The organism is Streptomyces sp. NPDC102462, assembly GCF_044765425.1.
Lineage (GTDB): Bacteria > Actinomycetota > Actinomycetes > Streptomycetales > Streptomycetaceae > Streptomyces.
The window spans coordinates 1-57,671 of sequence record NZ_JBIWKB010000006.1 but is presented as its reverse complement, the minus strand read 5'-3'; the positions used below and the strand labels follow the sequence as shown (position 1 = coordinate 57,671).

Below are 57,671 nucleotides of genomic sequence, written 5' to 3'. Positions count from 1 at the left end.
GGCAGAGAATGTCGAAGGCTTGGAGTCGGGAGCTGGCCCCTTTCCAGAAGGCTTCGGCGATGGAACGGGGAACCCGGTTCGTTGGATTGATGTTCACGAACCCAGCCCGCAGATCAGACACCTTGATGTAGGGAACGTTTCCGATCCGCTGACCAGACGATGGGGACCCGTGGCCGCCGCGAATGGTGATGATTCCGCTCTTTGCCAGTTCTGCAAGGGTGGCACTGCGGAACCCCTTGAAACGTTCCGTTTGCATCTCGGAAATGAAATGCTCGTGATACCGGCGGTCGTAATAGACCGGAACGCGGGTCCGCGGTAGCACCTCCGAGGCCGGAATGTCACGCATAGTGCTGGTCCGCTCTCCGCGCTGGAGAGCGAGTGCGTCGCTGAGGAGGACGTCATTGATGGCGCTCACCGACTGACCTGTCTCTGGATCGGTCGTCATGACACGAGCTCCGGTCTTGGGATTTAGAAGCGGCAGGAGCCGTCCTCCCTTGGTCAGACCACATGTCGGCGCTGTTGAAACTGTAACTTTTTCCTCGGAAAACCAGGACGGCGCGTTGATCGCGGGCATCAGGCTTCGTTCCCCTCTGTCAGTTCCGCCTGTACCATTCCTTCAAGCCCGTTGCCAACCTTCTCGAAGACGTAGAAGTTGGTCTTCGCCCGACAGAACTCTTCGAAGGCTTCCATAGCAATGTTGAACATGCCTCGAAGTTCGAACCTCCCCTCCATCCAGGAAGGCAGCCACCGGTACTTGAAGGAGAAGAAGTAGGTTTCCGGAAGGATAATTCCGACTCGGCCACCCACCTGCAGGAGGCGGTGAGCCAATTCCAAGTACATCAGGCCGATTTCCAGGTCGACGTACTCTTTACGTCCACTGGCAGCTGCCTTGGAGATTGTGTACCCAGCGGCACGGGCATCTGACGCCTTAACCTTCAGGTCCTCGCCGAAGGGTGGGTTGGTGAGGACGACGGTGAATGACTCCGCAACGAAGCTGTTGCTATCCCCACCCAACTCTTCCTTCAAGCGCGGGAACTTCTCTGGCCATGTGTGCTGTCGAACCGCGTCTCCCAGAAGGACGTGTGTGGAGCCATCGCGCATAGCGATCATCATGGCCCGAGCGAGCTTGACGTTGAGTGGATCGAGATCCACACCGTACAGATTGTCGTTGGCGAACTTGACCAATCGCCACGTTTCATCGTCGCCTGGGAACTCTCGCTCTTGAACCTGCCGCAACGCTTCGACGATGAATCCGCCAGTGCCGCAAGCGGGGTCAATCACCTTATCGCGGGAGGTGATCTCCATGATTGATACGCATGGCCGGATGACCCGCTGCGGGGTGAGGAATTGGCCTTCGCCTGACTTCAGGGCCTTCGTTCGGAAGATCTGGAAAGCTTTGGCTAGCAGGTCGACCTGATCGCCCAGGATTCGCCAGCGGGACAGTATGTCAACGACGGCGAAGATAGTTTCCTCCCTAAGGAGGATTTTGTCTCGATCGTCTGGGTTGAAGACTCGGTTCTTCTGTCGCGCGAAGTAGCTCGCGAATTGCTGCTGGATCTGAGCGGCTGTCACATGGATCATGGACGCCTTATCGCCGTAGATCCTGAACGGAACCGGCTTGTGCTGGTTGGCCGAACTCGATGACCAGGCGTCGGACTCAACCTTGACCAGGATGACGTGCAGCAGTTCCCGTAGTTGGTCCTCGCGGCGGGTCGAACGAGAGTCGCTTACCACCACTGTGGCAACGAGGCGGCGCAAGGCGGCCGACAGTTCGGCCTCGGTGGGAACCACCAAGTCGTTCCACGTGGGCGGGGTGGCTGGCGGTGCAGTCAGATCCTCGCCGGGGTGCGGCAAAGGAGCGTTCTTCTGCTCGATCCATTCGTTCGCGTGTGACTTGTAGACGGCCAGGCTCTCGGTGCCGTTCGTCCAGTACCCCATGCGGACCACAGGCTCCGAGAGCATGTAGCTCATGAGCTGTTCCTTGCCCTCAGAGATTGAGGGCGCCTTGAACTCGAACAGCACTTGGAGCGCGTGTGATTGGCCGGAGTCGTCCGCGAAGGCAGCCAAGTCAGCTCGGCCGCGCGCATCGAAGGATTGACCACGTTCGCGCTTCGTCAAGTCATGCGGGGTGGCCGGTACACGCCACTCCTTCTGTAGTTGGGTTTCCTTCCAGCCCAACTTCTTGAGGTCGGCCAGCACGCGTTGGCGTACAGCCTCCTCGGGGGTGATGTTCTTGACGCTCAAGCCACGATGTCCTTCCTCTACCGCCATGCCCGGTGCCAAGGGTGGGTGCCGTAACTGTAGCGCAAAAGGAGCTGCTCTTTTTTGATGGCGGTCGGTGGTCGGGCGGGCATTGATGTGTAGACAAGCTTGACGATTGAGACCAGGCTTCTGGACAGCGAGGGCGTGGACGCCATGGGGCCGTCGGTGCTGGCTTCAGGGCGTGCCACCGCTGCCGTGGTCCACCTGAGCCTGTGCCGTCACCTGCCTGCCAAGGGCAGCAGATACCCAGCGCATCCGTTCTCCCTTGCCCCCGTGGGTAGTGGTGGCCGGTGCTTCGAACGAGCACGAACGTGTAGCAAAGCTCAAGTGCTGTGTCCCGGCATCCAACCCGAACGAAGGTGAGCTGACGGTCAGCCGGTCGCCGGTGTCTGGCAGCCCCCTGGAAGACAACCCGCCCTCCGAGCCTTCTCCAGTTCACCCGAGACCGACGGGAACATCCCTCTGAACTGCGGAAATTCCGTCGCGACTGGCGAGATCAGCAACTGAGCCTCATTCGGGATGAAGCGGGCGTGAGTTCAGGATGTCAGGCGGCGCAGGCGGCTCGCGGCTTCCTGGAGGACTTCCTTCCGCTTGCAGAAGGCGAAGCGGACGAAGGGGGCACCGGCCTCGCGGTCGTCGTAGAAGACGGCGTTGGGGATGGCCACGACGCCCGCGCGCTCCGGCAGGGCGCGGCAGAACGCGAAGCCGTCCTTCTCGCCCAGCGGGCGGATGTCGGTGGTGATGAAGTACGTGCCGGAGGGTCTGAAGACCTCGAAGCCGGCCTCCGTCAGCCCCGCCGTCAGCAGGTCCCGCTTGGCCAGCAGGTCGGCGCGGAGGGCCGCGAAGTAGGAGTCCGGGAGGGCCAGCGCCTCGGCCACCGCGTACTGGAAGGGCCCGGAGGCGACGTACGTCAGGAACTGCTTGGCGGATCGGACGGCGGTCACGAGGTCCGCGGTACCGGTCACCCAGCCGACCTTCCAGCCGGTGAAGGAGAAGGTTTTTCCGGCGGAGCCGATGGTGAGGGTGCGCTCGCGCATGCCGGGGAACGTGGCCAGCGGCAGGTGCTCCGCGTCGTCGAACACCAGGTGCTCGTACACCTCGTCCGTCACCACCAGCAGGTCCCGCTCGACCGCGAGCGCGGCGATCGCGGACAGCTCCTCCCGGGTGAGCACCGCCCCGGTCGGGTTGTGCGGGGTGTTGACCAGCAGCAGCCGGGTGCGGTCCGTCACCGCGGCGCGCAGCTCGTCGAGGTCGAGGCGGAAGCGGCCCTCGTGCGGGCGGAGCGTCACCGGAACCCGGGTGCCGCCCGCCATCGCGATGCTCGCCGCATAGGAGTCGTAGTACGGCTCGAACGCGATGACCTCGTCGCCGGGTTCCAGCAGCGCGAGCAGCGCCGCCGCGATCGCCTCCGTCGCGCCCGCCGTCACCAGCACGTCGGTGTCGGGGTCGTGGACCAGGCCGTAGCGGCGCTCCTGGTGCGCGGCGATCGCCGTCCGCAGCTCGGGGACGCCCGGCCCCGGCGGGTACTGGTTGCCGCGGCCGTCGCGCAGCGCGCGCACGGCCGCCTCCCGCACCTCCTCGGGGCCGTCCGTGTCGGGGAAGCCCTGGCCCAGGTTGATCGAGCCGGTCCGCACCGCCAGGGCGGACATCTCGGCAAAGATCGTCGTCCCGAACTCGGCGAGCCGGCGGTTGAGCAGTGGGCGTGCGCTGGAGGTCATGCCGGCCATCCTGCGCCGAAGCTCTGGACTTCCTCAACTCTGCTTTCGCCGTGCGGGCGGCCGGGCATCCCCCGTGCACACAGCAGTCACGCACCAGGCGAGGCGCCCACGGGGGGTCGCTTCGGGGGAACGGAAGGAGGGTGGCGCCATGGTCTTCGGCATCATCCTGGCGGTGATCGTGATCCTGGTCATCGGGTCTGCGGCGGGGGGATCGCGCCGGCGCAAGAAGTACGGCAACGGTGGCAGGGTCGGCAGGGCCGGCGAGGTCGGGAACGCGACGGCCGAGAAGGTCTCCATGGCCAAGGAGGACAAGGGGGACACGCGGGCCGGGGAGGGCGCGCAGGCGAAGAAGGGGGCGCGGACGAAGAACGGTGCGCCGGCGCAGAAGGGCGCGCAGACGCAGAAGGGGGCGCAGGCGAGAAAGGGGGCGCAGGCCAGTAAGCGTCGTGGCCGGGGGTCCCGTTCGTCTGCCTCGGCCGGCGCCGGCGGGACGAGTTGGTGGGCCGGTGACTCGGGCGGCTCGTCGTGCGGTTCGTCCTCCGGCGGGCACAGCGGGCACAGCGGGCACTCGTGCGGCGGCGGCCACTCCTGTGGCGGCGGCTCGTCGTGCGGCGGCGGGGGCGGATGCGGCGGAGGCGGCTGACACGGGGCAGCCGAGCTTCACCGCGCATCAGCAACCGCGGTCCGGGCCGCGCACCGGGCGCCCGTCGGACGACAACATCCGACGGGCGCCCGGCCCTATGGAGAACGCGCCCGGCGTACGCCGTGGTTGAACAGTTGAGCTGTGCAGCCCTCTGAGGGATGGAAACCGCACGAAGTTGGGTAAAAACGCTGTGGCGCCAGCACAGTTCGTGATTCCCTCTAAAACATCGACGCAGCCCCTCGGACGTCCGGCGGACACCCCCTCCCCGGCTGGGCCGGCCGGTCCGACCGGGCTGATGTGGCCGATCACCCGGTGCCGGCAGAGGCGTGCCGGACCACACTTCCTCTTTCTTCTTTGTGTGTTAGCGGAGCCGACCCATGCTCACGACCCTCACCACCTCTTACACCGACACGCGCGCGGCCGACCTCGCCTGGGCGCTGGGGCGCGAGCCGCTTCCCGCCCTCGCCACGCTCGATCTCGAACTGGCCGGGGCGAAGCTCCAGATGAGACTGCTCGGCGCGTCCCACCAGGTACTCCTGGAGGAGGAGCGGGGCGGCTGCTCGGAGACGGTGGCGTGCATTCCGGGATCCAGCACGCCGCTGCCGCTGGGCGTCGCCAAGCGCGTCGGCGACTGGGAATACGAGTTCGCGGCCCGCGTGGAGTTCCTGCCGCCCGGCTCCTTCGCGGGCCGCGCCCAGGAACTGCTCGCCCTGGTCTCCGACCACCCCCAGGGGCTCGCCGGCGTCTTCCCCGGCAGCCCGTACGCCTTCACGGCGATGCTCGCCCAGCGCCGCGAGGGCCAGGTGCACTGGCGCACCTGGCACGCGTATCCGCAGGACGGTCAACTGGTCGCCACGCGTACCCGGGTGGGGGTGCGGGTGCCTGCGCCCGCCGCGGAGACCGGCCAGGGTCCCGCACCGATCGCGGCGGAGACCGGCCAAGGCCCCGCACCCATCGCGACGCAGACCGGCCAAGGCCCCGCACCGATCGCGGCGAGATAAACGCCCCATGCGTGATCCGCGGGAAGTTCCACACGTGTGGGTGACGAAGCGTGCGCGTCATGTGACGTAACGTCGCAGAGTGATCGAACCGCACGCCCCCGCCCCTCCGAGTGCCCCGCCGTTCCGGGGCGGACCCGCGCGGCTGTCCGTAAGGCCGGCGACCGGACGGTTCCTGGTCCTCGCGGGCGTCTTCGTCTGCGCGGCCTGCGGACTCGTGTACGAGCTCGAACTGGTCGCCCTCGCCTCGTACTTGATGGGCGACTCGGTCACCCAGGCGTCCGTCGTGCTGTCCGTCATGGTGTTCGCGATGGGCCTCGGCTCGCTCGCCGCGAAGGGGCTGCGCCGGCAGGCGGCCGCCGCCTTCGGCGCCGTCGAGGCGGGCCTCGCCCTGGTCGGCGGCTGCAGCGCGATGGCGCTGTACGCGGTGTTCGCCTGGACCGGCGACTGGGGCGGCCTGTGGGTATACGGCCCCCGCTGTCTGCTGGTCGCCTTCTCGCTCGCCATCGGCCTGCTGATCGGCGCCGAGGTGCCGCTGCTGATGGAGCTGATCCAGCGCATCCGGCGGCAGGACGCGGGCGGTGCGGTGGCCGACCTGTTCGCGGCGGACTACGTCGGCGCGCTCGTCGGCGGCCTCGCCTTCCCCTTCCTACTGCTGCCGTTCCTCGGCCAGTTGACCGGTGCGCTGCTCACCGGGGCGGTCAACGCCCTTGCGGGCGGCGCCCTGATCCTCGGCCTGTTCCGCCACGACCTGACCCGCCGCGCCCGCTGGCTGCTGCTGCTCGCCAACCTCACCGTCCTCGGCGTCCTCGCCTTCGCCGCCGTCCTCGTCGACGACTTCGAACGCCTCGCCCGGCAGGCGGTGTACGGCGGGGACGTACGCGTCGCCGTCCAGACCGACGTCCAGGAGGTGGTGCTCACCGGCGGCACCCGCGGCCGGCCGCTCGACCTGTACCTGGACGGCCGGCTGCGGGTCGACGGCCGGGACGAGGGCCGCTACCACGAGGCACTGGTCCATCCGGCCATGGCGGGCCCGCACGCGCGCGTACTCGTCCTCGGCGGCGGGGACGGGCTGGCCGCGCGGGAAGCGCTGCGCTACCCGGACGTGCGGCGGGTCGACATCGTCGAAGTCGACGCGGGCGTCGTCCGGCTCGCGCGCGAGGACCCCGCGCTGTCCGCGCTGAACGGCCACGCGTACCGCGACCGTCGCGTTCACGTCATGACCCAGGACGTGTTCCGCTGGCTGCGCCGGGCGCCCACGGGGGCGTACGACGTCGTGATCGCGGATCTGCCCGACCCCGGCATCACGGCCAGTACGAAGCTGTACTCGGAGGAGTTCTACGGGCTGACCCGGCGAGTGCTCGCCAAGGACGGCCGGCTGGCGGTGCACGCAGGACCGGTGGCGGCCCGGCCCCGGGTCTTCTGGACGGTGGAGGCGACGATGCGGGCGGCCGGCCTCGGCACCTCGCCGTACCGCGTGCCCGGCCGCGACACCGGTTTCACGGCGGGGCCCGACCGCTCCTCGGGCGCCGCCCGCACCCCGCACGACTGGGGTGTCGTGCTGGCCGCGCCGGGCGCCGCGCCGCCGCCGCTGCGTCTGGACCCGTCCGGGCCGCGGCCGCGCACGCTGACCCCGCGGGGGCTCGCGGCGGACGCCCGGGCGGCGGCCGGTACGCGGATCACCGGGGTGCCGCCGTCGACGCTGGTGCATCCGCGCTATTGACGACGGGACCGCGCACAGGAGGGTACGTACCGGCCGCACGTGGGTAGGCTCAGCCGACATGGAGCATGAGGTCTTGGTTCCGGTTCCGGTCGAGCGGTTGAGGCGGGCGCTCGCCGAGCCCGCGCGCATCGCCCGGGCGGTTCCCGGGCTCCAGCAGGACGCCGGTGCCGATCCGGTCGCCGGGCGGCTGAAGGTGCGCGTCGGCGGCCACTCCATCACCTACCGGGGGTCACTGCGCGTCTCGCCGCGTGCGGACGGGTCGTACGCCGTCGAGGGCGAGGCCGGCGAGGCCCGCGGGACCGGCACGGTCAAGCTCGCCCTCACCCTCCGCCTGCGGGACACCGACGGCGGCACCACGGTCACCGTCGACGGCACGGCCACCGCGGACGGACGTATCGCCGAACTACCCCAGGACACGGTGACTTCAGCGGCGACCCGGCTGCTCAACCGCTTCCTGGAATCCCTCGCACCACGGGGTGCCGGGCCGGGGGAGGAGACCGGGCCGGGGGAGGGGTCCCGGTCGGCGGAGGACACCGGGTCGGCGGAAGGGGCCGGGGCCAGGGAGGGGGGCGGGTCCGCGGCGGAGGGGGAAGGTGCGGGCGGAACCGAGTCCGGGCCCGAGCCGGGGACCGAAGCCGAGGAAGAGACCCCGAGCAGGCCCGAGGAGGAAGGTGCGGCCTCCGTGTTCGAGACCGAGGTGCCACCGCCCTCGCTCGCCCCCGAGGCCGAAGAGGAAGGCGCCGCGGGCTTCGCCACCGACGGCCCGCCCGCCGAGGCGGCGCACGCGCGCCGGACGATGATCGGCCGCAGCGCGGAGGAAGTGGACCATGCGCCGCCGCGTGGGCGTTACGCGCCTGTGCCGGTTCCGGAGACGGTGGGCGGGCGTTCGGTGGTGCGGTGGGCCGCGCCGGCGGCGGCTGTGGCGTTGGCGTCGGCGATCGTGGTGGGCCGCGCATTGCGCAGACGCCGCTGACCAAAACGACCGACCGGGGGCCCCGCACGGTGGCGGAAGACGCCCGCCCCAACCCCGCGCCCCCGCCACATCGACCACCCACGCCCCCCGAACCACATCCACCCGCAGCGCGCCGAAACGGCGGCCGACGGCGCCGGTGCGAGCGCCTTCCGCCGCAGCGGCCCGGAACAACGCCGACAGCACCGGTGCAAGCGCCTTCCGCCACAGCGACCCGGAACGACGGCCGACGGCGACGGCAAGCACGTTCCGCCGCAGCGGGCCCGGGGCGGCGGCCGATGGCGATGGGGCACGCACGTTTTGCCGCAGCGGCCCGGGACCGCGGCCGAGGGCGACGAGGGACGCGCGTTCCGTCGCAGCGGCTCGGGACGGCGGCCGACGGCGCCGGTGCCAAGCGCCTTTCGCCGCAGCGGCCCGGAACAACGGCCGATGGCGACGAGGGACGCACGTTCCGCCGCAGTGGTCGGGGACGGTGGCCGACGGCGATGGGGGGCACCAGTAGGGTCGTCTTGTGAGTAACGAACCCATCACCTTGACCGCGGGTGACGCGGAAGTGAGACTGCAGCCGGGCAACGGCGGCCGGATCGCAGGGCTCCGGATCGCCGGTACCGAACTCCTCCGGCAGGGCGACCGGTTCGGCTGCTTCCCGATGGTCCCCTGGTGCGGCCGGATCAGGGACGGCCGCTTCCTGAACGGCGCCACCACGCACCAGATGCCGCTCAACTCCCCGCCGCACGCCATCCACGGCACCGCCCGCGACGGCGCCTGGCACACCGCCCGCGTCGGCTCCGACGAGGCGGTCATGACGTACGACCTGGTCGAGCCCTGGCCCTACTCCGGCCGCGTCACCCAGATCGTCGCCCTGACCGAGGACGCCCTGACGCTCACCATGTCCGTCGAGACGTACGACTCGTCCTTCCCGGCGCAGATCGGCTGGCATCCCTGGTTCCACCGGAACCTGGACGGCGCGGACGTGCGGCTCGACTTCAGCCCCGCCTGGCAGGAGGAGCGCGGCGCCGACCACCTGCCCACCGGCAACCGCGTCGCCCCCCGCCCCGGCCCCTGGGACGACTGCTTCGGCATGCCCGACGGCGTCGACGTCACCCTCACCTGGCCAGGACGGCTGGAGCTGACCGTGGCCAGCCCGGAGCGGTGGGTCGTCGTCTACGACGAGCAGGAGGCCGCCGTCTGCGTCGAACCGCAGACCGGCCCGCCCAACGGCCTCAACACCCTGCCGCGCCTGGTCACGCCGCTGGAGCCGCTGGAGGCCACGACCACCTGGCGCTGGCGCCGCCTCTAAGCTGGTCGGCATGACGGACGTACGCGGCGCGCTGCTGCAGCAGATCAAGGACAAGGCCGTGGTGTACGGCAAGGTGACCCTGTCGTCGGGTCTGGAGGCCGACTACTACGTCGACCTGCGCCGCGTCACCCTCGACGGGGAGGCCGCGCCGCTGGTCGGGCAGGTGCTCCTGGACCTCACCGCGGACCTCGACTTCGACGCCGTGGGCGGCCTGACCATGGGCGCCGACCCGGTCGCCGCCGCGCTGCTGCACGCCGCCGCCGCGCGCGGCCGCCGGCTGGACGCGTTCGTCGTACGCAAGGCCGCCAAGGCGCACGGCCTGCAGCGGCGCGTCGAGGGACCCGAGATCAGGGGCCGCCGGGTGCTGGTCGTCGAGGACACCTCCACCACGGGCGGCTCGCCGCTCACCGCCGTGGAGGCGGTGCGCGAGGCGGGCGCCGAGGTCGTCGCCGTAGCGACCATCGTGGACCGGGCGACGGGCGCCGCCGAGAAGATCAGGGAGGGCGCCGGCGTGCCCTACCTGTTCGCCTATTCGAAGGACGAGTTGGGACTGGACTGACGCACGCGGTCGACCACGACCCGGTGACCGCGCGGCCGGGGCGCCGAGCAGGGGTTCATGTCTGGAAAGATGGGGACGACGATGACGTCACCCCCAAGGTCTAGGTCAGGGCCGTAGTACGCAGATCGCCGACCCGCACACTCAAGGAGCGGACAGATGCCCATCGCAACCCCCGAGGTCTACAACGAGATGCTCGACCGGGCGAAGGCAGGCAAGTTCGCCTACCCGGCCATCAACGTCACCTCCAGCCAGACCCTGAACGCGGCTCTGCGCGGCTTCGCCGAGGCGGAGAGCGACGGCATCATCCAGATCTCCACGGGTGGCGCCGAGTTCCTGGGCGGCCAGTACAGCAAGGACATGGTGACGGGCGCGGTGGCCCTCGCCGAGTACGCGCACATCATCGCCGAGAAGTACCCGGTGACGGTCGCCCTGCACACGGACCACTGCCCGAAGGACAAGCTCGACGGGTATGTGCGTCCGCTGCTCGCGATCTCCGCCGAGCGCGTGAAGGCGGGGCAGAACCCGCTGTTCCAGTCCCACATGTGGGACGGCTCCGCCGAGACCCTGGCCGACAACCTCGCCATCGCGCAGGAACTCCTTGAGCGCGCCCGCGCCGCCAGGATCATCCTGGAGGTGGAGATCACCCCGACCGGCGGCGAGGAGGACGGCGTCACGCACGAGATCAACGACTCCCTGTACACGACGGTCGACGACGCCATCCGCACGGCGGAGGCCCTCGGTCTCGGCGAGAAGGGCCGCTACCTGCTGGCCGCGTCCTTCGGCAATGTGCACGGCGTGTACAAGCCGGGCAACGTGGTGCTCCGCCCCGAGCTGCTGAAGGAGCTGAACGACGGCGTCGCCGCGAAGTTCGGCAAGGCCGCCTCTCCCGGCCCGTTCGACTTCGTCTTCCACGGCGGCTCCGGCTCCACCGAGGAGGAGATCCTGACGGCGCTGGAGAACGGCGTCGTCAAGATGAACATCGACACGGACACCCAGTACGCCTTCACGCGTCCGGTCGCCGACCACATGTTCAAGAACTACGACGGCGTCCTGAAGGTCGACGGCGAGGTCGGCTCCAAGAAGACCTACGACCCGCGCACCTGGGGCAAGCTGGCCGAGGCGTCGATGGCCCGGCGCGTCGTCGAGGCCACGCAGAACCTGCGGTCGGCCGGCACGAAGATCAAGTAACCCGGGCAGTCCGCACGGGGGCCGTCGGCGAGACGGCCCCCGGCACGTCCGTTCAACGAGCCCGGCCTGCCATGGCGGCCGGGCTCGCTGTATACCTGGGACATGCCTGACGTCCGGCTGTCCTCGTCCCAGGGCAAGTGGATCCTGCTCACCACGGTGCTCGGATCCAGCATGGCCCTGCTCGACTCGACCGTCGTCAACGTGGCGCTGCCGCGCATCGGCCGCGACCTGAACGTGGGCCTGGCGGCCCTCCAGTGGATGGTCAACGCGTACATGGTGACGCTGGCCGGGCTGATCCTGCTCGGCGGGTCGCTGGGCGACCGCTACGGCCGGCGCAAGATCTTCGTGATCGGGGTCGTCTGGTTCGCGTTGGCCTCCCTGCTGTGCGGGCTCGCTCCGAGCGCCGGCGTCCTCGTCGGTGCCCGCGCCCTGCAGGGCATCGGCGGCGCCCTGCTGACCCCGGGTTCCCTCGCGCTCATCCAGGCGTCCTTCCACCCCGACGACCGGGCCAGGGCGGTCGGCCTGTGGTCCGGGTTCGGCGGCATCGGCGCGGCCGTCGGGCCCTTCCTGGGCGGCTGGCTGGTGGCCGGTCCCGGCTGGCGCTGGGTGTTCCTGCTCAACGTCCCGCTGGCGCTGCTGTGCGCCCCCATCGCGGTGCGCCACGTCCCCGAGTCCGGGGGCCTTGAGTTCCGGCCTCGCGGGGCGGAGGCCGACGGGGCGGGTGCGGTGGCCGGCGGTGCGGTGGCCGGCGGTGCGGGTACGGGCACGGATGCGGGGGTCGGGGGGCGCGGCGCGGCGGAGGACGCCGTGGGCGTCGAGGCCGGCGGCCCCGGGAGCAGTGCTCCTGGTCGTTTCGACGTGCTGGGCGCGGCCCTCGGTGCGCTCGCCCTGGCCCTGGTGACGTACGCCCTGATCGAGGCCCGCCAGGGCTCGCTCGTCGTCGCCCTCACGGCGGTGGCGGGGATCGCGGCCGGCGTCGCCTTCGTGTACGTCGAAAAACGCCACCCCGACCCGATGATGCCGCTCGACATCTTCGCGTCCCGGCAGTTCACGGTGGTCAACCTGGTCACCCTGTGCGTCTACGCGGCCTTCGGCGGCTTCTTCTTCCTGACCGCGCTGCAACTCCAGGTCGTGTCGGGCTATTCACCGCTGCGGGCCGGTACGGCACTGCTGCCGACCACCGTCCTGATGCTGCTGTTCTCGGCCCGCTCGGGCGCGCTGGCCGACCGCATCGGGCCGCGCATCCCGCTCACCGTCGGGCCGCTGCTCTGCGCGGTCGCGATGCTCCTGATGCTGCGGGTGGGCAAGGGCGCCGACTACCTCACGGACGTGCTGCCCGCGCTGCTGGTCATGGGCGCGGGCATGGTCACCCTGGTGGCCCCGCTCACCGCGACGGTGCTCGCCTCCGTCGACGCGACGCGGGCGGGGCTGGCCAGCGGCATCAACAACGCGGCGGCCCGCGCGGCCGGGCTGATCGCGGTGGCCGCGCTGCCGCTGCTGGCCGGGATGGGGCCCGAGGCGTACCGCTCGGCGGGCGCCTTCGACGCCTCGTTCCGGCGGGCGATGCCACTGTGCGCGGCGGTCCTGGTGGCCGGCGCGATCCTCGCCTTCGCCGCGGTCCGCCGCCCGCCCCCGGACTGCAACCGCCCGGAATGCCACACCCACGGCAACGTCACGACGCCACCCCTGGAAACGGGACGGATGCACGGGGGCGCGATTCCCCGGCGCAAGGGAGGACGTGCTCGCCGCGGGGCTGTCGACCCGCCCCACCCGTAAGCGGCGCACCGGGGGCCCGACACCGTCGGCTCCCCGGTCGTGCCCGGGGGTGTTGAGGCGGTGGGCCCGTCCGGGAGGGGCGGGCCCTGTTGGTGGTGCGGTCAGCCGAGGAGTTCCGCGTAGGCCGCGGGGTCGCTGTCGCGCAGGAACTGGCGGCAGCGTTCGGCCTCGTCCTTCTCGTCGATCGCCTCGGCCGCCCGTGCCAGCACGGCCAGGCAGCGCAGGAAGCCCTGGTTGGCGCGGTGGCTCCAGGGGATCGGCCCGTGGCCCTTCCAGCCGTTGCGGCGCAGGGCGTCGAGTCCGCGGTGGTAACCGGTCCGGGCGTAGGCGTACGACTCGATCACCCGGCCCGCCGAGAACGCCTCCTCGGCGAGCGCCGCCCACGCCGGTGAGAACGTCGGGTGCTGCGCGGCGACCTCGGCCGCCGGCACGGACTCCGCGTCCAGCAGCCGGAAGGCCGCCTCGTTCTCGGGGAGGTAGGTCGGGTCGGGTCCGCCGAGCAGGTTCGTGTGGGTCGTCATGGTTGCAGTGTGCCACCGGCGGCCCGGCCCCCGTCCGCCGAGGGCAACCCAGGGTTCGACAGCGCCCCGAAGGGCGCGGGGAGCTGCGCGGCCGGCCACGACGGCGCCGCAGACAGCTCGGTACAGACAGCTCGGTACAGACGGGTCCGTACAGACAGGTCCGTACAGACGGCCACGTACAGACAGCCCCGCGTGCCCGGTCCCGCGGGACGCCCCCGGGCCGGCCGGGCTTGCCGGGGTGTGGGGGATTGCGGAGGATGCGGGTGGGGACCGGGGCCCCCGTGCCGGCATCGGCAGGGGCGGACCGCTACCCGGAGTACAACAGGAGACAGCGATGTCCCAACCGGCTCACCCCCTTCCCGAGGCCGCTGAGCCCGAGACCCCGCATCTCGACTTCGCGGGCACGACGCCGTACGAGGACTACGTCAAGGCGGACGTGCTCACCCACCTCCAGCACACCCTCTCCGACGACCCCGGAGAGATGGTCTTCCTGGTCACCACCCAGGTGATGGAGCTGTGGTTCACGGTCGTCGTCCACGAGTGGGAGACGGCGGCCAAGGCGCTGCGCGAGGACCGCGTGCCGGTCGCGATCGACGCGCTGAAGCGTTCCGTACGCGAGCTGGCGGCGCTGAACGCCTCCTGGAAGCCGCTCGCCGCGCTGACCCCGGCCCAGTTCAACGCGTACCGCTCCGCCCTGGGCGAGGGCTCGGGCTTCCAGTCGGCGATGTACCGGCGCATGGAGTTCCTGCTCGGCGAGAAGTCCGCGTCGATGCTCGTCCCGCACCGGGGCGCACCCCGCGTCCACGCCGAGCTGGAGAAGGCCCTGCACGAGCCGAGCCTGTACGACGAGGCGGTACGGCTCCTCGCGCGCCGCGGCTACGCCATCCCGCGGGAGGTGCTGCACCGGGACGTGTCCCTGCGCCACGAGCCGTCCCAGGCCGTCGAGGCGGCCTGGACGGCGGTCTACTCCGGCGACCAGAACGCCGAACTCGCCCGTCTGGGCGAGGCGTTGACGGACGTGGCCGAACTGGTCTGGCGCTGGCGCAACGACCACCTGGTCGCCACCCGCCGTGCGATGGGCGCCAAGCCGGGCACGGGCGGCTCCGCCGGGGTGGCCTGGCTGGAGAAGCGCGCGCAGAAGAACGTGTTCCCCGAGCTGTGGACGGCGAGGTCCCATGTCTGACACCACCGAACCGGCCGTCACCGCGAAGCGGTTGGACGCGGCGGACGAACTGGCCCCGCTGCGCTCGCGTTTCGTCCTCGACGACATCGTGTACCTGGACGGCAACTCGCTGGGCGCGCTGCCCGCGAACGTCCCCGACCGGGTCGTCGACGTGGTGCGCAGGCAGTGGGGCGAACTGCGCATCCGCTCCTGGGAGGAGAGCGGCTGGTGGACGGCGCCCGAGCGGATCGGCGACCGTATCGCTCCGCTGGTCGGCGCGGCGCCCGGGCAGATCGTCGTGGGCGACTCGACAAGTGTCAACGTCTTCAAGGCACTTGTGGGCGCCGTCCGGCTGGCGGGGCAGGGGCGGGACGAGATCCTGGTCGACGCGACGACGTTCCCCACGGACGGCTATATCGCCGGGTCCGCGGCCCGGTTGACCGGCCGCACCCTGCGTCCGGTGACCCCCGCGGAGGTGCCGGCGGCGCTCAGCGACCGTACGGCCGCGGTGCTGCTCAACCACGTCGACTACCGCACCGGCCGGCTGCACGACCTGCCCTCGCTCACGGCGGCGGTGCACGCGGCGGGCGCGGTGGCGGTGTGGGACCTGTGCCACAGCGCGGGCGCGCTGCCGGTGGGCCTGGACGAGCACGGCGTCGACCTGGCGGTCGGCTGCACGTACAAGTACCTGAACGGCGGCCCGGGCGCACCGGCGTACCTGTATGTGCGCCGCTGTCTCCAGGACCGCTTCGACTCCCCACTGCCGGGCTGGAACTCCCACGCCGAACCGTTCGGCATGCGCCCGGACTACGTAGCCGCGCCGGGCGCGCCGCGCGGGCGGGTGGGCACCCCGGACATCCTGTCCATGCTGGCCCTGGAGGCCGCGCTTGACGTGTGGGAAGGGGTGTCGGTGGCGGCGGTCAGGGCCAAGTCCCTGGCCCTGACCGACTTCTTCCTGGAGTGCGTGACGGCGTACGTGCCCGAGGGGCTGGTCGAGTCCCTGACGCCGGCGGCCCATGAGGAGCGGGGCAGCCAGGTGGCGCTGCGCTGCCCGGCCGCCGGTGACGTGATGAAACGGCTGATCGCGCGCGGGGTGGTGGGGGACTTCCGGCACCCCGACGTCCTCCGTTTCGGCTTCACCCCGTTGTACGTGGGGTTCGCGGACGCGGAGCGGGCCGCCCGGGTGCTGGGGGACGTACTGCGGGAGACGTCGGGGGAGGCGGCGTCGGGGTAGCGCCCGGGGGGTACGCCCGGCAACAGGGTTCCGCTCACCACGGGACCCAACCGGGCCTCGCCCATGGACGTTTCGGCTTTCGGGCGACCGGTTCGCGCCGGTTGCCCGGCTCACGCCGTACGGCACCGCTTTGCCCCTCACCGAGCGTGACATCCGCGTGTCCGCGCACGTCACTGGCCTGATACCGTCCCCGCCAACGGCTGCCAACTCCCCTGGTCCGCCAAACCCGTTACGTCGCTGAGAGGTTGGAGCATGCCGGACGCCGCAGCCCGGGCCGCTGCCGAAGAGGAGTCGGCCTTCTCGCACCCGCCCGTCGATCCCGACGCCACAGCAGCGTACGGCGACCACCCCGACCAGGTGATCGACTTCTACGGCCCGCGCGGCACGGAGCCCTCGTCGCCGGGCGCCCCGCTGGTCGTCGTCCTGCACGGAGGGGCCTGGCGCGCGCCGTACGACCGGCGGCACGTCACGCCGTTCGCGGACTTCCTGGCCCGGCGCGGCTTCGCCGTCGCCAACGTGGAGTACCGGCGCGGCGGCCCCGCCCCGGCTGGAGGAGACGCCGCGTCGGCCGAAGGGGGCGCCGCGCCGGCCGGAGGAGACGCCGCTCCGGCTGTAGAAGGCGCCGCATCGGTCGGCGGTGGCGCGGGCCCGGTCGCGGGGCGCTGGCCGGACACCTTCGACGACATCGCCGCCGCGCTGGACGCCCTGCCCGAGCTGGCCCGCGGGGCGCTTCCTCAGGGCGACCTGCGCCGCACGGTGCTCACCGGCCACTCGGCGGGCGGCCACCTGGCCCTGTGGGCCGCGGCCCGCCATGTGCTGCCCGCGGATTCCCCCTGGCGCACGGACCGGCCCGCCGCGCTGCGCGGAGTGGTCGCCCTCGCCCCGATCGCGGACTTCGAGGTGGCGCGGAAGCTGGCCGTCTGCGAGGACGCGGTGCTGCAACTGCTGGGCGGTCAGGACGGGTTCACGGCGCGCAGGCCGTACGCCGACCCGGCCCTGCTGCTGCCCACGGGCATCGCGACGACACTCGTCCAGGGCCGCGCGGACGTGGACGTGCCGCAGGCGGTGGCCGAGGCGTACGCGGAGGCGGCGGCCAAGGCGGGCGAGGTGGTGGGTCTGACGCTCCTGGAGGACGTGGGGCACTTCCCGCTGATCGACCCCTCGGCGGACGCGTGCGCTGTGGTGGCGGAGGAGATCGCGCAGCTGGCGTGGTGACATGGGCCCCGGCTGCTCAGGGGTTCCCCGCCCCCCGGGGGGTTTCCCGCCCCTCAGGGGGTTCCCCGCCCCTACCCGTAATACCTGAGAGCTACGGCGGAGAAGAGCTCTCTGGCGGGACGCGAACGACGGGTCCCGATTTCTAACTTCCTTGTCAGAACGCCCGACGGCCGGGCGGACGGGGAGGAAGACGATGACGGGGCATGGGCCGGGACCGGCCGTGGACGAACGCGACCGGACCGGTCCGGACGGCACCGTGCCGGACGGTGCGGTGCCGGACCTTGCGTTGCCGGCGCTCGCGGTGGACGTCGCTGTTGCGGACCTTGTCGTATCGGACGCCGCCGCGCAGGGTGCCGTGGCTTCGCGTGGCGCCGAGCAGGGCGCCGCGGGTGACGCCGGACCGTTTTCCGATGCGCCGGGCTCCCCTGGCGCAGCCTCCGCAGACTCCGGGTCCGCGGCCTCCGTTGCCGTCGGGCGGAGCGTGGAGGCGTCCGGCGGTGCCGGGCAAGGTGTCGGCAGGCCGGGCGGTGCCGGGTGGTGGAGAGCGCGAGGACATCGCGGGGCCAGGTGGGTACGGGCCCTGCTCGCCGCGCTGATCACCGCCGCCGTGGTGGTCCCGCTCTCCGCCGCCGCCCGACCGGAGGTCCCCGCACCGGCCCCCGCCTCGCTCGCCCCGCTCACGGCACGGACGCTGTCCGAGGCGTACGCGGCGAACCGGGCCAACGCCGCGCAAGCCGCCCGCATGGCCGCCGCTCACGGCGACCGCCGCCGCGCCGCCGCGGATCGCGCGACAGCCGCTCCCACCCGCCGGTTCCTCGCCTTCGACGGCCGCGGCTCCGGCCGGGCCACGGAAGTCTTCGGGGATCTCGCCCACGCCGACCGCGTGGCGGTCCTGGTCCCCGGCTCCGACACCTCGATAGACACCTACGACCGCTTCCACCGGGCCGCGGCGGCCCTGTACGGCGCGCTGGCCCGCGGCGCTCCGGGCAGCCACCCGGCCGTCCTCGCCTGGCTGGGCTACGACACTCCGGGCACGGTCAGCACCACGGTCCTGACCACCGGCCGCGCCGAGGAGGCCGCACCCCGGCTGCGCGCGCTGGTCGAGGACGTGCGGCGGGTCACCGGAGGCCGGGCGCACCTCACCGTGGTGTGCCACTCGTACGGCTCGGTGGTCTGCGGCCGGGCCGCCGCGGGCCTGGACGTCGACGCGCTCGCGCTCGTCGGCAGCCCCGGCACGGGCGCCGACTCGGCCGCGGCGCTGCACACCCCCGCCCGGGTCTGGGCGGCGCGCGGCTCCGGCGACTGGGTGGCCGACGTGCCGCACGTCAGGGCGGAGCTGTTCGGCACCACCGTCGGCTTCGGCACCGATCCGGTCTCCCCGGGCTTCGGCGCCCGTGTCTTCGACGCCGCCGACGCCGACCACAGCGGCTACTTCACACCGGGCTCGACCGCGCTGGCCAACCTGGCCCGGATCGCCCTCGGCGAGACGCCGGAGGTGAGCCATGCGTGACGGCCTCCTGCCGACCGCGCTGAAGGGCCTGCGCGAGGGCGCCCTCCGTGTGGACGCGGCCACGCCCGCCACCCGGGACCGGGCGGTCGACGCCCTGCGGGCCTTCGCGATCCTCGGTGTCGTCCTGGGCCACTGGCTGGTCACGGCGCTGGTGGCGGACGGCGGCGCGCTGCACGCGGCGAGCCCGCTTCGGCACCTGCCCTGGCTCGCCCCCATTTCCTGGGTCTTCCAGGGCCTCGCCGTCTTCTTCCTGGTGGGCGGCCATGTGGCGACCCGGAGCCACGCGCTGGCCCGGGCCCGCGGCACGACATACGGCCGGTGGCTGCGCGGCCGGCTGTCCCGGCTGTTCCGGCCGGTGATCGCCGTCGCGGTCCTCTGGGCGGTGGCGGCGACGGCCCTGCTCCTGCTGGACGCGCCGTTCGACACGGTCCGCACGCTGGTGAAGCTCGCCCTGTCCCCGCTGTGGTTCCTGCTGGTCTTCGCCGCCCTGACGGTGGTGACGCCTCTCGTGGCCCGGCTCAGTCCGCTGTGGCCGCTGGCCGTCGTCCTCCATGTGGACCTGTTCCGCTTCGGCCTGGACGGCGCCCCGTGCTGGCTCGGCTGGGTGAATCTGGCGGCCGGCTGGCTGGTGCCCTACACCCTGGGCGTGGCCTGGACGCGCGGCGAACTGGAGGGCCGCCGCGCGGGGCTGGTGCTGTTCGCCGGCGGCGCGGCGGCCACGGCCGCACTGGTCGCGTGGGCCGGATACCCGGCGTCGATGGTGGGCGTCCCCGGCGAGCCGGTCTCCAACCTGAACCCGCCGACCCTGGCGGCGGTCACCTTCGGCCTCGCCCAGTGCGGGCTCGCCCTGCTGCTGCGCGACCCGTTGCGCCGCGCACTGCGCCGCCCCGCCGCCTGGGCGGCCGTGGCCCTGGTCAACCTCTCCGCGATGACCATCTTCCTCTGGCACCAGACGGCGCTCATGGCGACGACGGCCGTGCTGCTGCCGGCGGGCCGGCTGCCCGGTCTGCACACCGCCCCCGACGACCTGGCCTGGGTCGCGGCCCGCCTCGGCTGGCTCCCGGTCTTCGCCCTGGCCCTGGCCGTGTGCTGGTCGGCCTTCCGGTCCCACGAACAGGGGAGTCGCCGATCCCCGCCGCGCCCCTCCCGGGTGATCCGCGGGCACCGTCCCCGCCGCCCCGAATCCGAGGCGGGTGTTCGCCTACGAGACGGGCCTGGTCCGCCCCGGGGCCCACTGAACCGGCTCCCGCCTGCCCGGTGTCCGCCCCGCCCGTCGGTCGCAGGGGTGCTCGTAGTACCTGAGACGGACCCCGAATGACCCCTCTCACAGGTGACGCCCCCGGGCCCCGGCCCGGCCTACGGTTTTGTACGTGACCGAGACGACGCACACGCAGACCACACCGGCGGACGGCCGGTACGACGCGTACAAGCCGCGCAGCCCGGAGGCCCGGGCGGCGATGGACGCCCTGCGCGGGCTGCGACAGGACCTGTTCCACGACGCCTTCGCCTACCGTCCGCTGGCCCGCATGAGCGTCGACGGCCCGATCACCCGACGGCTCTCCGGCCGTATGCGGGAGTACGCGTCCTGGGCCCCGCACGCGGTGGTGGCCGCGGTGGGCGGACTGGCGATGCTCATCTCCCTCGGGTACTGCGGCGGCGGCCTCTCGGGCCTGCTGTGCGCCCTGCTCACCCTGGGCCCGGTCCTGCTGACACTGGTCCGGCCCGTCGGAGCGTTCTGGCTGTCGTTCCCGGCGTCCGCCGTGGTGGCCGTCCTCAGCCCGAACTGGGGCGATTGGCCCTGGCTGCCGGGCAGCTTCCTCGCCCATCTGACGGTGCTCACGGTGGTGGCGATCCGCACCCGCCCCCGCACCGCGGCCTGGATGTGGCTGACGACGGGGTGCTACGGCTTTGTGGCCGGCACCGTCCTCAGCGGCGGCTACAGCCCGAACATCGGCCCCATGATGCTCCTGTCCGCGCTGCTCCTGCTCGCCGTCACCGTCTGGCACATACGCCGCGACGCCGAGCAGGAGGTGACCGCCCAGCAGACGGTGACCGCGCACGAGCGTTCCCGCCGCACCCTGTTGGAGGAGCGCACCACCATCGCCCGCGAACTGCACGACGTGGTCGCCCACCACATGTCGGTGGTCGCCATCCAGGCGGAGGCCGCCCCCTACCGGGTGGAGAACCCGCCGCCCGAGCTGGAGAAGGCATTCGCCACGATCCGGGAGAACGCCGTGGCGGCGCTGACCGAGCTGCGCCGGGTCCTCGGAGTGGTCCGCGCGGAGGACTACGAGGCGCCCGAGACCCCGCAGCCCACGCTCGCCGACCTGGACGCGCTCCTGGCGAACGTGCGGGAGGCGGGGCTGGACGTCGAAAAGGCGGTGACCGGCGCGGTGCGCGAACTCCCGCAGGGCGTGGAGCTTTCGGCGTACCGGATCGTCCAGGAGGCGCTGAGCAACACCCTGCGGCACGCGCCGGGGGCGAGCGCGCGGGTCGAGATCGGCTATGTCCTCGGCGGGCTGGGCCTGCGCATAGTCAACGGCCCGCCGCCCGCGACGGCTCTGGTGAATCCCTCGCCCGGTGCCGGGCACGGCATCACCGGCATGCGGGAGCGTGTCTCGATGCTGGACGGCGAGATGACAGCGGGCCCGGTCGACGGGGGGTACGAGGTGACGGTGTTCCTGCCGGTCGCCACGGTGAGTGAAGGTGAGGCATGACGATCCGCGTACTGATCGCGGACGACCAGATGATGGTGCGTGAGGGCTTCTCGGTCCTGCTCAACGCGATGCCGGACATCGAGGTCGTCGGCGAGGCCGTCCATGGGCGCGAGGCGGTAGAGCGGGTTCGGGAACTCGCCCCCGACGTGGTGCTGATGGACATCCGGATGCCCGAGATGAACGGCATCGAGGCGACGCGCGAGATCGTCGCCGCGGACGGTACGGCGAAGGTGCTGGTACTGACCACGTTCGACCTGGACGAGTATGTCTACGAGGCGTTGCGCGCGGGCGCCTCGGGCTTCCTGCTCAAGGACGCCTCCGCCCGGCAACTGGCGGACGGCGTACGGGTGGTGGCCGCCGGCGAGGCGCTGCTCGCCCCCTCCGTCACCAAGCGGCTGATCACGGAGTTCTCCAAGCTGTCCGACGGCCCGCGCCTGACCCCGACCGCGCAGGCGGCATACGGCGATCTCACGGAACGGGAGACGGAGGTGCTGGTCCTCATAGCCCAGGGCCTGTCCAACGCGGAGATAGCCGAGCGTCTGGTGGTGGCCGAGTCGACGATCAAGACGCACGTCAGCAGGATCCTGGTGAAACTGGGGCTGCGGGACCGGACACAGGCGGCGGTGTTCGCCTACGAGGCCCGCCTGGTCACTCCGGGCTGACGCGTCCCCCCCCATGGCCCCGGCCGGCCGCCGGTCCGCGCTCCCCGTCACCGGTCTCGTGCCCGTCGGCAGTGGGGATTCACGCCTTCGGTCACCGGCCATGCCTCCGCCACCCCTGGTCAGGGCGGTGGTGGGCGGGCTAGCGTCCGTTCATGGCTGCTGTTTCGGACCTCGCTTTCGATCCCTGGGACCAGGCGTTCGTCGCCGACCCCTATCCGGCCTACGCCGAGCTGCGGGAAAGGGGCCGGGTGCACTACTTCGAGCCCACCAACCAGTGGCTGGTCCCGCATCACGCGGACGTCTCGGCGCTGCTGCGGGACCGGCGGCTCGGCCGGACGTATCAGCACCGGTTCACGCACGAGGAGTTCGGGCGTACGGTCCCGCCGCCGGAGCAGGAGCCGTTCCACACGCTGAACGACCACGGGATGCTGGACCTGGAGCCGCCGGACCACACCCGGATCCGGCGGCTGGTGTCGAAGGCGTTCACGCCGCGGACGGTGGAGCGGCTGAAGCCGTACGTGCACGCGCTGGCCGACGAACTGGTCGGGGCGCTGGTGGCAGCGGGCGGCGGCGATCTGCTGGCGGACGTCGCGGAGCCGCTGCCGGTCGCGGTGATCGCCGAGATGCTGGGCATCCCGGAGTCGGACCGGGCACGGCTGCGGCCCTGGTCGGCGGACATCTGCGGCATGTACGAGCTGAACCCGTCCGAGGAGACGGCGGCGAGGGCGGTGCGGGCGTCGGTCGAGTTCTCGGAGTATCTGCGGGAGCTGATCGCCCACCGCCGCGAGGAGCCGGGCGAGGATCTGATCTCCGGGCTGATCGCGGCCCATGACGAGGGTGACCGGCTGACCGAGCAGGAGATGATCTCGACGGCGGTCCTGCTGCTGAACGCCGGCCACGAGGCGACGGTCAACGCCACGGTGAACGGCTGGTGGGCGCTGTTCCGCAACCCGGACCAGTTGGCCGCGCTCCGCGCCGACCGCTCCCTCGTGCCGTCCGCGGTGGAGGAGCTGATGCGCTACGACACCCCGCTCCAGCTCTTCGAGCGCTGGGTGCTGGACGAGATCGAGATCGACGGCACGACGATCCCGAGGGGCGCGGAGATCGCCCTGCTCTTCGGTTCCGCCAACCACGACCCGGCCGTCTTCGCTGCCCCCGACCGACTGGACCTCACCCGCGCCGACAACCCGCACATCTCTTTCAGCGCCGGCATCCACTACTGCATCGGCGCCCCGCTGGCCCGGATCGAACTGGCAGCCTCTATGACCGCCCTACTGAAGCAGGCCCCGACCCTCACCCTGGCCCAACCCCCCGAACAAAAACCAAACTTCGTAATCCGCGGCCTAAAAGCACTCCCCGTCACAATCTGACCCCGCGAACGGAACCCGCCTGGGGGCGCGGGGAACTGCGCGCTCGGCCACAAGCCTGCCGCACTCGGCGTCCGGTGCACCGCGCCACGGCGGGCGTCCGCCCTGTGCGGGATGGCACGGGGCGGGCCAGGCGCCCTGAAGGGGCGCGGGGAACTGCGCGCTCAGCCAGAAGCCTGCCGCACCCGGCGTCCGACGTACCGTGCCACGGCGGGTGCCCGCCCGGGCGGGTTGGCACGGGGCGGGCCAGGCGCCCTGAAGGGGCGCGGGGAACTGCGCGCTCGGCCACGACACTGCCGCACCCGCCCACCGGCGTACCGCGCCACGGCGGGCGTCCGCCCGGAAGGGGCGCGGGGAACTGCGCGCTCAGCCACGACACTGCCGCACCCGCCCACCGGCGCACCGCGCCACGGCGGGCGTCCGCCCTGAAGGGGCGCGGGGAACTGCGCGCTCAGCCACAACACCGCCGCACCCGGCAGCCGGCCTGCCGCGCCACGGCGACCATCCGGCCGACGCAAGCGCAGCGCTACGTCAGGTCCCGTCGCCGCAGGCCCGTGAGCCCGGCCCCGACCAGGGCCACGGCCAGCGACAGGAGGACAAGCACGGGGCCCCACCGCATCGGGCTGCCCGGCAGCTTGGGCAGATGGCCGAACGGTGACAGGTCGAGCACCACCTGCGGAACGTCCAGCGCGGGACCGACCCAGCCGATCAGCAGCACCGCACCGGCGACCCCCCAGGCCACCATCGCGCCGCGCGGCAGCACGCCGTACACGAGGACCGCCAGGCCGCCCACCACCCAGACGGCGGGCACCTGCACCAGGCACGCCCCGAGGATCGGGCCGACCTGCCTGCCGTATCCGGCGGCGAAGCCCAGGGCGGTCAGGAGCATGAGCAGCGCCACCCCGCCGAAGGCGATCGCCAGGTGGCCCGCGGCCCAGCGCAGCCGGCCCACCGCCCCGGCCAGCACGGGCTCCGCCCGGCCGGCGGTCTCCTCGCCGTACAGCCGCAGGACGGACGAGACGACGTACAGGGCGGCGACGAGACCCATGATCCCGACCATCGAGGCGAGGAAGGCGTCGGTGATCCCGGACTGGCCGCCCATGCGCTCGAACAGGTCCCGGGCCTGTTTGTTGTCGCGGACCAGGTCGGCCGCGCCGTCGGTCATCCCGCCGTAGACCACGCCGGCCAGGAAGAAGCCGATCGACCAGCCGAGGACGCTGCCCCGCTGGAGCCGCCAGGCCAGCGCGCCGGCCGAGCCGAGCCGACCCCGGGCCGGTCCCGGCAGGGTCGGCAGGAAGCTCATGCCGGTGTCGCGGCGGCCGGCGAGCACGTAGGCGACGGCCGCCTGCGCGGCCACGGCCGCGGCGAACAGCAGCAGGACCCACCAGCGTTCGTCGGCGAAGGACCGCAGGTTCTCCAGCCAGCCGAGCGGGGACAGCCAGGTCAGGACGGAGGAGCCGTCGGAGGACGCCGAGTCGCCGGCCGCGCGCAGCACGAAGGCGGCGCCGAGCACGGCCGCGGTCAGACCGCGGGCCAGCCGTGCGCTCTCCGTGAGCTGGACCACGATCGCCGCGGCCGTCGCGAAGACCATGCCGACGCCGGCGATGCCCAGGCCGAGGGCGAGCGCCCCGAAGCCGCCGTGTCCGGCCAGGCCGGCGACGAGCAGCAGCGCCAGTACCGCGTTGGCGACGACCGCGGCCAGCAGGCCCGCGGTCAGCGGGGCACGGCGGCCGACCATGCCGGACGAGACGAGTTCCTGCCGACCGCTCTCCTCCTCGTCGCGGGTGTGCCGGACCACGACGAGCAGGCTGGTCACCGCGGCGAGCGCGCCCGCGTAGATGCCGACGCGCCAGGCCGTCAGGGCGCCCAGCGAGTCGTCGAAGACCGGGCCGATGAGCGCGCGCAGGGAGGGGTTGGTGTCCATCTGGCGGAGCAGGTCGGCGCGTGCGGCGGCGGTGCCGTACAGGCTCGTCAGCGACTTCGGCATGGACAGGACCATCAGCGCGTTCACCGCGACCCACACCGGGATCATCACGCGGTCGCGGCGCAGCGCGAAGCGCAGCAGCACGCCGGTGCCGGCCAGGTGGCGGGAGCCGCCGGTCCGGGCGTCGCGGGCGTGCGGGGAGAGGGTGCCGGCGCTCACCGTGCCACCTCGTCGGTCTCGGTTTCGTAGTGCCGAAGGAACATTTCCTCCAGCGTCGGCGGGGTCGAGGTCAGCGAGCGCACGCCGGACTCGCTCAGCGAGCGCAGGACCTCGTTCAGCTTGTCCGTGTCGACCTGGAGGCGGACGCGGCGGCCCTGGACGTCGAGGTCGTGGACGCCGGGCAGGCCCGCGAGCCCGTTCGGTGGGCCCGCGAGTTCGGCACTGACGCTGGTCCGGGTCAGATGGCGCAGGTCGGCCAGGGAGCCGGTCTCGACCGTGCGGCCCTTGCGGATGATGCTCACCCGGTCGCACAGCTCCTCCACCTCGCTGAGGATGTGCGAGGACAGCAGGATCGTGCGGCCCCGGTCGCGTTCCTCCTCGACGCAGCGCTGGAAGACCGCCTCCATCAGCGGGTCGAGGCCGGACGTCGGTTCGTCCAGGATCAGCAGGTCGATGTCCGAGGCGAAGGCGGCGACCAGGGCGACCTTCTGCCGGTTGCCCTTGGAGTAGGTGCGGCCCTTCTTGGTGGGGTCCAGTTCGAAGCGTTCGATCAGTTCCGTGCGGCGCCGTGGATCGAGCCCTCCGCGCAGGCGGCCGTAGAGGTCGATGACCTCGCCGCCGGAGAGGTTGCGCCACAGGGTGACGTCTCCGGGCACGTAGGCGATGCGCCGGTGCACCTCGACGGCGTCCGTCCACGGGTCGCGGCCGAGTACCTGTGCGGCGCCCGAGTCGGCCCGCAGCAGGCCGAGCAGGACCCTGATGGTGGTCGACTTGCCGGCGCCGTTGGGGCCGAGGAAGCCGTGCACCTCGCCGGTCTCGACCTCCAGGTCGAGGCCGTCCAGCGCGTGGGTGCGGCCGAAGGACTTGTGGAGCCCCGAGACCGTGATTGCCTTCGTCATGATTCGGAACGTACGCTTCATTCAGAAAATTGTGAAGTTAAGGAAGCGTATAAACCGCGGGTAGGGTGACGGTATGGCGGAGTCAGCGGCGGTGGGGCGGGACCCGGAGGCGGTCTCGCGGTTCGTGGAGTCCTTCGCGGCGCAACTCGTCGAGGCGGGCGTGCCGCGCATGCCGTCCCGGGTGTTCGCCGCGCTGCTCGCCTCCGACACCGGCACGCTGACCTCCGCGGAACTGGGGGAACAGCTCAGGATCAGCCCCGCGGCCGTCTCCGGCGCGGTGCGCTATCTGGCCCAGGTGCTCCTGGTCTCCCGCGAGCGGGAACCCGGCTCGCGGCGGGAGCGGTACCGGGTGCACAACGACCAGTGGTACCAGGCGCTCACCAGCCGCGAGGCGATCATCAAGCGCTGGGAGGACGCCCTGCGGGACGGTGTGGCGAGCCTGGGCGCCACGACCCCGGCGGGCCGCCGGCTGGCGGAGACCCTTGCCTTCTTCGAGTTCATCGAACAGGACGTGGCGGGCATGATGGAACGCTGGCGACTGCACCGCGAGCGCCTGTACCCGAGGGCCCGCTCCGCCGACTGACGGGGCGCTCCGCTGGCTCGGCCGGGGTTGCGTCGGCGTTCGTGTGCGGGCGCGTGGTGGCTGGGCGCGCAGTTCCCCGCGCCCCTTTGGGGCGCGGCCGGGGCGCGGTGGATGCGGTTGGGCCGACCGTGGTGTGTCGGTGTTCGTGTGCGGGTGCGTGGTGGCTGGGCGCGTAGTTCCTCGCGGCCCTTTGGGGCGCGGCCGGGGCGGGGTGGATGCGGTTGGGCCGACCGTGGTGTGTCGGTGTTCGTGTGCGGGTGCGTGGTGGCTGGGCGCGTAGTTCCCTGCGGCCCTTTGGGGTGTGGGCCCGGGCTATGGGAGGGTCAGGGTCCAGGCCTGTTCCCGGAGGGTCCAGGTGCGGCGGCGGACCGGGCCCGTGACGCCCGCGTCCGTGTGGTAGCGGAAGTCCGCCCCGGTCACCGTCACTGTGCGTCCCGACACCCGCAGCGCGGACGCCTCCGCGCCCACCGACACCGGCCGCACCTCCACCTCGGCCTGCCCGGCGGTGCCCGGCGTCACCGACACCGCCTCCACCGGCTGGTCCAGGTCGATGAGCGTCGCCCCGTCGACCTCCACCCGCAGCCGGGCGGGGCCGGGCGGGGCCGGGGCGAGCCGGGACGGCCGGGGCGCCAGGGTCCGCACCAGCGACCGGTACGTCGAGCGCAGCCAAGGACGCCCCGAAACGGCGGTGGCACCCACCGGCTCCGCCGGCCGGTCCTCGCGGGGCGCGAGCGGCGGAATCCGCAGGGCGCCCAGCACCACCCCGTCGCTGTCGTCCACCAGCAGGTCCAGGCGGCGCTCCGAGCCGTCGAGCACCGCCCGGGCGGCGGCCACCGCACCGGTCGGCACCCCCAGCGTCTCGGCCAGCGCCAGCGCGCCCCCCACCGGCACCATGGACAGCACGCATCCGGCCAGCTCTCGCTGCCGGTGCAGCAGGGACACCGCCCGCACCAGCGCGCGGTCGTCGCCGACCACCACCGGCCGGCGCGACCCGCGGCGCGTCAGCGCCCGGGCGAACTCCTCCGGACCGTCCGGCAGGCACACCTTGGTGGTCGCACCCGCGCTGAGCACGTCTTTCGCGATGCGAACGGATTCTCCGTCGGTCCGCCGGGCAACCGGATCGATGATCACCAGCAGCTGATCGGGCGTCGCGAAAGTCGCCACCTCGGTCCTGCCTCGCTTCCTCGGGTAGCATCTTTGTGCAAGAGCCCCTTGCGCTATTGCGCCAGGGGCTTCGTCTATTCCGGGGCATCCGGTCCGACGGTTGTGCGGCCAACGGCGGTCGCGGTGGTACGTGGCGGTGAACCCTACGCGTACGCCCCTGACCTTGGACATGCCCCGCCCGGAAGGGGTGTACGCGCGTGCCCGCACTTGTGCTGCTCGGTGCTCAGTGGGGTGACGAGGGCAAGGGGAAGGCCACCGACCTGCTCGGTGGCTCGGTGGATTACGTCGTCCGGTACCAGGGCGGCAACAACGCCGGCCACACCGTGGTCGTCGGAGACCAGAAGTATGCCCTCCACCTCCTTCCTTCCGGAATCCTCTCGCCCGGTTGTACGCCGGTCATCGGCAACGGCGTCGTCGTCGACCCGTCGGTCCTGCTCTCCGAGCTGAGCGGTCTGAACGAGCGCGGAGTCGACACCTCCAAGCTGCTGATCAGCGGCAACGCGCACATCATCACCCCGTACAACGTCACCGTCGACAAGGTGACGGAACGCTTCCTCGGGAAGCGGAAGATCGGCACGACCGGGCGCGGCATCGGCCCGACCTACGCCGACAAGATCAACCGCGTCGGCATCCGGGTCCAGGACCTGTACGACGAGTCGATCCTGCAGCAGAAGGTCGAGGCGGCGCTCGACGTCAAGAACCAGATGCTGACCAAGCTCTACAACCGGCGTGCCATCACCGCCGACCAGGTGGTCGAGGAGCTGCTGGGCTACGCGGCCCAGCTCAAGCCGTACGTCGCGGACACGGTGCTGGTCCTCAACCAGGCGCTGGAGCAGGACAAGGTCGTCCTCTTCGAGGGCGGGCAGGGCACGCTGCTGGACATCGACCACGGAACGTATCCGTTCGTCACCTCCAGCAACCCCACCGCGGGCGGGGCCTGCACCGGTGCCGGCGTCGGCCCGACGAAGATCAGCCGGGTCATCGGCATCCTCAAGGCGTACACGACCCGCGTCGGGGCCGGGCCCTTCCCGACGGAGCTGTTCGACGAGGACGGCGAGGCGCTGCGCCGGATCGGCGGCGAGCGGGGCGTGACCACCGGCCGGGACCGGCGCTGCGGCTGGTTCGACGCGGTGATCGCGCGGTACGCGACCCGGGTCAACGGACTGACCGACTTCTTCCTCACCAAGCTGGACGTGCTCACCGGCTGGGAGCGGATCCCGGTCTGCGTCGGCTACGAGATCGACGGCCGCCGGGTCGATGAACTCCCGTACTCCCAGACGGACTTCCACCACGCCAAGCCCGTCTACGAGACGCTGCCCGGCTGGTCCGAGGACATCACCAAGGCCAAGTCGTTCTCCGACCTGCCGAAGAACGCGCAGAACTACGTCAAGGCGCTGGAGGAGATGTCCGGCGCCCCGATCTCCGCGATCGGCGTGGGCCCGGGCCGCGACGAGACGATCCAGATCAACTCGTTCCTGTAGCAGGGCCGTTCGCTCCTCGACGGGACGAGGAGACGGTCACGAGCGCCGGCGGGGCCCCCGGAATGTGTCCGGGGGCCCCGCCGCTTCGTGCTCCGCGTGCTCAACTCCCGGCGGCGAGCGGACGGAGCGCCGGACGGCCCCGCCGGTCGGCTCGGGCGGAGGCCCGCTCGGCGCTCCCGAGGGCCGTCACCGCGGTCGTCGCCGCCCGTCGCGCCCCCGGGGCGCTGCGTCCGCCGTGTGCTCGGTGTGCTCCTTGTGCTCTCCGCGTGGCCTGTGCTCCGTGTGCTCCCTGTGCTTCGTGTGCTCCGGTCAGAGGATGGCCTGGGACGGGTCCGCCTCCATGCGGGCCACCGCCGCCCGTACCGCGTCCACGAACCTCCAGAACTCCGCGTTGACCGAACCGGCCCTGCCCTTGACGGTGTTGGTGCCGAACATGGCCGCCCGCAGCTCGGTCGTCAGCTCCAGCTGCGCGCCCATGCCGAGCAGCGTCCGGTTGCAGATGTTGTCCGGCGAGACCCCGGCGATGTCGTCGTCGGCGGACGCGTCGATCGTCTGGACGCCCGCCGCATCCAGCGCCTCGCCGAGGTACCGGCGCAGGGCGGTGTTGCGGCCACCGATCACCACCGCCTCGGGCCGGGACGCGGGGGCGCCCGCCTGGGCGGCCGTACAGCCGTGCACGCTCACCACGTTGAGGGCACCGGCCGCGAGCGCGAGGGCCACCCGGTCGTCGCAGTGCGTGGACGTCACGTGCAGCTCGGAGTTGCCGCTGGATCTGATGCCCTCGAACATCCAGTAGTCGAACAGCGGCGCCCCCGTCCCGTAGCGTGGGGTGAGGTCCTTCGGGTCGTAACCCGCTATGCCCAGGCACAGTTCGGAGGTGCCGCCCTCGATGCCGCCGCCGTGCAGGGCGAGGACCGCGGTCCTGCCGTACGCGCCCGGCGCGCCCGCCTGGTCGTCGTCGGTGTACGCGTGCCGCCGGTAGCGGCGGGCGAAGTCGATGCCCTCGCGCCCGGCGAGCCTGCGGTAGAGGTCCGTGTTGGAGGCGTACAGGTCGCTCGCGGCGGACGCGGGCGCGGCACCGAGCGCGGTGGGCAGCGCGGTGCCGAGTCCGGCGGCGGCGAGGACGGTCAGGACGGAGCGTCGGGAAGTCGAGATCACCTTGCCGATGATGACAGAGGGCGCGCCGGTGCTCCCCGGGATCTGGCCGTCAGCTGAAGACGATCATCGAGCTCTGGGCCAGGCTCCGGGTGGCCGCGGCGTGCAGTCCGAGCCAGACATGCCGTTCGCGGGCGAACGGGCTCGGGTCGTACGGCGCGGGCACCGCCGGCTCCTCAAGTTCCGTGGGCGCGCTCGGCGGTTCGGGGGCGGCCGGCGGGTTGGCCGGGTCGATGCCGATCGCCGGTGCCACCTGCTCCAGCTCCCGCAGCAGCGCCTGCGAGGATCCCAACGGGCCGCCGCCCGCGAGCAGTTCGTCGTTGGACAGCGGCTGCGGGAAGTCGACCGGGACATAGGCGCCGGCGTGGTCGTAGTGCCAGACCAGGTGCGACTGCTGGGCCGTCGACTCGAACATCTCCAGCAACTGCTCGTAGTCCCCGCCCAGTTCGTCCACCGGAGTCACCGGAAGCCCGCACACCTGGAGCAGATGGGCCCGGCGCAGGAAGTGCAGCGCGTCGTAGTCGAAGCCGGCCACCGGGGCGACGTCCCCGGACAGGCCCGGCATGTACTGGTACACCGGCACCGGCGGCAGTCCGGACTCGGCGAGCACCTTGTTGTATTGCGCGAGTTCCTCGGCGAACGGGTTGTCGGGGGTGTGACACAACACGTCGACGAGCGGCACCAGCCACAGGTCACAGGCCAAAGAGGGCTCCTCGCATCGGCACGCGGCGCGCAGGCGCGCACAGCAGGTGGTCAGGGAAGGGTAGTCGGTGCGGCGCGGGGTCAGCTCCCCTCGTGCAGGTCCCATACCCACACGCCGCCGGTCCACTTCCCCGCCCTGCCGGTCAGCTTCGTCACGGCCTCGCGCAGCGGACCGTCGTTGGTCTGCGGGGCGAGCACCAGGACGCCCGCCTTCCAGTACGCGAAGTCCCGCCGGGCCTGCGCCCGCCAGTTCGTGCCGATCTCCGGTACGACACCGCTGTAGCGCACCTCGCGCAGCATGTTCGAGGTGTAGCGGGGGGAGGCGCCGTAGATGCCGATGCGGTCCTCGCCGTAGGGGCCGTTGAAGTAGCCGCCGGGCAGCCTGAAGCCGAGGCCGGCCGCGGTCTGCCAGTGCAGCGCCTCCGCGGCGCCGGGATCGGGCAGCGGCACCGGGACCAGCGACTCACCCGGGTGGACGTACGGCTTCCACATCCCGTCCGCGATGAACGCCGGCACCGGCGTCCGCGGCACGGACTTCAGCGGCGCCGGGACCAGCGGCAGCAGCGCCAGGGCGACGCCGAGCAGCCCGACGTACTGGGTCGCCGCGGCGCGGGTCGCGGCCAGCCGGTCCACGGCGATCGCGAGCAGGATGCCCAGCGCGGGCGCGCAGATCATCGCGACGCGGCCCTCGATGACCGACTCGAACAGCGGCCGGTGGGCGAGCGCCGCCCACGGGCCGGGCACGACGGTGTCGGTGAGCGGGATGCGGATCTTCGGGCCGAGCGACAGCAGCGCGGCGGCCACCGCCGTGAACGCCAGCGCTTTGACCAGGGCCCGCTCCCACAGCCGTACGACGATCGCGAAGGCGAGGGCGACCAGCGGCCAGCCGTAGAAGGCGTTCTGCTCCGTGGGGTTGAGCGAGAGCGACCCCGCGACCTGCGCGTCACCGGCGAGCAGGGAACGCTCGGCGAAGGCGAGCAGCGCGAGGGGGCTGTTGCCCGCGTTCTCGCCGTGCAGGACGCTGTGGTAGCTCTGCGGGCCGGCGAACTGCCAGTACAACGGGAAGGCGACCAGCGGCAGACAGACCGCCGCGCCGATCAGCAGCCCCTTGCCCAGCGGCCGCCAGGCCAGCCGCGCCACGTCCGGGCGGACCACCGCGTAGCCGGCCGCGAACAGCAGCATGCCGACCGAGGCGAGCAGCAGCGGCTCCTCGCCGAGGAAGACCTGGTACGCCGCCATCAGGCCCAGCACGATCCCGTCCCGCACCACCCGGGTGCCCGCGCACAGCCGCAGGGCCCGGTCGATGATCAGCGGGATCATGAACAGGACGACGAAGTTGGGATGCGCGTTGGCGTGGCTGACCATCGGCGGGGCGAAGGCCGCCAGCGACGCGCCGAGGAACGCGGCGGCCCGCTGCCGCACCACCCGCTTCACGATCAGCCAGTACCAGGCGGCGGCGGTCGCGGCCAGCCCCAGCGCCATGCACACGCTCAGCGAGACCGCCGGTCCGGCCAGCAGGGTGAGCGGCGCGAACGGCACGGACAGGCCCAGCATGACCGTGTTGGCCATCAGGTTGACGCCGTCGGGGAAGCCCTGCAGGTCGGTGAAGAGCGGGTTGCGCAGATGGGCGATGTTGTCGGCCGTCACCGCGAAGAACCACTCCCACTGGTTCTGGTCCTGCAGCGAGTCCGGGAGGTAGCGGTGGGCCGGGTCGAAGAGGCGGCCCGCGTACAGGAGGACCGCCATCAGCAGGAACAGGAAGGCCGCCAGCAGATCGGCGGGGCGCAGCGCGCGGGCCCGCAACCGGGCCAGGTCGGCCAGCACACGCGCGTAGTCGAGCGGGCCGATCTTCGAACCGGGCTGGTGGCTCCAGCGCACCGGGACCTCGGCGATCGGCCAGCCCGAGCGGTGGAAACGCTGGAGCACTTCGACGTCGATGCCCCAGCCGTCGAGCCGGGAGTCCGCGAACGCCGTGCGCGCCCGCTCGCCGTCGAACAGTTTGAAACCGCACTGGGTGTCCCGTATGCCGGGCACCGCGGTCGCGCGTATCAGCAGGTTGCCGGCCCGGCCGAGCCATTCGCGGATGCGGTGCTGCCGGTGGGCGATGTCCGCGCCCGGCACGGAACGCGAACCGATCGCCACCGCGTTCCCCTCGCTGAGCGCCTTGTCCAGCCGCTCCAGCTCCTCGATGGGGGCGGCCAGGTCGGCGTCGGTGACCAGCACCCGCCGGCCGCGCGAGTCGGCGACCCCGAGCCGCAGCGCGTGGCCCTTGCCGCGGTTGCGCGGGGCGCTGACCAGCCGGATCCGAGGATGTCCGAGCCGGGTGACGACGTCCCGGGTGCCGTCGGTCGAGCCGTCGTCGGCGACGACGACCTCCCACTCGCCCCAGCGGCCCTCGCTCTCGCCCAGATAGCCGGTGATGGCGGTGAGGGTGGGACCGAGGCGCGCCTCCTCGTTGTAGGCGGGTACGACCACGGTGAGGTCGACCGCCCCGCTACGGCCGCTCACCGGGCCGCCAGCCGCTCGATGACGGCGAGGGAGTGCGTGTTGTAGGCGGTGACGACCGCGCGGGCCCCGGCGGCGTCCCGCCGCGTCAGCGCGTCGACGAGTTCGGTGTGGCCTGACCACAGCAGACCGCGCAGGTCCGGCAGGCGGCGCAGGTGCTGCACCGCGCACACCCAGGACAGCAGGCGGAGCCGGTGCAGGAAGTCGGCGAGGTAGGGGTTGCCGAACAGGGCGCTCAGCTCCCGCCAGAAACGCAGGTCGTAACCGATGAGCACGCTCAGGTCGCCGGCGCCCGCCGCACGCCGGGCCTCCTCGCCACGCCGCCGTACCGTGGTCAGGGCCGCCGCGGTCCGCTGGTCGGCCGGGTCCTGGAAGGCGCCGTGGCCCTCGGCGAGGGCCTGGAACATGCCGTCCGTGACCAGGCTGCGGGCCTCGATCATGCCCCGGTAGTCGGTCAGCGAGTACTCAGGGACGTGGAAGCCGCGGTGCTGGTCGGCCTCCAGGATGCCCTGCGCGGACAGGTCGACCAGCGCCTCCCGGACCGGGGTCGCCGACACGCCGTACTGTTCGGCGATCTCCTTCACCGTGAATTCCCGCCCCGGCTGGAGTCGGCCGGCGAGCACTTCGTCACGCAGCGCGTCCGCGATCTGCTGGCGCAGGGTGCTGCGCGTCACGGCGCCGTTGCCGGGCATGGTCGGCGACCTCTCCTCACACGTGCGGGTGACGTACTCGCTTATGTCTACGAGCACGCCACCTTACGCGTTCGGGTTGCGCCCGGTGGGAATCGGTGCTGCGGTGACGCTCACTCCGTGTAGGTGTCGGCCACGCTCAAGGCCGCGTCCAGGGCCGCGAAACCCTCCTTCAACTCGGCCTCGGAGACATTGCAGGGCGGCACGACATGGGTGCGGTTCATGTTGATGAAGGGCCACAGGCCGTGCCGCTTGGCGGCGGCACCGAACGCGGCCATCGGGGCGTTCGCCTCGCCCGTCGCGTTGTACGGCACCAGGGGCTCCCGGGTCTCGCGGTTCTTGACCAGGTCGAGCGCCCAGAACATGCCGACGCCGCGCACCTCGCCCACGCTGGGGTGCCGCTCGGCCAGTGCGCGCAGCCCCGGCTCCACCACGGTCGAGCCCAGCCGCCGCGCGTTGGCGACGACGCCCTCGTCCTCCATCACCTTGAGGGTGGCGACGGCGGCGGCGCAGGCCAGCGGATGGCCGGAGTACGTCAGACCGCCCGGATAGGCGCGCTTGCCGAAGGTCTCGGCGATCTTCTCGGAGATGGCCACCCCGCCGAGCGGCACATAGCCGGAGTTCACGCCCTTCGCGAAGGTCATCAGGTCCGGTACGACGCCGAACAGATCGGCCGCGAACCACTCACCGGTCCGCCCGAACCCGGCCATGACCTCGTCCAGGACGAAGACGATCCCGTACTTGTCGCACAGCTCCCGCACGCCCGCGAGATAGCCCGGCGGCGGCACCATGACGCCCGCCGTGCCCGGGACGGTCTCCAGGACGATCGCGGCGACGGTGCCCGGACCCTCGAAGACGATCGTGGTCTCCAGGTGCTCCAGCGCCCGGGCGCACTCCTGCTCCTCGGTCTCGGCGTAGAAGCGGGAGCGGTAGAGGAACGGCGCCCAGAAGTGGACGACCCCGGCCGACCCGCTGTCGGAGGGCCAGCGGCGCGGGTCGCCGGTGACGTTGATCGCCTGCTGGGTGCCGCCGTGGTAGGAGCGGTACGCCGACAGCACCTTCGGGCGGCCCGTGTGCAGCCGGGCCATGCGGACGGCGTGCTCGATCGCGTCGGCGCCGCCGTTGGTGAAGAAGATCTTGTCGAGGTCGCCGGGCGTCCGCTCGGCGATCAGCCGGGCCGCCTCGGAACGGGCCTCCACCGCGAACGCGGGCGCGAACGTGGCCAGGGAGGCGGCCTGCTCCTGGATCGCGGCGACCACCTTCGGGTGCTGGTAGCCGATGTTGGTGAAGACGAGCCCGCTGGTGAAGTCCAGGTACCGCGTGCCGTCGTAGTCCCAGAAGTACGACCCTTCCGCGCCGGCCACGGCGAGCGGGTCGATGAGGTCCTGAGCGGACCAGGAGTGGAACACATGCGCGCGGTCCGCGGCCTTCACGGCGGCGCCGGCGTCGGGGCGGGGCTGAGGGGTCATGCCCGCGAGCGTAGAGGCCCGCGGCGCGGACCGGACATCGGCGTCCTGTTCCGTGGCCGGGGGGTTTATGCGACAGGTTGTCGACGCCGGCGGCCTCCTCGCGCCCGGGACCGGGCCCGGGGCGAGCCGCCCGCCGCCCGGACCGGGGGATGCCGGAACCGCGCGGACCACCCCGGGCGACTCCTTCCAGGGCCGCACTATCCTCGGTCCGAGGCTGACGTACGGGGGGAGGCGGCGGTTCCGTGGAGAAGCTGGGACCTGGTGATCCGCGCGGGATCGGGGCGTACCGGCTGCTGGCGCGGCTCGGCGCGGGCGGGATGGGGCATGTGTACCTGGCCCGGTCGGAGCGGGGCCGTACCGTCGCGGTGAAACTGGTGCGCGAGGAACTGGCCGCGCAGGAGGAGTTCCGGGCACGGTTCCGGCAGGAGGTGCGGGCCGCCCGGCGGGTCGGCGGCCACTGGACGGCGCCGGTCCTGGACGCGGACACCGAGGCGGCCGTGCCATGGGTGGCCACCGGGTACGTCGCCGGGCCCAGCCTGCAGCAGGTCGTCGGGCGCGAGCACGGCGCGCTGCCCGAGCGCACGGTGCGCATCCTCGCCGCCGGGCTCGCGCACGCGCTCCAGGACATCCACGCCGCCGGGATCGTCCACCGCGACCTGAAACCGTCCAACGTGCTGGTGACCATCGACGGGCCGCGGGTCATCGACTTCGGGATCGCGCGGGCGCTGGAGACGCTGGCCGGGGACGGGCTCACCCGCACCGGCTCACTGGTCGGCTCGCCCGGGTTCATGGCGCCCGAGCAGGTGCGCGGCGACCGGATCACGCCCGCCTGCGACGTCTTCTGCCTCGGCTCCGTGCTCGCCTACGCGGCGACCGGCACGCTCCCCTTCGGCGGCGCCGGCAGCGGGGTGCACGCCCTGATGTTCCGGATCGCCCAGGAGGAACCCGACCTCGCGGGCGTCCCCGAGGGCATCGCCGACCTCGTCCGCGACTGCCTGCGCAAGGATCCGGCCGCACGGCCGACGCTGGACCGGATCCTGGAACGCACCGGCGCGGAGGACACCGTGTCCGACGGCCGCTCCCGCGACCCCTGGCTCCCCGCCACCCTGGTCGCCCAACTCGGCCGCCACGCGGTCAGCTTGCTGGAAACGGAAAACCCAGAGAACGACACCACCACGAGGACACCGGCACCAGCACCGGGCCCGGGGGACGCCGGGGACGTGAATCCGGCGGGTGCGCTGGGTGTGGCGGGGGTTCGGGGCGCGGACGGGGCTGAGGGCTCGGATCGGGCGGGTGTCCAGGGCGCGGGCGGCGCGGGGGCGTCCGGCGGACATCCGGCGGGGGGCGGTGACGCGCCCGCCCGGGACGGCAACACAGCGGTTCAGACCCGCATGCCGTTCGCCCCCGAACCGGGGGTTCCCGGCCCGGCCGCTCCAGCTTCGGGTGTTCCCGGCCCGTCCGCTCCCGCTTCGGGCGTCCCTGGTCCGGGGGTTCCTGGTCCGGCCGCTCCAGCTTCGGGCGTCCCTGGTTCGGCGGCCCCTCATCCCGCCGCGTCCGGTCCGGCGGTTCCTGGTCCCGCCACTCCAGGTCCGGCCACTCCAGGTCCGGGCCTTCCAGGTTCGGCCGCTCCCGGGCCCGCTGCTCCCGCTTCGGGCGTCCCTGGTCCGGCGGCTCCCCATCCCGCCGCTCCTCATCCCGTCGCTCCCGGTCCGGGGGTTCCCGGTTCGGTCGGGCCCGGGGTCGCCGCTTTCGGTTTCGGGGTCGGTGGTTCGGGGTCTCCGGAGCATGCTGCTGTCACGGACGGCCCCGCTCCGTCGGTGTCGGAGGGCTCGGTCCCGGCGGGCGGCCGGCTTCCGGCGGTGGCCGCCGGCCATACGCCCGGGCCCGGCGCGCCCCCGCACTCCGGGTTCGGGCCCGCGGGGGTTCCGGGTCCGTACGGCCACGGGCACCCGCAGCAGCATCCCCAGCCGGCCGGGTACGGCTACCCGCACCAGCCGCCGTACGCCGGCGGCCCCGGCCCCACTCCGCCGTACGGACCGGGCACGCAGGAGCCCGAGCGGCGCAGCGGCCGGTCCACGGCGCTGCTCGTCGTGATCGCGCTGGTCGTCGCGCTCGCCGCGGGCGGCTCGGTGTACGCGCTGCTGAACGGGGGCGGCACCACCGACGACAAGGGCGGCGGCGGCACCGCCACCTCCGCCCCGCCGACCGGCGGACCCACCGGCGGGACGCCGTCGCCCACGGACTCGGCGCCCGCGGACGGCGTGGTACCGGCCGCGTACCTGGGCACATGGGAGACGTCGATCGAGAACGCCGCCGGGCACAACACCCGCGAACTCACCATCACCCAGGGGAAGGTGGGCGACACCGTGCTGACGCTGGTCGCCGACGGACCGGCCGAGGGCGGCGGCACCTACCACTGCGTGTTCGAGGCGAAGCTGGCCGAACAGCCCAGCGGCGAAGGCCCGTTGCGGATCGGCCCGTCCACCGTCGCCTCCGGCGAACCGCTGTCGTCGTGCAGCCCCGGCGAGGCCACCCTGGTCACACTGCTGCCGGACGGCCGGCTGCGGCGCACGAAGCCGGCCGGCGGGGAGAACCTGACGTACACCCGGCGGTGAGCCGGCCGGCCCCGTGCCAGCCACCGTGCGCCGAACTCCCGTTCCCCGCAGGCCGGTTGAACGTCCGGAGAACTTCTGCGTACCAGACCGGATTGTCCGCTCCGGTGCGCGTACGGTGACCCCACCTTGACTCCGGGGAGTGGCGGGGGCACCCACATGGAGTGGCTGAGCACGGAGAACGTCGTAGCCGTCGGTACGGCGCTGCTGGGCATCGTCGCGTCGGCGGGCATGGTCTGGTACGAGCGCCGGGTGCCGCGCCGCAAACGGATCGGCTACCGCGTCCAGATGGACAACCCCATAGGGGACGACGAGCGGTCGGGCCGGCTCAACCGGCGGCTGGGCCTGTTCGACGAGGCGCCGGACATGGCGGACGCCACGCTCGTGCTGCTGCGCGTGGAGAACGACGGCTCGCAGGGCATCGACCGGGACGACTACACGGGGCCCGAACAGCACGGTCTGACCGCGGTGTTCACCGACCGGACGGTGCGGGGCGTGTCGGTCACCCAGCCGACCCACACCGACCATCTGATGGACCACTTCACCCCGGACCGCGGCTTCTCCTACTCCGGCAACAGCCTGCGCATCCCGCGGGTCCCGCTCAACAGGGCGGACCACTTCAAGCTGCTGGTGCTGCTGTCGGGCGGCGACGTCGGGCGGCCGATACGGATCACGGGCGGCCTCCGGGAGGGCGAGGTCCACCCCAACCGCTCGGCCACGCCGGACGACAAGCCGCCGCTGTTCAGCCGGGCCTCCCGGCTCATCACCATCATGCTCACCGTCTGCGTGGTCACGCTCGCCACCATCGTCGTGGCCCGGGACGACACGCCCCCGCCGATCGGCTGCGCCAAGGGTTCGCTGACCGTCACCGGCTCCACGGCGTTCGCGCCCGTACTGCGTGAGGTGGCGGACAAGTACGAGGCGGACTGCGTGGACTCGGCCATCACCGTGGACCCGCACGGATCGACGGCGGGCATCAGGGAACTGGACGCCACCGGGGCCCAGTGGCACAAGAAGGGCTCGCCGCCGCTGGTCGCACTCTCCGACGGCCCCAAGCCGAACGACATGCCCGAACTGCGCGAGAACCGGATCGCGGTGTCGGTCTTCGCGCTGGTGGTGAACGACAAGGTGGGCCTGAAGAACCTCACCACGGCCCAGGTACGGCGGCTGTACCGCGGCGACATCACCAACTGGCGGCAGCTGGACGGCCCGGACCTCAAGGTCCACCTCGTCAGCCGGGACGCCAACTCCGGTACCCGGCAGGTCTTCCAGCGGCGGGTGCTCGGCCGGGGCGAGACGGCCAACTCGTCCGTGGACTGCGTCACCGTGGACGATCCGACGGCGACGGTGCCGCGCTGCGAGCTGGACTCCACGCAGCAGGTGCTCACCCAGGTGGCGAAGGTGCCGGGCGCCATCGGCTACAGCGAGCTGAACCTCGCGGACTCCACGGCGGGCCTGCACGTCCTGAGCCTGGACGGCGACGCCCCGTCGGTGGACGACATCGAACACGGCGGCAGCCCGTACCCGTACCGGGAGATCGAGTACGCCTACACCTACGGCCAGCCGCCCGCCGACTCCCTGGTCTCCAGCTTCCTGACCTATCTGTCCCGCGGAAACGGCCAGGACATCATCCGCACCCACGGCCATGTCCCCTGCTGGACCCCCGAGGGAATGAAACTCTGCGCATGACCGCAACGCGCCACGGCGTGCCCGGGCCGTCGTCGGCGCGGAGCCTCCGGGACCACCGGGGTCACCGGATCACGGGGTCACCGGGGCTCCGGGGGGCGTTGGCGGGGCATGTTGGGGCGGGTGGGGGTGCCCGGCGGGGCGGGGAAGCGGCTCGGGGTGCCGGGGGTGTCGGGGCGCGGGCCGGTGGGCAGGGCCGCCTGCAGCCCGAGGGGGGCCGTGCCCGTGCGGAACTCGACCATCCAGTCCGCCGTCTCCGTGCGCACCAGTTCGGTCACGTCCTCCGAGAAGCGCCGCAGCACCCCGAGGCACCGGTCGGCGGCCTCCGCCGCCGTACCCTCCGCCGGCCCCAGCACCTCGCGCACGCTCTCCGACGCCCAGTCGAACTGCAGCGCCTGAAGCCGCCGCTGCACGGCCTGCGCGGTCGCCACGTCCCGCATCCACCCGGACGTCACCCCGAAGAACCGGTCGACCCCCAGGCAGGCCACCGTGAGCACCAGGGCCAGATACCCCCAGGGCGCCGCCCCGGCGATCACCCCGGTCAGATCCAGCAGGGGCAGCGCGGCCCCGCCCACCGCGCCCGCCGCCGCCCCGGCCCGCAGCCCCCGCGCGGCCCGTCGCTTCCACACCCGGTCCGCGAGATACCACGCCGCCGTCTCCAGCGCCCCCCGTTCCACCCACCGGTACAGCTCGTCGAGCCGTTCGATCGGCTCCGCCCAGTCCCCGAGCGGAAAGGCCCGGCCGGCCAGGTCGCCGGGGCGCAGCCCGGCCGCGCCCTCGCCCCGCCCGTCCTGAGGCGGACCCTCGGGCTGCATCTCCGGCTGACCCACCCGGCACTCCCTACTGATCACGACCGGTCACGTTGTGTGACATCGGATGCTGACGCGCGGCGTCCTTCCTACCGCCCAATGGGTGGCGAAGGTGGCGCTTTCATTGCTTTTCCGCCCGGAAGGGGGGCTTGATCAGGTATAGGAGACAGCGCGTTCTCACCCGAAAGAGTGGCGGGGCGAGGGCCGCGTGGACCACGTAGGCTCGTGCTCAACGGCGGAAGACGAGATCGAACCAGGAGCTGATCGTGATTCCCGGTGGTGGCCAGCCCAATATGCAGCAGCTGCTCCAGCAGGCTCAGAAGATGCAGGAGGAACTGGCGAAGGCTCAGGAGGAACTGGCGAACACGGAGATCGCCGGGCAGGCGGGCGGCGGCCTGGTGACGGCCACCGTGACCGGCGCCGGCGAACTGCGGGCGCTGAAGATCGACCCCAAGGCGGTCGACCCGGAGGACATCGAGACCCTCGCCGACCTGGTCGTCGCCGCCGTCCAAGCGGCCAACGAGAACGCGCAGGCGCTCCAGCAGCAGAAACTCGGCCCGCTCGCGCAGGGCCTGGGCGGCGGCAGCGGCATCCCGGGTCTGCCGTTCTGACGTTCGCCACCGGCAGGACATCCGCACCGCCTTCCTAGGACGGGCGGCAGCCATCTACCGTACGTACCGGGAAAGACTCCAGGAAGGGCACTCCGTTGTACGAAGGCGTGGTCCAGGACCTCATCGACGAACTGGGGCGGCTGCCCGGCGTCGGTCCCAAGAGCGCGCAGCGGATCGCCTTCCACGTCCTGCAGGCCGAGCCGACGGACGTACGCCGGCTGGCCCAGGCGCTCCTGGAGGTGAAGGCGAAGGTCCGCTTCTGCGCGGCCTGCGGGAACGTGGCGCAGGAAGAGCTGTGCGCGGTGTGCCGGGACACCCGCCGGGACCTCTCGGTCATCTGCGTGGTCGAGGAGCCGAAGGACGTGGTGGCGATCGAGCGGACGCGTGAGTTCCGCGGCCGGTACCACGTGCTCGGCGGCGCCATCAGCCCGATCGAGGGCGTGGGCCCGGACGACCTGCGCATCCGGGAGCTCCTAGCCCGCCTGGCCGACGGCACCGTCACCGAGCTGATCCTGGCCACGGACCCCAACCTTGAGGGCGAGGCGACGGCCACGTACCTCGCCCGCATGATCAAACCCATGGGCCTGAAGGTCACCCGCCTGGCCAGCGGCCTCCCGGTGGGTGGCGACCTGGAATACGCGGACGAGGTCACCCTCGGCCGCGCCTTCGAGGGGAGACGACTCCTAGATGTCTGACGCCACGCTGCACGCCACGACGCAGAACCCGGACGACTTCGCGGTCCAGATCGCGGACCAGGTGGAGAGCTTCCTGGTGGCCGTCACGGAGGTCGCCAGGGGCGACGAGCCGGACTCGGCGGTCCCCTTCCTGCTCCTGGAGGTCTCCCAGCTCCTGCTGGCCGGCGGACGCCTCGGCGCGCACGAGGACATCGTCCCGGACGAGCGCTACGAGACCGACACGGGCCCGGACCCGGACGTGGACGAGCTGCGCGAGAACCTTGCCCGGCTGCTGGAGCCGGTCGACGTCTACTCGGAGGTCTTCGACCCCTACGAGCCGCGTACCGCGCCGGTGCCCGCCCGTATCTCCGACGACCTCGCGGACGTCATCACCGACCTGCGGCACGGCATGGCGCACTACCGCGCGGGCCGCACCACGGAAGCGCTGTGGTGGTGGCAGTTCTCCTACTTCTCCAACTGGGGCTCCACCGCCTCCGCGACCCTGCGTGCCCTGCACTCGGTCCTCGCGCACGTCCGGCTCGACCAGCCCCTGGAGGAGCTGGACGGCCTCGACACCGACCAGGGCATGGGCGACGACACCCTGGAGATCGAGGCGGGCCGCGTGATGCAGCAGGAGATCGCCACCCCGCTCGGACTGCGCTCGCGCCGGTAGTGCCCCGAAGGGGCGCGGGGAACTGCGCGACCGGCCACGATGCCGCCGCGGCCGACCGACGGCCGCACGGCCCTTCCCGCGGGGCGTCCGCGCGGCGGAGCCGCATGTCACAGGTGAAAAACCCACGCGCTGTCTTCAGCCGCGCGATTGTGGGCAGGGACTCACCGGACAGCGCTCGGCGCGGCGACCGGACATCTCACCATGCGGTACTCGGGAAGGGAATTTCGGGCGCTCGTTAGACTGGGCGGGCAATCGACGAAATGAGCGAGGAGCGCACGTGGGCCTTGTCGTGCAGAAGTACGGAGGCTCCTCCGTAGCCGATGCCGAGGGCATCAAGCGCGTCGCCAAGCGGATCGTGGAAGCGAAGAAGAACGGCAACCAGGTGGTTGTGGTCGTTTCCGCGATGGGCGACACGACGGACGAGTTGATCGATCTCGCCGAGCAGGTATCCCCGATGCCTGCGGGGCGTGAGTTCGACATGCTGCTGACCGCCGGAGAGCGCATCGCCATGGCCCTGCTGGCCATGGCGATCAAGAACCTGGGTCACGAGGCCCAGTCCTTCACCGGCAGCCAGGCAGGCGTCATCACCGACTCGGTCCACAACAAAGCCCGGATCATCGACGTCACCCCGGGCCGCATCCGTACCGCGCTGGACGAGGGCAACATCGCCATCGTCGCCGGTTTCCAGGGCGTCAGCGCCGACAAGAAGGACATCACCACCCTCGGCCGGGGCGGGTCCGACACGACGGCCGTGGCGCTCGCCGCCGCGCTCGACGCCGAGGTCTGCGAGATCTACACCGACGTGGACGGCGTGTTCACCGCCGACCCGCGGGTGGTGAAGAAGGCCCGGAAGATCGACTGGATCTCCTTCGAGGACATGCTGGAGCTGGCCTCGTCCGGGTCGAAGGTGCTGCTCCACCGCTGCGTGGAGTACGCACGCCGGTACAACATCCCGATCCACGTCCGTTCCTCCTTCAGTGGGCTCAAGGGCACGTGGGTCAGCAGCGAGCCCATCGAGCAAGGGGAAAAGAAGGTGGAGCAGGCCATCATCTCGGGTGTCGCGCACGACACCTCCGAGGCCAAGATCACGGTCGTCGGCGTGCCCGACAAGCCCGGTGAGGCGGCCTCCATCTTCCGTACGATCGCCGACGCCGAGATCAACATCGACATGGTCGTGCAGAACGTGTCCGCCGCGGCCACGGGCCTGACGGACATCTCCTTCACGCTGCCGAAGACCGAGGGCCGCAAGGCCATCGACGCCCTGGAGAAGAACCGCCCGGGCATCGGCTTCGACTCCCTGCGCTACGACGACCAGATCGGCAAGATCTCCCTGGTCGGCGCCGGCATGAAGACCAACCCCGGGGTCACCGCGGCGTTCTTCGAGGCGCTGTCCGACGCCGGCGTGAACATCGAGCTGATCTCGACATCCGAGATCCGTATCTCGGTGGTCACCCGGGCCGACGACGTGTCCGAGGCCGTCCGCGCGGTGCACAGCGCCTTCGGTCTCGACTCCGACAGCGACGAGGCCGTCGTCTACGGGGGCACCGGCCGATGACCGTACGCCCGACGCTCGCGGTCGTGGGAGCGACCGGAGCCGTCGGCACGGTGATGCTCCAGATCCTGTCCCAGCGCGCGGACGTCTGGGGCGAGATCCGTCTGATCGCCTCGGCGCGCTCGGCCGGCCGCAAGCTGGCCGTGCGCGGCGAGGAGGTCGAGGTGGTGGCCCTGTCCGAGGCGGCCTTCGACGGCGTCGACGTCGCCATGTTCGACGTACCGGACGAGGTCTCCGCGCAGTGGGCGCCGATCGCCGCCGCCAAGGGCGTGGTGGTGGTCGACAACTCCGGCGCCTTCCGGATGCACCCGGACGTGCCCCTGGTGGTGCCCGAGGTCAATCCGCACACGGCCCGGGTCCGGCCGCGCGGCATCGTCGCCAACCCCAACTGCACGACCCTGTCGATGATCGTCGCCCTGGGCGCGCTGCACGCCGAGTTCGGGCTGCGCGAGCTGGTGGTGTCGTCGTACCAGGCGGTGAGCGGTGCGGGCCGGGCCGGCGTGGAGACGCTGCGGGCCCAGCTGTCCCTGGTCGCGGGCACGGAGCTGGGGACCAGCCCCGGTGATGTGCGGCGGGCCGTGGGGGACAGCACGGGGCCGTTCCCCGAGCCGGTCGCGCTGAACGTGGTGCCCTGGGCCGGGTCGCTGCGGGAGGACGGCTGGTCGTCGGAGGAGATGAAGGTGCGGGACGAGTCCCGCAAGATCCTCGGACTGCCGAAGCTGCCGGTCGCCGTGACCTGTGTGCGGGTGCCGGTGGTCACCACCCACTCGCTGACCGTGCACGCCCGTTTCCAGGGCGAGGTCACCGTGGACGGCGCCCGGGAGATCCTTGCCACGGCGCCGGGCGTCGTGCTGTTCGACAATCCGGCAGCCGGTGAGTTCCCCACCCCCGCCGATGTGGTGGGCACCGACCCGACCTGGGTGGGCCGGGTACGGCGCGCGCTGGACGACCCGACGGCCCTCGAACTCTTCGTCTGCGGCGACAATCTGCGCAAGGGGGCGGCCCTCAACACCGCGCAGATCGCGGAGTTGGTGGCGGCGGAGTTTTCGTGAGAGTGCGGCGGCACCGGAAATGCCCTGGCCGCCGGCGGATCGATTTGTAGGATCTGCGCAGGGATGTGGCCGGAAGCATGGTCCGGACCACTTGAACTGGATGCCCCGGGCGTCCGAAGATTTTCCTCCCCGCCTTCGCGCAACCGCGTGCAGGGCGGGGAGCGTCTTTGCCCTCGCTCCTTCGGGGCGTTGTGCTCGCCCCGCCGGGGCGTCGGGGCGCGATGATCCAGGCGTGGGGACGCCGTGATCAGGGCGTGGGGACGCCCGTTCATATGGGACACAGGGGAAGAGCGGGGCGCATGGCGACATATAAGGCACTGTCGGGCGTGCTGCCCGCTGCGAAGAGATCCTCGGCCAGGCCGCCCGACGCGAAAGTGACGTCCGGCACGTACAACCCCTTCGGGGGTGAGCGTGTCCAACTGGCGTGGCAGAGGTACTCGACTTCAGCAGCGCGGTGCGCGGCACGACCCTGCGGCCCCGCCCCGCGGCGCTGCGCCCCCGCATACCCGGCGCGCCCGGCGGCATGCCGGTGATCGCGCCCATGCCCGCAGCGCGGCCCGCCCGCATCCCCAGTCAGCGCGACGGAGCCGAGGAGACCGCTGCGGCGGCCGGCACGACCGTCGACCACCTCACCGAGACCTACCGGACGCACTACCGCTCGCTGCTCGGCCTCGCCGCGCTCCTCCTCGACGACACCGCCTCCTGCGAGGACGTCGTCCAGGAGGCGTTCATCCGCGTCCACTCGGCCCGCAAACGCGTCCGTGACCCGGACAAGACCCTCGCCTATCTGCGCCAGACGGTCGTCAACCTGTCCCGCTCCGCGCTGCGCCGCCGCATCCTCGGCCTGAAGCTGCTCTCCAAGCCGATGCCCGACATGGCGAGCGCGGAGGAAGGCGCGTACGACCAGCTGGAGCGCGACTCCTTGATCAAGGCCATGAAGGGGCTGCAGCGCCGCCAGCGCGAGGTCCTGGTGCTGCGTTACTTCGCGGACATGACCGAGGCGCAGGTCGCCGACACGCTCGGCATCTCGCTGGGTTCGGTGAAGGCGTACGGCTCCCGCGGCATCGCGGCGCTGCGGCTGGCCATGGAGGCGACCGCATGAGCGAACGCCCCGAACACCCCGAACTCCCCGAGCGTCCCGAACCGGGCGACTCCCACGGCCGTCAGGAGCCCCACGCCAGGCACGAGCCGCCGCCGCGGCACGAGCAAGAGCACACGCCATCGCACGCTGGGAACGCAACTGTGAACCACGGCCCCGACGACAAGGGCCCCGACGGGCTCGACGGGCTGGACCGGGACGAACTGGGCCTGCGCAGACTGCTGCACGCCGCGGTCGAGGACCTGGAACCGCGCGACGGCGCGCTGGACCACCTGCGGCGCGCGGTGCCCGCCCGGCGGGCGCGCAAGCGGCACGCGGCGGTCGGCATGGCGGCCGCGGCCCTGTTCGTCGGCACCGCCGTCCCGGCCCTCGTCCACGTCTCCAACTCCGGCGGCACCGACGACCCCAACACCTCCATCGCCGGCCAGGCCTCGCAGGCCCAGGGCGGTGCGGGCCAGGGCAAGGAGCCGGACGGCGGGGAGCGCGCCACCGGCGGCGAGAGCGGCAGGACCACCGACCGGCACACGGGCGGTGCCAAGGACGAGGAACGCGACAAGGGACACGCCACCGGCGGCGGCTCGACCGGCGGCACGGGCACCTCGGCCACCGAGCTGGCCGGCGCCCCGCTGTGCACGGCGGCCCAGCTGGGCCAGGGCACCGGCACCGCCGCCGCGCCCGACTCCACCGGCGTCGTCTACGGCTCCTTCCGGCTCACCAACATCTCCGGCACACCTTGCCAGGTCGGCGGCGCGGGCACCGTGAGCGTCCTCGCCCAGGGCGCGGCGGACCCGGCCAAGATCAGCGCGGTCCGGCATGCCGCCGGTGACGCCGCGGCCAGCCTGCCCGACCCGTCCCAGGAGAACACCGCCCTGCTCCTTGCGCCCGGCAGCGCCTACGAGGAGAAGTTCGCCTTCGTGCCCTCGGAGACCTGTCCCACCGGCGGCGGCACCGGCGGCTCGGAGACCGGCGGACCCAGCGCCGACCCGAGCCCCAGCTCGGACCCGGGCACCACCGGCGGCACCTCCACCGGCGGCACGTCCGGCACCAGCACGCAGCTGCTCACCGAGGACGGCACGACCGACGGCAGCATCCAGGTGCTGCACACCTCCCAGGCGGGCGGCCCGACCGTCGCCACGACGGTGCCCAACGCGTGCGCGGGAACGGTCTACTGGACCGGAGTGCTGGCCGGGACATGATCCCGTCGCGCCGCCGCGCGCGGGGCGTCCGGCACCACCTCATCGACACCGTCGGCGGACGGTGCGGCACCGGCCCTGCGGGTCACACCCCGGACGGGCTCGGGACCTTCTCCTCGTCCGGCACCAGGCCCAGCTCGGCGTCCCGGACGAACTCCGCCTCACGGCGCAGCAGCCGGAACCACATGAAGACCACGAAACCCGCGAAGACGAACCACTCACCGGTGTAGCCGAGGTTCTGGAACGCCTTCAGGTCCAGGCCCGAGCCGCCGGGCGCCGTCGCCGGCACCGCCGTCATCCCCGAGTCGCCCTCGTCGAGCGTGATCCACGCGTCGTACAGCCGGTAGGGCACCAGGTTCACCAGGGACGCCGAACTGATCGCCGCCGTCTGTCCCGACGGCAGCCCGCTCGCGGCGCTGACCCCGTTGTCACCCGGTGTCTCGGACGCCTGGAGCGCACCGGTCACGGTGACCTCGCCGGCCGGCGGTGCGGGCGCCCTGGCCGGGTCGGCGGCGCCGGGCAGCCAGCCGCGCACCACGGGCAGCGCCTTGCCGGAGTCGGTGCGCAGCAGCGTCAGCACGTAGTAGCCACTCCTGCCGTCCAGCTCCCGGTCGGGCACGAGAAGCTGCTCGCCGTACCGGCCGGTCACGGTGGCCCGCTTGCCGGACGTGGCCTTGTCGACGGGCAGCAGATCGGCCAGCGGGCGTGCCGCCTGCGTGCTGCCCGCCGCGGCCTGCTCGGTCGCGTCACGGTGGTCCTGCACCCGGTCCTCGAACCGGCTCAGCTGCCACGATCCCATGAAGACGCAGAACGGGATGGCGAGCAGCACGAAGACGTTGATGCCCCACCAGCGGGGTGTCAGCAGAAACCGGTACACGCCACCACGGTACGGGCTGCCGCCGCGGCTTCGGCCGCCGGGGCGGCGACCGCCGGGGAAGTTGTCCACAGGCTGGGGGCACTCGGCAGCGGACCGTCGGTGGGAACAGGCACTATGGGGCCATGACTGGGGCCAAGAACGAGAGCAGCATGCCGGACTGGGAGAAGCGCTTCCGCGCGCCGCGGGTGTCGCTGCCGGACTGGGCGGAGGACGCGCCCGACCGCTCCCTGTTCGTGTCGAACGCGACGGGGACGTACGAGCTGTACGCGTGGGACCGCGCCACGGGAGCGCAGCGCCAGGCGACGGCCCGGCCGAACGGCACGACGGACGGGCTGCTCTCCCCGGACGGCGCGTGGATCTGGTGGTTCGACGACAAGGACGGCGACGAGTTCGGCGTGTGGCGCCGGCAGCCCTTCACGGGCGGCGCGGACGAGCCCGCCACGCCGGGCCTCGCACCCTCCTACCCGGCAGGCCTCGCCCTGTCCCGGGACGGCCGCACGGCGATCGTCGGCCGCTCGACGGACGAGGAGGGCACGACGATCCATGTGGCCCGCGGCGGAGAGGAGCCGGTCGAGCTGAACCGCCACCGCGAGTCGGCGGGCGTCGGCGACCTCTCCCACGACGGTTCGCTGATCGCGATCGAGCACACGGAGCACGGCGACGCGATGCACTCCGCGCTGCGCGTCCTGCGCCCGGACGGCACGACGGTCGCCGAACTCGACGACAGCGAGGGCGGCACCCGGGAGCTGGGCCTTGAGGTGCTGGGCTTCGCCCCGGTCGACGGCGACACCCGGCTGCTCATCGGCCACCAGCGAAGGGGCCGCTGGGAGCCGCTGGTCTGGGACGTGGCCTCCGGCGAGGAGACCGATCTGGCCCTGGACCTCCCCGGTGACGTGAGCGCGGACTGGTATCCGGACGGCAGCGCGCTGCTCATCGCGCACAGCTTCGAGGCACGCAGCGAACTGTTCCGCTACGACCTGGCGAGCCGCGAGCTGACCGGCATCCCGACCCCGCCCGGCTCGGTCTCCGGCGCGACGGCCCGGCCCGACGGCAGCGTGGAGTTCCTGTGGTCCTCGGCCGCCGAGCCGCCCGCGGTGCGTTCGACGACGGGCCGGGTGGTCCTGGACCCGCCCGGGATGCCCTGCCCGCCCTCCGTCGCCGTGGAGGACGCGTGGGTGACCGGACCCGGCGGCCGCATCCACGCGCTGATCCAGAAACCGGCCGGGGCCAGCGGCCCCCTGCCCACGGTCTTCGACCTGCACGGCGGCCCGACCTGGCACGACAGCGACTCGTTCGCCGCGGGCCCGGCGGCCTGGGTGGACCACGGCTACGCGGTGGTGCGGATCAACTACCGCGGCTCGACGGGCTACGGCCGGGCCTGGACGGACGCCCTCAAGCACCGGGTGGGCCTGATCGAACTGGAGGACGTGGCCGCGGTCCGCGACTGGGCGGTGTCCTCGGGCCTGGCCGACCCCGACCGGCTCGTCCTCACCGGCGCCTCCTGGGGCGGCTATCTCACCCTCCTCGGCCTCGGCACCCAGCCGGACGCCTGGACGGTGGGCATCGCCGTGGTCCCCGTCGCCGACTATGTGACGGCGTACCACGACGAGATGGAGGCGCTGAAGGCCATGGACCGCACGCTGCTCGGCGGCACCCCCGAGGAGGTCCCCGACCGCTTCCGTGCCTCGTCCCCGCTCACCTACGTCGACGACGTCAAGGCCCCCGTCTACATCTCCGCCGGGGTCAACGACCCGCGCTGCCCCATCCGCCAGATCGACAACTACGTCAAGCGCCTCGAATCCCGAGGCGCCGTCCACGAGGTCTACCGCTACGAGGCGGGCCACGGCTCCCTGGTAGTAGACGAACGCATCAAACAACTCCGCCTGGAACTAGCCTTCGCCCAACGCCACCTACCGGCATAGCGACCCTGACCGACGGGCGCCGCCCTGGTGGTGGGGGCGACTCGACTGGCCGGGGCCGGGTGCTGCGGTCGGCTGCGGTTGGTCGGCGCGGGACGCTCGGTGGCTCAGCCGGTCGCGGGCGGATGGTTCGGTGCGCAGGCACAGGGCGTCTCACGATCCGCCTGGCTCGCCCGTGCAGCCAGGCGGACCACACACCCGCACCCCGCCAGGGGCGCGGGGAACTGCGCGCCCAGCCACGTACCACCTGCACTGGACAACGCGACTGCACCCCGCCAGGGGCGCGGGGAACTGCGCGCCCAACCACAGACAACCCGCACCCGACTACGCGACTGCACCCCGCCAGGGGCGCGGGGAACTGCGCGAACCGCCACAGACAACCCGCACCCGCACTCGACAGCGCGCCCACCCCCGAAACATCAAACACCCCGGTCGGAATGAGGCACACGCCGGTGCCCCTGCAGATCCGCCAACCCCCGGCGGGTAGCCGCCAGCACCACCCGGTCCCCAGCCCGCAGCACCCGGTCGGCAGACGCCCGCTGCCCCTCCAGCGCCAGCACCCGCCAGGCCCCGGCCCGAAACGCCTCGGCCACACTGCGCCCCTCCAACTGCGGATGCCCGTCCACCTCCACGGCAGCGAACAGCAGCACCCGCCGCTCCACGGGAATCGCCCCCAGTATCTGCCGGCCGAACATCGCCCCGGCGAACGCGGGCGCGGCCAGATGCGTGACGCTGCGGCTGCGGGTGAGCGCCCCCGGATGCGCGGCCCGCAGGGTCCGGTAGACCGCGGTCGCGAAGTCGTCGTCGTACAGCCGCAGCAGCACCCGCAGGTCGGGCCGTACGGACCGCGCGTACAGCACGGCCTCCAGGTTCGTGGTGTCCGCGCTGGTCACCGCGAGCAGCGCATGCGCCCGATGGATCTTGGCGGCCTCCAGCACGCCTTCCTGTGTCACGTCCCCGAGCACCACCGGCACCCGCAGCCGCCGTGCCGTGGCGAGGCCGCGCGCGTCCGCGTCGGCCTCCACGCACACCACCGGGATGTGCAGTTCGCGCAGCCGGGTCAGCACCCGGGTGCCGATCTTGCCCAGCCCGAGCAGCACCACGTGCCCGCCGAGCCCGCGCGGCGGCTTGCGCAGCGTGGACGCGGTCCGGAAGGTGCCGAGCGCTTCCAGGACGGCCGCCAGCAGCACGGGCAGCAGCAGCAACCCGACCAGCCCGGACAGCAGTTGCAGGATCTGCCGGCCGAGCGGTTTGCCCAGGGCAGGCTCGTCGATCGCGAACAGGTCGAGCAGCGTCAGATAGAACGCGCCCAGCGGATGGATCCCGGTCACCAGCCACAGCGCCACGGCCAGCGCCAGCACACAGCCCGCGAGCCCGGCCAGCGACCACCGCAGCCGCCGTGAGAACAGCGAGGCGAACGGCGGTACGACCCCGGTGCGGCCGGCCGGCAGCGGCGGCCCGGCGGCGTACGAGACCTGCTCCAGTACGACGGCCCCGCGGCCCGCGGCGGCGGTCACGTCGGCCTCGTCGGGCAGCAGGTGCGGCCCGCGTTCCCCGCTGCCCTCGGCGCCGTCCGCGCCGGCCGGGTCGCTGCTGGTCGCCGACAGCAGTGCCAGCGTGCACAGCCCGGGGTCGACGACGACCCCCGGTGCGGGCGGCGGCCGTTCCACCGCGCGCAGCAGCAGCCGGTCCGTCTGTACGACCTTGCTGGTGCCGGCGACCGCGGTCGCGACCAGTGCCGGGGCGGCGGTGTCGGCGTCGGACAGCACGGTCGTGGACGCGTCGCCCGGGGAGCCGGGTTCGTCCCCGGCCGCCAACGCTGCGGCCTGGTCGAGGAGTTCTTCGATGTGCTGGCCGAGCCGCCGGTTGTACAGACGCAGGACGAGCCGCAGCCGCGGGTTGAGCCGGCGGGCGGTGAGCGCGGCCCGGATGTTGGTCTCGTCGTCGTCGTACACGAGGGCCAGCGCGGCGGCGCGTTCCACGCCTGCCTCGGCGAGCACCGCCTCGGTCGGTTCGGCGGCCTCCAACTCCCGGTCGGCGCGCCCGGATTCACCACCGGAGCCACCGGAGCCACCCGAGCCGCCGGAGCCGAGGGAGCCGAGCACGGTGCCGTTGCCCGCGGCGCGGCCGACGGCCGCGTTCACCCGGTCCAGCAGCGCCGCCGACGCGGCCCGGGCCCGCCCGACGACCGGTGGCCGCGCCGTGCGGGCGCCCGCCGGTACGACGAGCGTGACCTGCGCGCCGTACACCCCGCGCAACTCGGCGGCCAGCCGGTGCGCCAGCCCGTCGTCGCCGCACACCACCATGGGCGCGGGCGCGCCACCCGGTCCACCCTGCATCGGAACGCTCACGAGGGGAAAGACTGCCCCAAGGAGGCGGGTGGTTCCAGCGGCGGAGGTTCGGTGCACCGCCGGACGCCCACACCATGACCACTCGTCACCGTGCTGCGGTATGCGCGGCGTTGGGGGAGTCGAGGGCGAGCGAGACGGCGAGGCCGCCGAGGACGGTGCCCATCAGATAGCGCTGCGCCCTGAGCCAGGACGGGCGGCGGGCGAGGAAGACGGCGATCGTGCCCGCCGCCAGGACGATCCCGAGGTTGACCGCGATGCTCACCACGATCTGCACCGAGCCGAGGACGAGGCCCTGGAGGAGTACGTGTCCCCGGTCGAGGTCGACGAACTGCGGGATCAGCGACAGGTACATGATGGCGATCTTGGGGTTGAGCAGGTTCGTCATCAGGCCCATCGTGAACAGCTTGCGCGGCGAGTCGTGGGGCACGTCCCGCGGCGCGAAGACGGACAGTCCGCCGGGCCTGAGCGCGGTCCAGGCGAGGTGGGCGAGATAGGCGGCACCGGCCAGCTTCACCGCGGCGTACAACTCGGGTACGCCGACGAAGACCACCGACAGCCCCAGGTTCGCGGCGAGCAGGTAGGCCAGGAAGCCGAGCGCCACTCCGCCGAGGGAGGTCATTCCGGCGCGTCTGCCCTGGGTGATGCTGCGGGAGACGAGGTAGACCATGTTCGGTCCCGGGGTGAGGACCATGCCGAGGGCCACGACCGCGACGCCGAGCAGCCCGCCGGGTTCCACCATGGACGCCTCCCTTCTCAAACCAATTCGGCCTGACTGTGAGGTTATTGCCCCCGTTATCTCGGTGCAATAGGGGAAATTGCTCTCGGTGCAATTCTGTGGTGGGGTGGAGTCGGCCTGTACGAAGGGGAGTTACGAAGGGGAGCGGGGGAGAGCCGTGAAGGACGACCGTCGCAGCGACCGGCCCGACGGCGGGGCAGACCGCACGGCGGACAGTCGAGCCGACCGCGGGACCGACCGCGAGGCCGGCAAGCGCGCCGATGCCCGGGTTGACCCCCGGGCCGACTACCGCCGGGTCGCCGACGCGGTGGCCGAGGAGATCCGGGCGGGGCTGCTGCGCCCCGGCGACCGGCTGCCCCCGCAGCGCGCGTTCGCCCGCCGGCACGGCATCGCCGACTCCACCGCCACGCGCGTGTACCGCGAACTGGCCCGGCGGGGGCTGACGGTGGGCGAGGTCGGGCGCGGCACCTTCGTGCGGGCCGCCGCGCCGGCCACCGCCCCCGCGCTCACCGAACCCGCGGCCGGCCGGATCGACCTGGAACTCAACTACCCCGAAGTGCCCGGCCAGAGCGCGCTGCTCGCCGAAGGGCTCGGCGGACTGCTGCGGCCCGACGCCCTGGGGCAGGCGCTGCGTCCGGCCGCCACCCCGGGCCCGCCGGCCCTGAGGGAGTCCGCGGCCGACCTGCTCGCCCGCGGGGGCTGGCGCCCCGACCCGGCACGGATCCTGTTCGCGGGCAACGGCCGGCAGGCGCTCTTCGCCGCCGTCACCGCGCTGGTGCCGGCGGGCGGCCGGCTCGGCGTCGAGGAACTGACCTACCCCGTCGTCAAGGCCGTCGCCGCCCGGCTCGGCATCACCCTGGTGCCGCTGGCCATGGACGAGGCGGGGCTGGTGCCCGAGGCCGTCGCCGACGCCCACGCCGCCGCCCCGCTGCACGCGCTCTACGTCCAGCCACGGCTGCACAACCCGCTCTCCCGCACCATGCCCGCGCACCGTGTCGAACAGCTGGCCGAGGTGCTGGGGCGGCTCGGTGTCCCCGCGATCGAGGACGCCGTCTGGGCGTTCCTGCGCGACGACCTGCCGCCGCTCGCCGCGTACGCGCCCGAGCGGACCGTCCTGATCGACAGCCTCTCCAAGCGGGTCGCCCCCGGGCTGACCCTCGGCTACGCGGTGGCGCCCGAAGACCTCGCCGCCGGCATCGCGACCGCCCTGCGCTCGGGCGGCTGGGCCCCGATGCGGTTCGCCCTGGAGGCCGCGGACCGCTGGCAGCGGGCGGGCACGGTGCGGGCGCTGGTGGCGGCCAAGCAGCGGGAGGCGGCCGTACGCCAGGAACTCGCGGCCCGGCACCTGGCGGGCTTCGCCGTGCGGGGCGAGCCGTACTCGTACCACTGCTGGTGGCGGCTGCCGCGGCCGTGGCGTGCGGACACCTTCGTCGCCGCCGCCGCGCGGCACGGCATCGGGGTGGTACCGGCCACCGCGTTCACCGTCGGCCCGCAGGCCCCGCCCGCCGTACGGCTGGCCCTGGCCTCACCGCCGCCCGAGGCCCTGACCCAGGCCCTCACCACCCTGGCCACCCTGGCCCGCTCCACCCCGGAAGACCAGATCGAGAGCTGACACAGGACGTCGCGATGCGGTGCGCTGCGGCCGGTTCGGGTCCGGTTGTGCGGCGCGGCGCGGCGCGGCCGGTTCCGGGTCGGTCGTGTGGTGCGGGGCGGGCGCGGGTCACTCGGGTGGGGGCGCTGGGGTCGACCCGGGGTTCGGGGACGGTTGTGCTGTGAGGAGCGGCCCTAACCAGGGCGGCCGGAAGACCGTCAAGCGGGAGCGGCCGTAGCCAGGACCAGGGAGACCGCCATGTCGGAGCAGCCTGTCCCGGACGCGGACGAACTGGCCCGACTGCGGGCCCGGGTGGCCGCGTTGGAGGCGGGGCGCGGGGCACGCCCGGCCCGGCACCGGGCGCGCTCGCTGCTCGCCGTGCTGCTCGTCCTCGTGGGCTGTGCGCTGGCCCCCCTCGGGGTGCTGGCCGCGTGGAGCGCCGACACCATCGAGGACACCGACCGCTACGTCGACACGGTCGCCCCGCTCGCCGCCGAGCCCGCGGTCCGGTCGGCCGCCGCCACCCGCGTCACCGACGCCCTGATGACCCACCTCGACCTCAACGCCCTGCTGGCGGGCGTCGCTCCCGCCGACCGCCCCCGGCTGCGGCAGGTACTCGGCGGTCTCGGCGGGGCCCTGGAGGGCGCCGTCCGCGCCTTCGTGCACAACAAGGCGGAGGACGTCATGGCCTCCCGGGCCTTCCAGACCTTCTGGACCGACGCCAACCGCCGCGTCCACGCCACCGTCGAGAAGGCACTGACCGGGCACGGCGGCGGCGCGGTGAAACTCCAGGACGACACCGTGACCGTCGACCTCGCCCCGGTGATCGACCAGGTCAAGAAGCGTCTCGTCGACGCCGGACTGACCGTCGCGCAGAAGATCCCCGCGGTCCACACCGACTTCACCATCGCCCACTCGCACGACATCGGCCGGGCCAGGACGTACCTGAGGCTGCTGCAAGTGGCCGGGAACTGGCTGCCCGTCATCGCGGTCCTGCTGGTCGCCGCGGGCGTGCTGCTCGCCGTACAGCGCCGCCGCGCGCTGGTCGCCGGGGCGCTCGGCATCGCCGCGACCACGCTGCTGCTCGGCATCGCGCTCGCCGTCTTCCGCCCCTTCTACCTCGACGCCCTGCCGGCCGGCGTCTCACGCCCGGCCGCCGGCGCCGTGTACGACACACTGACCCGCTTCCTGCGCACGACGGTGCGGACGGTGGTGACGCTGGGCGTGGTCGTCGCGTTCGCCGCGTGGCTGACCGGACCGGGCCGTTACGCGAGCGCCGTACGGCGGCTGTGGCACGCGGGCCTCGGCGCCGCCCGCGGCACGGCCGGCCGGCTGGGGCTGCGTACGGGCCCGGTGGGGCCGTTCGCGCGCCGCCACCGCCGGTGGCTGACCTGGGTGCTGGTCGCCGCGGCCGTCCTCGCCTGCCTGCTGTGGAACCGCCCCACGGGCTGGGTGGTGCTGGGCCTGGCACTGGCCCTGCTGTTCGCCCTCGCGGTAGTGGACTTCCTCGCGGCACAGGACAACACCACGAAGCGACCCTCCGGTTGACGCGGCGACGGCTCCGTCCGGGGCGCTGGCTTGGCACGGTGGCCGATTCCGTCCCGGGCTTCGGCCTGACGCTACGGTCGGCTCCGTCCGGGCCCTTGGCCTGACGCGGTGGTCGGTTCTGTTCCGGGCGTTGGCTTGACGGTGCGGCTGGTTCTGTTCCGGGCGTTGGTCTGACATGGCGGTCGGCTCCGTCCGGGGCGTTGGCTTGGCGCGGTGGTCGGTTCTGTTCCGGGCGTTGGCTTGACGGTGCGGCTGGTTCTGTTCCGGGCGTTGGTCTGAGCTTGATCTTTAACCTCGCCCGTCACCCGACCTGCTGATCTTGGTTTGTTCCTGAGACAGCAGGACGGCCGTTCTTCACGCTTCGAGGTGTCGA

46 protein-coding genes (1 of these 46 running past the window's edge) are annotated in these 57,671 nt (G+C 72.5%); 30 read left to right on the top strand and 16 right to left on the bottom strand.

The window, feature by feature from the left end; translation table 11 throughout:
• From ACIRFL_RS07415 to ACIRFL_RS07405, 3 genes are all read right to left on the bottom strand, one after another.
• Positions 1-574, bottom strand: partial view of a hypothetical protein gene (locus tag ACIRFL_RS07415; protein ID WP_404024963.1) — the 5' portion only. It extends 416 nt beyond the left edge of the window; only the first 574 of its 990 coding nucleotides appear in the window; the start codon lies at positions 572-574; its stop codon lies beyond the left edge, outside the window.
• Entirely contained in the window at positions 574-2,244 is a 1,671-nt protein-coding gene (locus ACIRFL_RS07410; RefSeq protein ID WP_404024961.1) for a restriction endonuclease subunit M, read from the bottom strand. The genes ACIRFL_RS07415 and ACIRFL_RS07410 overlap by 1 nt, the downstream gene beginning before the upstream one ends.
• 554 nt (positions 2,245-2,798) lie before the next feature.
• Positions 2,799-3,989 (bottom strand): pyridoxal phosphate-dependent aminotransferase, encoded by a 1,191-nt coding sequence (locus tag ACIRFL_RS07405; RefSeq protein ID WP_404024958.1) that lies wholly within the window; start codon positions 3,987-3,989, stop codon positions 2,799-2,801.
• 139 nt (positions 3,990-4,128) lie between these two features.
• On the opposite strand from ACIRFL_RS07405, the gene ACIRFL_RS07400 reads away from it, so the two are divergent.
• From ACIRFL_RS07400 to ACIRFL_RS07365, 8 genes are all read left to right on the top strand, one after another.
• Entirely contained in the window at positions 4,129-4,623 is a 495-nt protein-coding gene (locus ACIRFL_RS07400) for a hypothetical protein (protein WP_404024956.1), read from the top strand.
• Positions 4,624-5,000: 377 nt separating this feature from the next.
• Positions 5,001-5,624 carry a DUF2617 family protein gene (locus tag ACIRFL_RS07395; RefSeq protein WP_404024954.1) on the top strand — a complete coding sequence of 208 codons (624 nt, stop codon included), beginning with the start codon at positions 5,001-5,003 and terminating at the stop codon, positions 5,622-5,624.
• A gap of 79 nt (positions 5,625-5,703) precedes the next feature.
• Positions 5,704-7,344: a polyamine aminopropyltransferase gene (locus ACIRFL_RS07390; RefSeq protein WP_404024952.1), complete on the top strand. Its 1,641-nt coding sequence runs from the start codon at positions 5,704-5,706 to the stop codon at positions 7,342-7,344.
• A 58-nt stretch (positions 7,345-7,402) separates the two neighbouring features.
• The gene (locus ACIRFL_RS07385) at positions 7,403-8,317 is read left to right on the top strand and encodes an SRPBCC domain-containing protein (RefSeq protein ID WP_404024950.1); all 915 of its coding nucleotides are present in this window, start codon (positions 7,403-7,405) and stop codon (positions 8,315-8,317) included.
• Positions 8,318-8,825: 508 nt separating this feature from the next.
• Positions 8,826-9,614: an aldose 1-epimerase gene (locus ACIRFL_RS07380; RefSeq protein WP_404024947.1), complete on the top strand. Its 789-nt coding sequence runs from the start codon at positions 8,826-8,828 to the stop codon at positions 9,612-9,614.
• Between the two features lie 10 nt (positions 9,615-9,624).
• Positions 9,625-10,173 carry an orotate phosphoribosyltransferase gene (gene pyrE, locus ACIRFL_RS07375; protein ID WP_351731328.1) on the top strand — a complete coding sequence of 183 codons (549 nt, stop codon included), beginning with the start codon at positions 9,625-9,627 and terminating at the stop codon, positions 10,171-10,173.
• Positions 10,174-10,329: 156 nt separating this feature from the next.
• Positions 10,330-11,361 carry a class II fructose-bisphosphate aldolase gene (gene fbaA / locus ACIRFL_RS07370; protein WP_404024945.1) on the top strand — a complete coding sequence of 344 codons (1,032 nt, stop codon included), beginning with the start codon at positions 10,330-10,332 and terminating at the stop codon, positions 11,359-11,361.
• Positions 11,362-11,463: 102 nt separating this feature from the next.
• Positions 11,464-13,137 carry an MFS transporter gene (locus tag ACIRFL_RS07365; protein WP_404024942.1) on the top strand — a complete coding sequence of 558 codons (1,674 nt, stop codon included), beginning with the start codon at positions 11,464-11,466 and terminating at the stop codon, positions 13,135-13,137.
• Positions 13,138-13,238: 101 nt separating this feature from the next.
• Here ACIRFL_RS07365 and ACIRFL_RS07360 read toward each other — a convergent pair whose 3' ends face one another.
• Complete coding sequence (locus ACIRFL_RS07360) at positions 13,239-13,658, bottom strand: DUF3151 domain-containing protein (RefSeq protein WP_404024940.1); 420 nt, start codon at positions 13,656-13,658, stop codon at positions 13,239-13,241.
• A 334-nt stretch (positions 13,659-13,992) separates the two neighbouring features.
• On the opposite strand from ACIRFL_RS07360, the gene ACIRFL_RS07355 reads away from it, so the two are divergent.
• The 8 genes from ACIRFL_RS07355 (at position 13,993) to ACIRFL_RS07320 (ending at position 23,528) form a co-directional block, all read left to right on the top strand.
• Complete coding sequence (locus ACIRFL_RS07355; protein ID WP_404024937.1) at positions 13,993-14,841, top strand: tryptophan 2,3-dioxygenase family protein; 849 nt, start codon at positions 13,993-13,995, stop codon at positions 14,839-14,841.
• The gene (gene kynU / locus ACIRFL_RS07350) at positions 14,834-16,054 is read left to right on the top strand and encodes a kynureninase (RefSeq protein WP_404024935.1); all 1,221 of its coding nucleotides are present in this window, start codon (positions 14,834-14,836) and stop codon (positions 16,052-16,054) included. Before ACIRFL_RS07355 ends, kynU begins: the two co-directional genes overlap by 8 nt.
• Positions 16,055-16,306: 252 nt before the next feature.
• Positions 16,307-17,269 (top strand): alpha/beta hydrolase, encoded by a 963-nt coding sequence (locus ACIRFL_RS07345; protein WP_404024933.1) that lies wholly within the window; start codon positions 16,307-16,309, stop codon positions 17,267-17,269.
• 607 nt (positions 17,270-17,876) lie between these two features.
• Entirely contained in the window at positions 17,877-18,779 is a 903-nt protein-coding gene (locus ACIRFL_RS07340; protein ID WP_404024930.1) for an alpha/beta hydrolase, read from the top strand.
• Positions 18,772-20,097: an acyltransferase gene (locus ACIRFL_RS07335; protein ID WP_404024928.1), complete on the top strand. Its 1,326-nt coding sequence runs from the start codon at positions 18,772-18,774 to the stop codon at positions 20,095-20,097. Before ACIRFL_RS07340 ends, ACIRFL_RS07335 begins: the two co-directional genes overlap by 8 nt.
• Before the next feature lie 52 nt (positions 20,098-20,149).
• On the top strand, positions 20,150-21,496 hold the full coding sequence (locus ACIRFL_RS07330) for a sensor histidine kinase (RefSeq protein ID WP_404024926.1): 1,347 nt from the start codon (positions 20,150-20,152) through the stop codon (positions 21,494-21,496).
• The gene (locus ACIRFL_RS07325; RefSeq protein WP_404024924.1) at positions 21,493-22,158 is read left to right on the top strand and encodes a response regulator; all 666 of its coding nucleotides are present in this window, start codon (positions 21,493-21,495) and stop codon (positions 22,156-22,158) included. Before ACIRFL_RS07330 ends, ACIRFL_RS07325 begins: the two co-directional genes overlap by 4 nt.
• Before the next feature lie 152 nt (positions 22,159-22,310).
• Positions 22,311-23,528: a cytochrome P450 gene (locus ACIRFL_RS07320; RefSeq protein WP_404024922.1), complete on the top strand. Its 1,218-nt coding sequence runs from the start codon at positions 22,311-22,313 to the stop codon at positions 23,526-23,528.
• Positions 23,529-24,051: 523 nt separating this feature from the next.
• Here ACIRFL_RS07320 and ACIRFL_RS07315 read toward each other — a convergent pair.
• Complete coding sequence (locus tag ACIRFL_RS07315; RefSeq protein ID WP_404025296.1) at positions 24,052-25,557, bottom strand: ABC transporter permease; 1,506 nt, start codon at positions 25,555-25,557, stop codon at positions 24,052-24,054.
• A gap of 107 nt (positions 25,558-25,664) precedes the next feature.
• Positions 25,665-26,567: an ATP-binding cassette domain-containing protein gene (locus ACIRFL_RS07310; RefSeq protein ID WP_404024919.1), complete on the bottom strand. Its 903-nt coding sequence runs from the start codon at positions 26,565-26,567 to the stop codon at positions 25,665-25,667.
• A gap of 73 nt (positions 26,568-26,640) precedes the next feature.
• Between ACIRFL_RS07310 and ACIRFL_RS07305 the strand changes: the two genes are divergently transcribed.
• A complete protein-coding gene (locus ACIRFL_RS07305; protein WP_404024916.1) occupies positions 26,641-27,150 on the top strand; it encodes a GbsR/MarR family transcriptional regulator in 510 nt (169 codons plus the stop codon).
• A gap of 312 nt (positions 27,151-27,462) precedes the next feature.
• Here the strand turns inward: ACIRFL_RS07305 and ACIRFL_RS07300 are convergent, their stop codons facing one another.
• A complete protein-coding gene (locus ACIRFL_RS07300) occupies positions 27,463-28,314 on the bottom strand; it encodes a diacylglycerol kinase (protein ID WP_404024915.1) in 852 nt (283 codons plus the stop codon).
• A 197-nt stretch (positions 28,315-28,511) separates the two neighbouring features.
• On the opposite strand from ACIRFL_RS07300, the gene ACIRFL_RS07295 reads away from it, so the two are divergent.
• Complete coding sequence (locus ACIRFL_RS07295; RefSeq protein ID WP_404024912.1) at positions 28,512-29,795, top strand: adenylosuccinate synthase; 1,284 nt, start codon at positions 28,512-28,514, stop codon at positions 29,793-29,795.
• A gap of 309 nt (positions 29,796-30,104) precedes the next feature.
• On the opposite strand, the gene ACIRFL_RS07290 is transcribed toward ACIRFL_RS07295, so the two are convergent.
• The 5 genes from ACIRFL_RS07290 to ACIRFL_RS07270 all read right to left on the bottom strand — a co-directional run bounded on the left by ACIRFL_RS07290 (position 30,105) and on the right by ACIRFL_RS07270 (position 36,315).
• Positions 30,105-30,953, bottom strand: a complete 849-nt coding sequence (locus tag ACIRFL_RS07290; RefSeq protein WP_404024910.1) for a poly-gamma-glutamate hydrolase family protein — start codon at positions 30,951-30,953, stop codon at positions 30,105-30,107.
• A gap of 49 nt (positions 30,954-31,002) precedes the next feature.
• Entirely contained in the window at positions 31,003-31,653 is a 651-nt protein-coding gene (locus ACIRFL_RS07285) for a hypothetical protein (RefSeq protein ID WP_404024907.1), read from the bottom strand.
• An 80-nt stretch (positions 31,654-31,733) separates the two neighbouring features.
• Complete coding sequence (locus tag ACIRFL_RS07280; RefSeq protein ID WP_404024905.1) at positions 31,734-34,160, bottom strand: dolichyl-phosphate beta-glucosyltransferase; 2,427 nt, start codon at positions 34,158-34,160, stop codon at positions 31,734-31,736.
• Positions 34,157-34,849: a GntR family transcriptional regulator gene (locus tag ACIRFL_RS07275; protein WP_404025295.1), complete on the bottom strand. Its 693-nt coding sequence runs from the start codon at positions 34,847-34,849 to the stop codon at positions 34,157-34,159. Before ACIRFL_RS07275 ends, ACIRFL_RS07280 begins: the two co-directional genes overlap by 4 nt.
• Positions 34,850-34,959: 110 nt before the next feature.
• Positions 34,960-36,315: an aspartate aminotransferase family protein gene (locus ACIRFL_RS07270; RefSeq protein ID WP_404024903.1), complete on the bottom strand. Its 1,356-nt coding sequence runs from the start codon at positions 36,313-36,315 to the stop codon at positions 34,960-34,962.
• A 242-nt stretch (positions 36,316-36,557) separates the two neighbouring features.
• On the opposite strand from ACIRFL_RS07270, the gene ACIRFL_RS07265 reads away from it, so the two are divergent.
• Both ACIRFL_RS07265 and ACIRFL_RS07260 read left to right on the top strand, forming a co-directional pair.
• Positions 36,558-38,930 (top strand): protein kinase, encoded by a 2,373-nt coding sequence (locus ACIRFL_RS07265; RefSeq protein ID WP_404024900.1) that lies wholly within the window; start codon positions 36,558-36,560, stop codon positions 38,928-38,930.
• Positions 38,931-39,086: 156 nt separating this feature from the next.
• Positions 39,087-40,616 carry a substrate-binding domain-containing protein gene (locus tag ACIRFL_RS07260; protein WP_404024897.1) on the top strand — a complete coding sequence of 510 codons (1,530 nt, stop codon included), beginning with the start codon at positions 39,087-39,089 and terminating at the stop codon, positions 40,614-40,616.
• A 77-nt stretch (positions 40,617-40,693) separates the two neighbouring features.
• On the opposite strand, the gene ACIRFL_RS07255 is transcribed toward ACIRFL_RS07260, so the two are convergent.
• The gene (locus ACIRFL_RS07255) at positions 40,694-41,443 is read right to left on the bottom strand and encodes an SLATT domain-containing protein (protein WP_404024894.1); all 750 of its coding nucleotides are present in this window, start codon (positions 41,441-41,443) and stop codon (positions 40,694-40,696) included.
• A 245-nt stretch (positions 41,444-41,688) separates the two neighbouring features.
• Between ACIRFL_RS07255 and ACIRFL_RS07250 the strand changes: the two genes are divergently transcribed.
• From ACIRFL_RS07250 to ACIRFL_RS07220, 7 genes are all read left to right on the top strand, one after another.
• Entirely contained in the window at positions 41,689-42,033 is a 345-nt protein-coding gene (locus ACIRFL_RS07250) for a YbaB/EbfC family nucleoid-associated protein (protein ID WP_404024892.1), read from the top strand.
• A 95-nt stretch (positions 42,034-42,128) separates the two neighbouring features.
• Complete coding sequence (recR, locus tag ACIRFL_RS07245; protein WP_404024889.1) at positions 42,129-42,728, top strand: recombination mediator RecR; 600 nt, start codon at positions 42,129-42,131, stop codon at positions 42,726-42,728.
• Complete coding sequence (locus tag ACIRFL_RS07240) at positions 42,721-43,380, top strand: DUF5063 domain-containing protein (protein ID WP_404024888.1); 660 nt, start codon at positions 42,721-42,723, stop codon at positions 43,378-43,380. Before recR ends, ACIRFL_RS07240 begins: the two co-directional genes overlap by 8 nt.
• Positions 43,381-43,657: 277 nt before the next feature.
• Entirely contained in the window at positions 43,658-44,935 is a 1,278-nt protein-coding gene (locus ACIRFL_RS07235) for an aspartate kinase (RefSeq protein WP_404024886.1), read from the top strand.
• Positions 44,932-45,984: an aspartate-semialdehyde dehydrogenase gene (locus tag ACIRFL_RS07230; protein ID WP_404024884.1), complete on the top strand. Its 1,053-nt coding sequence runs from the start codon at positions 44,932-44,934 to the stop codon at positions 45,982-45,984. The genes ACIRFL_RS07235 and ACIRFL_RS07230 overlap by 4 nt, the downstream gene beginning before the upstream one ends.
• 424 nt (positions 45,985-46,408) lie before the next feature.
• Positions 46,409-47,086 (top strand): SigE family RNA polymerase sigma factor, encoded by a 678-nt coding sequence (locus tag ACIRFL_RS07225; protein ID WP_404024883.1) that lies wholly within the window; start codon positions 46,409-46,411, stop codon positions 47,084-47,086.
• Between the two features lie 140 nt (positions 47,087-47,226).
• The gene (locus ACIRFL_RS07220) at positions 47,227-48,279 is read left to right on the top strand and encodes a hypothetical protein (protein WP_404024882.1); all 1,053 of its coding nucleotides are present in this window, start codon (positions 47,227-47,229) and stop codon (positions 48,277-48,279) included.
• 82 nt (positions 48,280-48,361) lie between these two features.
• On the opposite strand, the gene ACIRFL_RS07215 is transcribed toward ACIRFL_RS07220, so the two are convergent.
• A complete protein-coding gene (locus ACIRFL_RS07215; protein WP_404024880.1) occupies positions 48,362-49,153 on the bottom strand; it encodes an SURF1 family protein in 792 nt (263 codons plus the stop codon).
• A 122-nt stretch (positions 49,154-49,275) separates the two neighbouring features.
• Here ACIRFL_RS07215 and ACIRFL_RS07210 point away from each other — a divergent pair, with 122 nt between their 5' ends.
• Entirely contained in the window at positions 49,276-51,075 is a 1,800-nt protein-coding gene (locus ACIRFL_RS07210) for a prolyl oligopeptidase family serine peptidase (protein WP_404024878.1), read from the top strand.
• Between the two features lie 416 nt (positions 51,076-51,491).
• Here the strand turns inward: ACIRFL_RS07210 and ACIRFL_RS07205 are convergent, their stop codons facing one another.
• Together ACIRFL_RS07205 and ACIRFL_RS07200 are read right to left on the bottom strand one after the other, a co-directional pair.
• Positions 51,492-53,378 carry an NAD-binding protein gene (locus tag ACIRFL_RS07205; RefSeq protein ID WP_404025293.1) on the bottom strand — a complete coding sequence of 629 codons (1,887 nt, stop codon included), beginning with the start codon at positions 53,376-53,378 and terminating at the stop codon, positions 51,492-51,494.
• A 130-nt stretch (positions 53,379-53,508) separates the two neighbouring features.
• Entirely contained in the window at positions 53,509-54,162 is a 654-nt protein-coding gene (locus ACIRFL_RS07200) for a LysE family translocator (RefSeq protein ID WP_404024876.1), read from the bottom strand.
• Between the two features lie 154 nt (positions 54,163-54,316).
• Here ACIRFL_RS07200 and ACIRFL_RS07195 point away from each other — a divergent pair, with 154 nt between their 5' ends.
• Together ACIRFL_RS07195 and ACIRFL_RS07190 are read left to right on the top strand one after the other, a co-directional pair.
• Positions 54,317-55,771, top strand: a complete 1,455-nt coding sequence (locus tag ACIRFL_RS07195) for a PLP-dependent aminotransferase family protein (protein WP_404024873.1) — start codon at positions 54,317-54,319, stop codon at positions 55,769-55,771.
• Between the two features lie 237 nt (positions 55,772-56,008).
• Complete coding sequence (locus ACIRFL_RS07190; RefSeq protein ID WP_404024870.1) at positions 56,009-57,298, top strand: hypothetical protein; 1,290 nt, start codon at positions 56,009-56,011, stop codon at positions 57,296-57,298.
• Positions 57,299-57,671 lie beyond the last annotated feature (373 nt).

Coding starts and splice junctions, on each gene's coding strand:
- ACIRFL_RS07405 (WP_404024958.1), bottom strand. CDS start 3,989: ATGGCCGGCATGACCTCCAGCGCACGCCCACTGCTCAACCGCCGGCTC.
- ACIRFL_RS07400 (WP_404024956.1), top strand. CDS start 4,129: ATGGTCTTCGGCATCATCCTGGCGGTGATCGTGATCCTGGTCATCGGG.
- ACIRFL_RS07395 (WP_404024954.1), top strand. CDS start 5,001: ATGCTCACGACCCTCACCACCTCTTACACCGACACGCGCGCGGCCGAC.
- ACIRFL_RS07385 (WP_404024950.1), top strand. CDS start 7,403: ATGGAGCATGAGGTCTTGGTTCCGGTTCCGGTCGAGCGGTTGAGGCGG.
- pyrE (WP_351731328.1), top strand. CDS start 9,625: ATGACGGACGTACGCGGCGCGCTGCTGCAGCAGATCAAGGACAAGGCC.
- fbaA (WP_404024945.1), top strand. CDS start 10,330: ATGCCCATCGCAACCCCCGAGGTCTACAACGAGATGCTCGACCGGGCG.
- ACIRFL_RS07365 (WP_404024942.1), top strand. CDS start 11,464: ATGCCTGACGTCCGGCTGTCCTCGTCCCAGGGCAAGTGGATCCTGCTC.
- ACIRFL_RS07360 (WP_404024940.1), bottom strand. CDS start 13,658: ATGACGACCCACACGAACCTGCTCGGCGGACCCGACCCGACCTACCTC.
- ACIRFL_RS07355 (WP_404024937.1), top strand. CDS start 13,993: ATGTCCCAACCGGCTCACCCCCTTCCCGAGGCCGCTGAGCCCGAGACC.
- kynU (WP_404024935.1), top strand. CDS start 14,834: ATGTCTGACACCACCGAACCGGCCGTCACCGCGAAGCGGTTGGACGCG.
- ACIRFL_RS07345 (WP_404024933.1), top strand. CDS start 16,307: ATGCCGGACGCCGCAGCCCGGGCCGCTGCCGAAGAGGAGTCGGCCTTC.
- ACIRFL_RS07335 (WP_404024928.1), top strand. CDS start 18,772: ATGCGTGACGGCCTCCTGCCGACCGCGCTGAAGGGCCTGCGCGAGGGC.
- ACIRFL_RS07325 (WP_404024924.1), top strand. CDS start 21,493: ATGACGATCCGCGTACTGATCGCGGACGACCAGATGATGGTGCGTGAG.
- ACIRFL_RS07320 (WP_404024922.1), top strand. CDS start 22,311: ATGGCTGCTGTTTCGGACCTCGCTTTCGATCCCTGGGACCAGGCGTTC.
- ACIRFL_RS07315 (WP_404025296.1), bottom strand. CDS start 25,557: ATGATCCCGGTGTGGGTCGCGGTGAACGCGCTGATGGTCCTGTCCATG.
- ACIRFL_RS07310 (WP_404024919.1), bottom strand. CDS start 26,567: ATGACGAAGGCAATCACGGTCTCGGGGCTCCACAAGTCCTTCGGCCGC.
- ACIRFL_RS07305 (WP_404024916.1), top strand. CDS start 26,641: ATGGCGGAGTCAGCGGCGGTGGGGCGGGACCCGGAGGCGGTCTCGCGG.
- ACIRFL_RS07275 (WP_404025295.1), bottom strand. CDS start 34,849: ATGCCCGGCAACGGCGCCGTGACGCGCAGCACCCTGCGCCAGCAGATC.
- ACIRFL_RS07270 (WP_404024903.1), bottom strand. CDS start 36,315: ATGACCCCTCAGCCCCGCCCCGACGCCGGCGCCGCCGTGAAGGCCGCG.
- ACIRFL_RS07260 (WP_404024897.1), top strand. CDS start 39,087: ATGGAGTGGCTGAGCACGGAGAACGTCGTAGCCGTCGGTACGGCGCTG.
- ACIRFL_RS07240 (WP_404024888.1), top strand. CDS start 42,721: ATGTCTGACGCCACGCTGCACGCCACGACGCAGAACCCGGACGACTTC.
- ACIRFL_RS07230 (WP_404024884.1), top strand. CDS start 44,932: ATGACCGTACGCCCGACGCTCGCGGTCGTGGGAGCGACCGGAGCCGTC.
- ACIRFL_RS07210 (WP_404024878.1), top strand. CDS start 49,276: ATGACTGGGGCCAAGAACGAGAGCAGCATGCCGGACTGGGAGAAGCGC.
- ACIRFL_RS07205 (WP_404025293.1), bottom strand. CDS start 53,378: ATGGTGGTGTGCGGCGACGACGGGCTGGCGCACCGGCTGGCCGCCGAG.
- ACIRFL_RS07200 (WP_404024876.1), bottom strand. CDS start 54,162: ATGGTGGAACCCGGCGGGCTGCTCGGCGTCGCGGTCGTGGCCCTCGGC.
- ACIRFL_RS07190 (WP_404024870.1), top strand. CDS start 56,009: ATGTCGGAGCAGCCTGTCCCGGACGCGGACGAACTGGCCCGACTGCGG.